Here is a 57,671-nt window from a genome sequence, read left to right on the forward strand (position 1 = left end):
GTCAGGAATGATTGACTGAATAAAACCAACTGTGCCGCCGTCACCCTTGCCCTCTGCTTGGGCAGCATACTCGGCACCAGCGCTCTTAGTGGCCTCGATATTAAGCCCATCACCAGGCTGAATGAAATTGCCAACCACAAGACCAATGGCGAGCGCGAAAGTAGACATAATGATGAAATAGATCAGTGCTAACCCACCGGCTTTACCTACCGAGGCGGCCGCGCGCACCGAACCAATACCTAGCACGATGGTGCAGAAAATCACAGGTCCAATCATCATTTTGATAAGACTGACAAACATTGTGCCAATTGGTTTGCAGGCTTTAGCTGCGTCGGGGGCGATAATGCCGAATAGGATACCGGCCACAACTGCAATAATCACACCAATATAAAGCCAATGGGTGCGATCTTTCTTTGCTTTGGGTTGCTGTGGCGCGGTGTTGGATACAGATGTTTCGTGCATGAAAACCACACTTCTTTGCAATAGGGATTACAAGTGAGAACTAATGTGTCACTACTAACATTAGTGCCAATTCCTTACTGAAAGAAATGGGTGTGAGAGTTGGTGGGTTTCCTTGATGTGATACATCAACTTTGAGTTCTCAGCAGGGGTCTGTCCGCTATACTGCCTTTTCTTCTGTTAGAGACTATTGACAAAGTAAACATCAATGTTAGGGTAGAGATGTAAAGGTTCCTCCTTGCCGATAAGAACCCTCGGGTTCTCCAGTAATGCTGGTAGGTGAGGAGGTCATTTTATCTATTCCAAAAGCGATTATCAACGTCCTTAAATAGATCGAAAGTATCCCATTCGGATGCACCTGAGTATAAATTATTCTTCATCTCATGGTCATTGCTTTCTAGTGAGCGAAAAAGAGCCCAAGAGTAATAATCAGCAATCTGACCATTTAGATCTTGCTTTACTGGGTGAAAGAGAATGCGTATCTCTTTTTGTAAGGGAGCTAATGCTATTTTAAGTTGCTTCTCTAAAGCCTTTTGCTTTTTGCCAGTAAGAACTGAATCAAAGATTAAAATTATTCGGTTGCATTTATCGGCTATAGCGTTATACACCCACTGTCCCATATTTTGTCCAAATAATTTGAGCAGTGTTACTTCCTCTTGTAAATCTGGTTGAGTGTATGCCTTATCAATCCAAATACTGTGTATGCGTATGTTATCGAGAGAAGAAATTACATCAGCAACTCGCCGACGCGTTCCTTTGCTATTTTCTGTTGCATGAAAATGAAGGTCTTTGCTGCCGCTAGCTAGAAGATCATATTTTAATTTTTGCATAGCAGCTGCTGATTTTTCTGGTGTGATTGTGCATACAGCGCTCAGAATGAAATGTTGTTTCCCTTTAGGGGTAAATTGCAAATCACCTGATTCATCCATGAAGACGAACATTGTATGTGCGTTAGTGGAGTGCGAAAACATGAAATTATATTCTAGGGCAAAAATAAGTATTCAATGTTTATTCTCCCAAGGCTTTATCCAGCGGACTTCGTCGCAAGGCTTTAGACTGGGAGTATGAGTATTACCATCAGTGCCAAAGAGTTATCTGAGCGCATACAATCAGGTAAAAAGCAGACGATTCTTGCCGCAATGTGGTACCGCAACGGGCGTGACGGCTATTCTCAATTCTGCTCGGATCATATTCCTACAGCGTTATTCTGTGACACAGCCGCCGCATTATCCGGCTTGCCTAGCTCCGAAAATGGGCGCAATCCACTCCCAAACCTCAACCTTCTCAACAAGTGGTTCTCAAAATGGGGCATTAGTGCTGATCGTGACATCGTTGTTTACGACGACCATCACGGACTTTTTGCAGCTAGAGCATGGTGGATATTCAAGTGGGTAGGGCTTTCTCGCGTATTCATTCTCGACGGTGGGCAAAAAGCCTGGGAAGCCCTCGGCGAAGAAACTCTGGGTGGCCCAGGTAACCTTCCTGGTTACCGCGAAGTGCTTGCCACAGGTGGGCACTTGCCAGTGGCAACAATTGAGGAAGTAAAAGCCCATACTGGTTTGCTTATCGACGCTCGCGAGCCCAATCGCTTTGCTGGGCGAAAAGAGTTTCTCGACCTCAAAGCAGGGCATATTCCAGGTGCTGTCAATATCTCCACGCGCAGTGTTCTCAACGCAGATGGCACATTTAAGAGTGCGGCGCAATTGCAGGAACTCTTTAGTCAAGCCGGGATCAACACTGCTGCCGACGTCGACAATGCCATAATCTACTCAGGTTCTGGAAACCACTCTGCGCAAGTCATTGCGGCAATGAATATCGCAGGCCTGGGTACCCCACGCCACTATATTGGTGGCTGGTCGCAGTGGAGCGCCGATCCGCGTAATCCAGTAGAAACCGGAGATTAGATTCTTCCAGCTAGGGGCGGCAAAATAACAATGTCGCGCTAGCGCGCTAGGGTATGACTATGCTTTTTCTTTTCGCAGCTTTATTCGCACTCCTTGGCGGGGCACTGCTCTACGCTGATTATGCGCGTAAAAATGCTCCTAGCGCTACGCCACAACCAGCCCAAAGCGAACCCCATTATGACTACATCGAAGGCGATGACCTCACCTTAGAACGAGCTCAGCCCGAGGAAACACCATCAGCTGCGGTAAAAGAGAAAGCAACCGCTGGAGGATTCCGCACAAAACTCCTTAGTACAGGGAAAAAAGAGCGCAAAACCTGGGCGCAGCATCATGGCTATGAGTTCACCAAACAAGATCCATTCCTGGAAGACGAATGGACGCGTGGTGCAGCTGCGTCGGGTGGCGTCATTCGAGATATTATCAGCACAAATATGGCTGACCACGAGTTCTACTTTGTGGATATAGCCGGGGTTTTAGTGATGGCAATGCGTCGAAGTGCTAGCTCAGAGGTAGTTATTTGTGCTCAAAAACCAGACATTGAGTTCCGAGATGCCTGTACTGACCTCACCCCACTAAGTGATGTTCACGGTTTTAGTTTTGCCAGCAGTAATCAAGGTGCCACAGAAAGAATGATGGATAGCAGAATCGTTCATGCCTGTCAGCATATGCCTGACGCAGTTCAGGCTCTATGGTGGGAAAATGATTGGGTTCTAGCTCAACTTGAGCGCACCGCTACCGCGCAAGACTGGGACGAAACCATCCCCCAACTACAACTGCTTGCCGACGCCGCCCTGGTACTACCAGCTAAAAGTGGTGCTTTCCCAGCCATTAACTTTGCTGAGCACACCCCAACGAGGCCTCTTCCTGCACCTCCGCTTAGTGCCGAGGGGGATGACTATACCGAAGAAGAGTTGCCAGAGTTATTACGCATTGTGGCGCAAGATGAACCAGTCACATTACCCAAACGCGCCAAGGCACAAAATCGAGGAGTCATGGAATTGCGCGAGGTGGGCGCTGATGAAGTACAAGCGATTGCGCATGGAAAAAACTCTCAGGATAGAGACACGCGTCAAGGCACTAAGATCTTAAGGAAACAAGTTGGAGACTCGCACATTTTCCATGACGCGAGCCCCGAAGAATAAAGAATATGGAGAACATAATGATTGACCAAGATAAAAAACAAGAGCTTGCCGCACTGGTAAAAGAACTAGCAGTGGTGCACGGAAAAGTCACCTTATCCTCCGGAAAAGAAGCAGATTATTATGTGGATTTACGCCGGGTGACCTTGCATCATCGTGCCTCTCGCCTTATTGGTGAGTTGTTGCGCCAACTATGCGCTGATTGGGATTTTGTTGCCGTCGGTGGGCTTACGCTTGGGGCAGATCCAGTAGCCACCGCGATCATGCACTCTCAAGGGCGCGATATCGACGCGTTCGTAGTGCGCAAAGAAGCAAAGAAACATGGTATGCAGCGCAGGATCGAAGGACCAGATGTGAGTGGGAAAAAAGTGCTGGTGGTAGAAGATACCACCACTACTGGCAATTCGCCGCTGACCGCAGTGGAGGCTTTGCGTGAAGCGGGAGCTCAGGTTGTTGGCGTGGCAACAGTGGTAGATCGTGCCACAGGGGCAGACGAGGTTATCGCTGCTCAAGGTCTGGAATACCGCTTTTTGTTGAGTCTTTCTGATCTAGGTTTGGCATAACACGATGAGCCAGGAGAAAGAATCGGATACCGCACCAGGACCGACTGAGTGGGGTCAAGGTCAGCATGGAGTTGCAGCGTGGGAAGTGCAATACCCAGGGCAGCCACTACCTACTGAAGAAAAATATGATCCTGAGCTATTGGCACAAGGCGATCGACGCAATGTGGTGGATCACTATCGCTATTGGCGCAGAGAGGCGATTATCAAAGACATAGATACGCGTCGCCATGCATTGCATATTGCCATTGAGAACTTTGAGAATGACGCCAATATAGGCACGGTGGTACGTACTGCCAATGCGTTCGCCGTAGACACTGTGCATATTGTGGGGCGGCGTCGATGGAATCGGCGTGGCGCTATGGTCACTGACCGGTACCAGAGGCTCCAGCATCACGAAGATACTCCCTCCGTTATCCACTGGGCGCATGAGCATGGGCTTTCTGTGGTTGCAATTGATAACACCCCTGGTAGTGTACCTATAGAGACGGCAACTCTACCTGAGCGTTGTTTGCTGCTCTTTGGACAAGAAGGGCCGGGAATTAGTGCCGCTGCACAAGAACACTCCATGCTCACTTGTTCTATTGCTCAGTTTGGTTCAACCAGATCAATCAATGCGGGTGTGGCCGCAGGAATAGCAATGCACACATGGATTCGGCAACACGCTGACTTGACTCAAGCATGGTAGGAGAGAGTGAGAAAGAGTGAAGGAAATTTGGGCGCATCGCGCTGACCTCGCAGAATCAGCTATCAATGAACGTCATGCGCGGCCGCTGTGGGGTATTCCGCACACTAACTTAGCAGTTGTCGCGTGGCCGTCCCATTTACGCGAAAAGCTCTTCTACCGCTGGCATTATTGGTGGCAAGCGCATTATCTTGACTGCCTCGTCGACGCAGCTACGCGACGTGGTACTCCTGTACGCAAAAAGCGCCTCCAAGAAACCATCAATGGTATTCGTTTGCGCCAATTCCGCTCCCTGACTGTCAATAGTTACTATGACGATAAAGCCTGGTTAGCCCTAGCGATTGACCGTGCACACAATGGCAGTGCGCCGAAGAAATACCAGCGCCAACTAGAGAGCAATATCATTGAGGGCAAAGATCCTGACGTCGGAGTAATGCCGTGGCGAGTCGGTGAAACATTCTACAATGTGCCCACCAATGGGCCTGTGGCAATTATGCTTGCTCGACGTGGAAAAATAACCCAAGCGCGGGAGCTGGTCGATTGGATCTTTGACAATCTCGTTGATGACAAAGGACTAATAATCGACGGCATGCGCATGAGTATGCACGGCCCAGAGTTAGCAAAACAAACGTACACCTACTGTCAAGGCGTTGTGATTGGTGCATGCTTGGAAATTGCTCTTGCTTTGCGTGAAGACGGTTATTACGAAGAAGCAGCCACCTACTTTGCCCATGTGCGATCTGTGATTGCCGCTGTGGCGAAAACAATGACATCACCCCAAGGAGTGCTCAATTCCGAAGCCGGGCACGGTGATGGCGGACTCTTTAAGGGAATTCTCGTACGCTACCTGGCAGACGCAGCTATCCGACTTCCACACGATCACGAAGTCAATCAACAAGCGAGAAAAACCGCCAGAAAGATAGTATTGGCCTCGGCAAAAAGCGTTTGGAGTCACCGAGTTGAAGTAGATGGATTACCTGTTTTTGCCGCTGACTGGACCGACGACGCCAGCCTGCCCCACAACTATGGAATCGGCGGCTCGGCACTCAGTGACCTAGTACGCGTAGTACGCATTGAAGGTCGCGATCTTTCGGTGCAGCTATCGGGTTGGATGCTCTTGGAGGCAGCCGCACGCCTCTACTGAAGAGTTTGGCATAATCGGGCATAATGGGAAGCAGTAGTTCAACATAACCCACTTGGAGGAAACTATGCCTATTGCTACCCCTGAGGTCTACAATGAGATGCTTGATCGCGCAAAAAACAGCGGTTTTGCATTCCCAGCGATTAACTGTACTTCATCTGAAACCATCAACGCTGCACTCAAAGGTTTTGCCGAAGCGGAGTCCGACGGTATCATACAGTTCTCCACCGGTGGTGCTGAGTTTGGTTCAGGCCTTGCAGTGAAAAACAAAGTACGCGGTGCACTTGCTCTGGCTGCTTTTGCGCACGAGGCAGCAAAAGCCTATGACATCAACGTCGCACTGCACACTGATCACTGTCAAAAAGAGGTGCTTGACGACTACGTTCGCCCACTCATTGCAGTGTCTCAAGAGCGCGTCGATCGTGGCGAGCTGCCATTATTCCAGTCACATATGTGGGATGGTTCCGCTATCCCTATCGACGAAAACCTCGTGATTGCCCAGGAGCTACTAGAGAAAGCCCGCAAAGCACACATCATCTTGGAGGTTGAGATCGGCGTCGTCGGTGGCGAGGAAGATGGCGTAGAAGCCAAGGCAGGGGCAAACCTTTACACTTCTACTGAAGACTTTGAGAAGACTATCGACGCAATCGGCACGGGGGAGAAGGGGCGCTATCTACTTGCAGCAACTTTCGGCAATGTGCACGGCGTTTACAAGCCAGGAAATGTGAAGTTGCGTCCAGAAGTGCTGCTAGAGGGGCAAAAAGTAGCGCGCCAGAAACTCGGATTGGACGAGAGTGCGCTACCATTCGACTTCGTATTCCACGGCGGTTCAGGCTCTGAAAAAGAAAAAATCGAGGAAGCATTGCGTTATGGCGTCATCAAGATGAATGTCGACACAGACACCCAATACGCATTTAGTCGCCCAATTGCTGCCCATATGTTCAGCAACTACGACGGCGTGCTCAAAGTAGATGGCGAAGTAGGCAACAAGAAAGTCTACGACCCACGTTCATACATGAAGAAAGCAGAACAAAGCATGTCCGAGCGTGTTATCGAAGCATGCCAAGACCTGCACAGCGTAGGAAAGAGCACCGCCAAGTAATGCGCAGTAAAGGACAGATATCTCGTACCTACTCGTATCTGCGGGGTTGGGACAAAACGCTCCAATCCCGAGTACGCAGGGTGCGTTACAATCTCGTCTCTATCCTGCAAAGCGCCCTGGCAGCTGGCATTGCCTTTTGGGTAGCCACTGACATCTTAGGGCACGCTCGACCTTTCTTTGCTCCCATGGCGGCAATTATTATCCTTGGGCTTAGCTCAGGTGCGCGCATTAAACGTGCAATTGAACTCAGCATTGGTTGCTCCATGGGAGTTGCTCTCGGTGATATCATCATCATGACGATCGGCACCGGACACTGGCAACTCGGACTTACTGTTTTTCTCGCCTTACTGGTAGCAAACTTCCTTTCTAATGCTCAGCTACTGATGAATCAGGTAGCCATCGGCACCATCCTGATCGCAACAATCATGCCCCCAGGCTCGGAGGATAGCGTCAATCGTGTCATCGATGCCCTTGTTGGATGTGGCGTAGGAATCGTCGTCATGGCACTCATACCCCATTCGCCTCTAGCAGGAGGGCGTCGTGAAGTAGCAAAAGTGCTACAGATTTCCTCCACAGTGCTTGCCGACGTTGCCCAAGGGCTAAAAACCAACGACGGTGACCTCATCGGCGAAGCCATCCGCCAAGTACGCGGCTCCCAAGGAAATATCAACGCCATGCTCGACGCCGCAAAATCAGGAGAAGAAGACACCAAAGTCTCCCCACTACTCTGGGCATCACGACGACGCGTAAAATCACTCATCCGAATCCTCGTGCCCGTAGACAACTCCATCAGAAACACCCGTGTACTCGCCAGACGCGCCCAGGTACTCGTCCAAGACGGCGACACCGTTACTGAAGAACAAATCGACATAATCGAAGAACTCTCCGAAATAGTAACCCGCCTCCACGACCTCTTCCTACGCCCAGGCGAAGTGCTCGAAGCTGTAGAAATCCCAGAACTCACCCGCAACCTCCGATATCTTGGCGCACGCTGTAGCCTCGACGTAGCAGCGCATAAAGTTCTCTCAGCACAAGTCATCCTCGCCCAATCACGCTCAATCATTGTAGACCTACTGCAAATATGCGGAATGTCCCGCGAATCAGCAGTAGCAGTATTATCACCTACCACCCAACAACCTGCCTACCCACCTGAACTCTGGCACAACTAAACTGTGGAAAACTCCAGCCGCGCATGGACTTATCCACAGACTCGCGAACATTCTCTTGAGTAGGTCACGCACCGCAGCTACTGTCATGCGCATGGAACTGTTCAATGTATTCGACGCACTCAATAGCAACGGCATTACTTTCGTGCGCCAAGCACATGAGCACTTTTCTAAAGCCCCAGAAATCATCAACCGCTGGAAAATGGACTCAAGAAAATTGCGTGCCATCGTACGGCTAGGTAGGCGGCTCTTCAAGCCCGCCAAAGACCTCCCTACTGAGGAGTTGGATTTTCTCAGGAAAGCAATAGATTCTGCCCAAGGGTTGAGCCTGGACGTACTACTGCTCATCGACAAGCACGTAGCAAAACTACAGGCTGACGTGGGCGTCGGTAAGCACGAATTGAGGCTGGAACTGACACAAGCGGCGCATAACATTGCGACATATAACGCAATCGACGCGCACTGTCGACACCGAGTTTCCACGCTTAATGCCCGCAGCATATATCGCCCTTGCAACAGTGTCCATATTTCGCAACCGGATGCCGACAACCAAATCCACATCATTGCGCGCGCAGATGCAGACCGAATCCGCCCATTTCTCGATCTCCTAGAACGCGAAACCGAACAAGCCTTTCGCGCCCAAGAAACACATACGCGCGCGCAAATACGAGGAGAAGTGTTTCTCAACCTCCTTACTCAAGGAAAAACAAATGGCGACAGTGCACTCCAACCACATATCGTCGTAACGCTCAACCAGATCGGATTAGACGGGCAACTTAACGACGGCACCTATGCAGTAACTGACGGAACCATACACCGCGCAGTGAACGAAACACTCGCCCCACACGGATTCATCAGCGTGCTCGACGACGAAAAACAACCACTATACATGGGGCGAATTATCCGCAGTGCCCACATCGACCAGCGATTAGCGCTCGCGGCACAACAAATACTTTGCGCAGGCCCTGGATGTCACCGCCAAGCGCGAATGCTGGAAGCACATCACATACACGAATGGCACAAAGGAGGAAACACAGACATCAACAACCTTGTGATGGTCTGCAGAGAACACCACAAACTTATCACTCAAGGGAGAGCTGAAATTTATTACAAACAAGGAAAGGCAATCTGGCGCGACAAAATTCGCAACATAGAATACACAAACGAACACCCGGTACTGCAATACAGCGGCAGTAACCTACTCAACACTACGGGCGAACAATCTGGGCATCACGAAGATGCCGATAAAACGTAACCCGATCCACCGGACGAGTCCGCGCAACGCCATCGATCGACACACGAATCGCCACGCCCCCTGCCTGGAGGGCGCGTCCGGTATGCACTGACTCCTCCTCTACTGAAGACTTTGGTAAAACACGACCCCATAATGAACGACGGGAAACGCTAGATGTGTTCATCACTCCAGCTATCAAACCTGGTGCATCGATCATGGGGACAAGTTTTGCGCCGAATTTGCCATACTGTGGAGTTCGTTTTCGTGCTTGATGATTAAGTAGCGTGGCGTCGTCGAGAATAATCTCTCCAGTAAACTCACGATTTTCCCACTGCTCAATGATTGCGTGGCCAGCTACTACATGGGCAGAGTCATCCCTGATAACTGGTACTGGTTTAATCTCTCCTGAGACTGCGAGGTTAAGTAACGACTCAAGAGAATCAACAGGCAGACCCCAGTTTTTTGCTGCAACAGACTTTTCAGTAGGGAGATATGCCACAGATGCCCACATAGTGTCTGAACGCATTAATCGAGTTAGTACTGTAGACAGTGAGGCATCCGTGCCAGAAACAATGATGCGTAACTCTTCAGTAGGGCACTGTGGTGCGCGTACAGGTGCACCCATGTGAGCAACATTTGGCTGCTGCATAATCTCTTCCAGTGTTGGGGTGGGATCAGTCGGTAGCATTTCTTTGCAGATAGCTTCGAGAAATTTGAGTTGTTTTTGAGTCGGAATCTGGGGTAACTCAAAGCTCTCAAACTCTTGAGTAGGGGCGGCGCCTTTCGGCGCCCCGCAGTGCAGTAGTACCAGGCGCATGGACTTTAGCTTAGTGCACTGTAGAATGATTAATCGTCTTTTAAGTTTGGATGGGATAGGACGTGTTTCGATGGCTGCAATTGTGATTGTTGGCGCGCAGTGGGGCGATGAAGGCAAGGGCAAGGCTACTGATATTTTGGGTGGGCTTGTGGATTATGTGGTCAAGCCGAATGGCGGTAATAATGCTGGTCATACTGTTGTGGTTGGTGGCGAGAAGTATGAGTTGAAGTTGTTGCCTGCGGGTGTGTTGTCGGAGAATGCGGTTCCGGTGTTGGGTAATGGTGTGGTAATCAATCTTGAGGCGTTGTTTGCTGAGATTGACGGTTTGCAGGCGAGGGGGGCGGATGCGTCGCGGTTGCGTATTTCGGCGAATGCGCATTTGGTCGCGCCGTATCATCAGGTTTTGGATCGGGTTCAGGAGCGTTTCTTGGGTAAGCGCGCAATTGGTACTACTGGTCGTGGCATTGGTCCGGCTTATGCGGATAAGGTGTCGCGTGTGGGGTTGCGGGTGCAGGATATTTTTGATGAGTCGATTTTGCGTCAGAAGATTTCTTCGGCTTTGGATGTGAAGAATCAGATTTTGGTGAAGATGTATAATCGTCAGGCGATTGATGTCGAAGAGACTGTGCAGTATTTTCTGTCTTATGCTGATCGTTTGCGCCCGATGGTGATTGATGCTGAGTATGTGCTCAATCGTGCTCTCGACGAGGGTAAGCACGTTCTCATGGAGGGTGGTCAGGCAACGATGCTTGATGTTGATCATGGCACGTATCCTTTTGTGACGAGTTCTAATCCCACTACTGGTGGTGCGTGTGTGGGTGCGGGTGTTGGTCCGACGCGTATTACGAGTTCTTTGGGGATCATCAAGGCTTATACCACTCGCGTTGGTGCTGGTCCGTTTCCTACGGAGCTTTTCGACAAGTGGGGTGAGTATTTGCAGACTACTGGTGGTGAGGTCGGTGTGAATACTGGGCGTAAGCGTCGTTGTGGCTGGTATGATTCTGTGATTGCTCGGTATGCTTCGCGAGTGAATGGGTTTACTGATTTGTTCCTCACGAAACTCGACGTACTCACTGGTATTGGGGAGATTCCAATTTGTGTTGCGTATGACGTCGACGGGCAGCGTTACGACGAGATGCCATTGACTCAATCCGAGTTCCATCACGCCACTCCTATTTTTGAGACTATGCCGGCGTGGGATGAGGACATTTCCGACTGTAAGGAATTTGCTGATTTGCCGGAGAAAGCGCAGCAGTATGTGCGTAGGCTTGAGGAGCTCTCCGGGTGTCGAATCTCTTACATTGGTGTTGGGCCTGGTCGCGATCAAACGATTGTTCTGAACGATATTCTTCAGTAATGTACTGTGGAGGATGATTATTCCCTACTGAAAGGTTTGTCATGAAGATTCGTCGTAAAGCATCGCTGCTATTAGCTTCAGCTGCGGTTTTTTCTCCAGTAGTAGCTAATGCTGCAGAAATCGCTCCGGGTGCGCCGATGCGTATTCGCCCAGTTATCGAAGAGGATTCTCCACTCAAGAATATGCCACCGCAGCTTTCCGCTGCCTCTTGCTCCCAGGGCGTGCCAGGTACTGTGACCATGCCTGATGGAACCAAGCGTGACGTGCTCATCACTGCAGGTCACTGTGTGTGGGGCGTTGATGGTGAGATGTCGAATGCAGCCTGAGGTTTATGTGCCAACTCATGAGGGCGATAAGCTCATCGGCACCCGCGAGCATGGCGCGCCAGTCCTGAACACTGACAATGAGAATGTAGAAGCCGTCCTCAACGGAGACGACTGGGGCACAATCGTGCTTATCGACGGAGTGAATGCCACTCGCATTGCTGACTCAAAGGATCAGTTCGGTAACTCTCAAGGGCAGCCAGTAGAGCTTACCAGTGTCCGTGATTATCCTGACCTCAAGCCAGGCGAAGTATCATTCGATGAATTTGGTAAGCCAATTTGTAAAGATGGACAAACCACTGGTCGTACTTGTGGCACTCAGGTTCTGCGCACCAGCAATGGACTGTGGTACTTGGGCGAGGTGCGCCCAGGTGACTCTGGTGGTGTGACTTTCGATCCAAACACAGGCGAAGCGCTTGGTGTTACATCCATGACAGTATTGGGACTCGTAGGTCGTTCCCAGCCAGCTGACGTGGCAATCGAAAAGGCTTATGGAATTCCAGATGGTCAGGTCAATGAGCGTTTCCAGCTCCCTAACTCTACTGAAGCGCACACACCAATGCGTAATTTCCAAGACGACACTGCTGCGGCTAACGAGTGGCTAATGAACAACGATCCACAGGTTAAGCAGCTTCAGGAGCAAATCTCCTCAGTTACTGAAGAGATTGAGAAGTTGATTCCACTCAACGCGCAAAACAGCATCGACGAAGTAACCAAGATTTTCGCTCAGTAGTTCTATGGAAAATTCTGTGGATGCAGCTGCAGCTCGCGTGCTGATCCTTGGCGTTGGTGAGTTCACTGGAGAGCTTACCAACGCCTTTAGCGCGCTAGGAGCGCATGTTCATGTGGAAGAAGACCCGCAAGATGTGCGAGCTCTTTGTGATGAATTCGATCCGGATTATATTCTGCCGCTGTCTGCTATTGCGGGGCTGGAGCAGTTGCAGGGTCTGGTTCCTTCAGTAGGGGCACTCGAGTTTTCTTTCAGTAGGGAGCAGATGCTGCGTTTGGCGCGCAAGAAGCTGGGGTTGCCGATCCCGATGTGCGAGGTTGCGTCGTCGTTCGCTGAGTTTGAGGTGGCGATTGGCCAGGTCGGCTACCCTTGTGTGGTTAAACCTTCGACGCACACCACTGGTCGTGGCTATGTGGTGGTGTCGAGTGAGTCTGAGGTGGCTGCGGCATGGCAGGGGCAGCGTGTTGTGGTGGAAAGTGTGTGTGGGCAGCAGGTTGTGCTTTTGGTAGCTCGGTCGATTGATCCTGCGACTGGAAAGTTAGCGACGTGGTTTTGCGAGCCAATTGGCGTGGAGGACACTCGGGCGTGGCAACCTATTGCCTTGTCTGCTCAGGCGCTGGAAAATGCGCGCTCGGTGGCTGCTCGGGTCAGTAATGCCTTGGGGGGTCGAGGTGTTATTGGTGTTGAGCTTTATGTTTCTGGCGACGATGTCTATTTCTCTGGTGCGGCTACCCAGCCTCATGATCGGGCAGTGGTGACGTTGGCGTCGCAACGCTTCAGTCAGTTTGAGTTGCATGCGCGCGCTATTTTGGGGTTGCCGTTGGACACCACGTTGATTTCTCCGGGTGCTAGTGTGAGTGTGGCGCGGCGTGGTCAGGTGAGTTATCACGCCGCGGTAGGTGCGCTGAGTGTGCCTGAGTCGGATATTCGCGTATTTCCTTCAGTAACTGTGGCGTTGTCTACTGCGGAAACCACAGCCCAGGCTAGTGCCCAGGCGCGGCTTAGTGCTCAGTCGCTTTAGCGTGGGTGAGCATTTCTTCCCACTCAACGATTTTCTTGCGTTCGCGTCCTTCGGCTTCGCCAAGGGCGCGTTCTGCTGCGTCGAGTTTGTACCAGCCGTCCCAGTTGGTGGTGGTGATGCCGCGTTCTTTGAGTAACTCAAGGATTGCGTTGTCGTCGCGGTGGTGTGCTGGGGTGAGGGTTCCGGTTGTCCAGTCGTTGAGGAGCATTTCTGTGGTTTCTTTGGCGTCGGATTTGGTGTTTCCGATTAGTCCTACTGGGCCGCGTTTGATCCAGCCGGTTGCGTAGAGTCCAGGGATGATGGCGCCGGTGTGGTCGAGGACGTGGCCGCCGTCGTTGGGGATGACGGCGCGTTGTTCGTCGAAGGGGATGTCGGTGATGGCGTCGGAGCGGTAGCCGACGGCACGGTAGACTGCTTGGACTTCCCAGTCGGTGTATTTTCCGGTGCCGCGTACGTTGCCGTCGCCGGTGAGTTCGGTGCGTTCGGTGCGGATGCCCACGACTTTGCCGTCGTCGCCAAGGATTTCTACTGGTGACTCAAAGAAGTGGATGTAGAGTTTGTGTGGTGCGCCTTTGGGTTCTCGGATTGCGTAGTTTTCGAGGGTTTGGCACACGAGGTCTTGGGATTTGGAGTCGCGGCGTGCTTGTTCGGAGGCGGCGTCGTAGTCGATGTCTTCTGGGTTGACTACGACTTCAATGGTGGGTGAGTGGTCGAGTTCTTTGAGTTCGAGTGGGGTGAATTTTGCTTGGGCTGGTCCGCGGCGCCCGAATACGTGTACTTCTGTGGCTTGGTTGGTTTTGAGTGTTTCGTACACGTTGTCGGGAATTTCGGTGACGTGGAGTTCTTCGCCGGTTTTGGCAAGGATACGGGCGACGTCGAGTCCAACATTTCCTACACCTACGACGGCAACTTGGCGCGCGGAGAGATCCCAGTCGCGGCTAAAGTCTGGGTTGCCGTCGTAGAAGCCGACGAATTCGCCGGCACCGTGGGAGCCTTGGAGGTCTTGGCCTGGGATGCCTAGGTCGCGGTCGCCGGTGGCGCCGGTGGAGAAGATGATGGCGTCGTAGTATTCTTTGAGCTCTTCGACGCTGATGTCTGTGCCGACATTCACATTGCCAATGAGGCGCAGTTGGGGTTTGTCGAGCACTGTGTGTAGGGATTTGACGATGCCTTTGATGCGGGGATGGTCTGGGGCTACGCCATAGCGGATCAGTCCGAATGGAGCTGGCATGCGCTCGAATAGGTCAATGCTGACGTCGACGTCGGATTTGATCAGTAGGTCGGAAGCGTAAATACCGGCAGGCCCTGCGCCGATGACGGCGACGCGCAATGGAGTAGTCATAGATAGTCGTCATTCCTTTGAGTAGGGAAAATTTTTTACTCATTTACTTTACGCGTTTTTGCCCATCTAGCAAAGGACTGCCTGCAGTACACTGGTAAGTGTATTTGCCCCTGAACCAGGAAGGAATCTGCTGGTGGCACACTCTGCATTGGTGAGCAGCATTGGTTGCAATTTCGATAGTTTTGATAGCGCGCATTTTGCGCAACAATTAGGATTGTCCATCCATGACCTAGGCGAGGTTTCCTCAGTAGCTGAGGCTTTGGCGGGTGCGCCGGAGTCGGGAGTCTTGTTCCTGGGCACGGGTAGCATTACTTTCGACGCACGTCTAGCCGCAGCATTGGGCGTGCCCATGTTTGTGCTCAGTGGCGCAGGTGTGCGTGAGGATCTTGTTCGCGAGGAGGTCGAGAAGATTGGGGCGTATCTAGCGGCATTTTTCACTGAGGAAACCGCAGGTAGTCAGACTCTGCCTACTCAAGAGTTTGAGCCAGTGATAAGCGCGGAGATTTTTGAGGCGTGGTTGTTGCGCCAAGCTAAAACTAAGCAGGCGCATATTGTGTTGCCTGAAGGTGACGATGATCGCATTTTAATTGCTGCTGACAAACTCTTGAGTAAGGGGATTTGCCAGCTGACTATTTTGGGCGTGCCAGAGCAGATACAGGCGCGCGCTGCGGAGTTGGAGTTGGATATTTCTGCGGCTGTACTCAAGGATCCGGCGACTGATCCACAGCGTGAGGAGTTTGCGCAGCAATTTGCGCAGTTGCGCAAGGCAAAGGGGGTGACTGTCGAGCAGGCTCGCGAAACGATGGCAGATATCTCCTACTATGCAACCATGATGGTGCACAATGGGCTTGCCGACGGCATGGTTTCTGGTGCAGCTCATACTACGGCGCACACCATTAAGCCTAGTTTTCAGATCATTAAGACTAAGCCTGAGGCGTCGGTGGTGTCGTCGATTTTCTTGATGGTTATGCAGGGCAAACTTTGGGCTTTTGGCGACTGTGCGGTTAACCCGAATCCGACACCGGAGCAATTGGCTGAGATGGCCGTCGTGTCGGCGCGGACAGCGGCACAGTTTGGGCTTGATCCTAAAGTTGCTATGTTGTCCTATTCCACGGGTACGTCTGGCAGTGGTCCGGATGTGGATCGGGTGGCGCAAGCGGTGGCTAGGGCACAGGAGCTTGATGGTTCGGTGGCGGTCGATGGTCCATTGCAGTTCGACGCTGCGGTGGTGGCGTCGGTGGCGCAAAAGAAGATGCCAAACTCTTCAGTAGCGGGGCAGGCGAATGTGTTTATTTTCCCGGACTTGGATGCGGGAAATATCACCTATAAGGCGGTGCAGCGTAGTGCTGGTGCTTTGGCTGTGGGGCCGATTTTGCAGGGGTTGAATAAGCCGGTTAATGATTTATCTCGTGGTGCTACTGTGGACGATATTGTCAATACTGTTGCTGTTACTGCTATTCAGGCTAAGGAACAAGCATAATGTCGTTGATTCTTGTGTTGAATTCGGGTTCCTCGTCGATTAAGTTTCAGCTTGTCGACCCTGATCAGGATGCCACAGCTGCCCCTTATGCGGTTGGTTTAGTCGAGCGCATTGGTGAGCAAGAGGGCAGGGTGAGCTTGAGTTTTGCTGGAAAAGACTATGAGAAGTGTGCGCCTATTGCCGATCATCGGGTGGGGTTGGATCTGGCATTTGGGCTTATGGATGAGCATGGTTGTGGTCTTGGCGAGGTAGAGCTCGAGGCAGTAGGGCATCGGGTGGTGCATGGCGGGCAAGTTTTTTCCCAGCCGGAAATCATCACGGATGAGATTGTTGAGTGGATTCGTGGTCTTATCCCATTGGCGCCCTTGCATAATCCTGCCAATATCTCAGGTATCGAGGTGGCTCGCGCACTTTTGCCGGATGTTCCTCATGTGGCGGTATTTGATACGGGATTCTTTTTTAACTTGCCACCGGCTGCGGCATTGTATGCCGTCGATAGTGAGGTGGCGGCGGAGCAAGGTATTCGCCGTTATGGATTCCACGGCACTAGTCATGAGTATGTGTCGCAGCAGGTTCCTGCTTTGTTGGGCAAGGATCCAGATCGGGTGAATCAGATTACCTTGCATTTGGGTAATGGTGCCTCAGCTGCAGCGATTCGGCATGGCAAACCAGTGGATACCTCAATGGGGATGACACCACTGGCAGGGTTGGCGATGGGTACTCGCTCTGGCGACATTGACCCTGGCATTATTTTCCACCTGTACCGCAACGGTATGAGCATTGATGACATCGACACCCTACTCAACAAACGCTCCGGGGTAAAAGGCATTGCGGGGGTTAATGATTTCCGTACCTTGCGCGCCATGATTGAGGAGGAAAATGGTGACGCTTGGCTTGCTTACAACATCTATATTCATCAGTTGCGTAGGTTTATTGGTTCTTATTTGGTGGCATTGGGGCGTATCGACGCCATCACATTCACCGCTGGTGTGGGTGAGAATGATAAGTTTGTGCGTGCCGACGCACTGGCTGACTTAGAAAACTTTGGTATTCAGCTCGACCCTGAGCGCAATGCAGCCAAGGCAAAAGGTCCTCGAGAGATTTCTACGGATAAATCTCAGATCAAAGTTTTTGTGGTTCCTACCAACGAAGAGCTTGCTATTGCCAGGTATGCGAAGAAACTGGCTAGAACCACGTCGTAGGGCGGACTTGGTTTGCCATATCGACGAGCTGATAACGGTGAAATGGGTGCGGGGTTGCCCGGGCGAGAGATCGCAAAGACTCATACAGTCCGGTGCGCAGCCCATCGCGAGTAAAAGCAAACCCAAATAACCCGCCTGAGGCAGCAGCGGCCGGCAATCCAGTCTCATGCAACCAGGTTAAACCGGCATTGAGCACGGCAATGCGAATTTGCTGGAACCTGGGCTCATTGGTGGGGATTTTCTCTAGTCGCCTCGCAGCTCGACGGATCCGCGACTCAGTAAGATCCTGAGACAGCAAATGCAAAATCGCTGTGAGCTGTGCCATGCGGTGATGTCGTGATGATTGGGGCACTTGGTCGAGTGCTTGTACCGCCAACTCCACCTGGTTTTCCGCCATGAGCATTCGCGCCAACCCGAACGCAGAGGACACTGTGGCGGGATTTGTCGCCCAGATGAGCGAGTAGAGATAGATTCCCTTATAGCGTAGGGTTTCTGGCTCAGTGGACAAATGATTCCACATACCACCCGGTGAATGGAAATCTAAACGCACCGCTGCAATAGCCGCATCTGGGGACAGTTGTGGTTTATCTGCCAAACCAAGCTGCTGCAAAATCAACTCAGATACCGCAGCACGCGCCAGTTTTGGTGCGGATTCCCCAGGCAGTACCGAGAATACCTGATTAAAGTTCGCTTGAGCACTCAGATAATCCTCAAGTAACAGTGCTGTAATGCCGGCATACCACTGGTAGCGCCAATCAGATCCCAATTGTGGTTCGAGAGTGTCCAACCAGGAGCGAGCTTCGTCGGTAAAGCCTAGGTCGATCAGGGAGCGTACTACACCAAGTGGGATTTCCTTTGAGTCACGGAACTTGTCTTGGGTCATTGCTTGGCGCATTGTCTCTAAGGCTTCTGAAGGCTCAGTGTAGGAGAATCCAGAGATGAGAACTGCGCCTGGGTCATCACGATCAAGTAGTGGCACAGGCAGTGCGGTGATAATCTCGGTGGGGGTCATTTTCACTGAGCGTTCAATGCCGTCGAGCAGCTGATCTGTGTGGAAAACTGCGTGCTTGGTGCCGTAGGTGGAACGCTGTGGGGAGAATAGTGAATACTGTGCTGGGAATTGTTTGCCATCGCGCACGGCAAGGAACTCACGCAGCACCCCGTAGAGCTGAGTCTCTAATTCCTTTATGCTACTGAAGCGTTTGTGCGGATCTTCTTCAGTGGCGCGGCGCAATAAGCGATGAAAAGACACATATTGGGCAAAGAGTGGTTCTTCATCGGGGGTGGGAAGTTTGGTGGAGTATGCGCCATTTTCGACGGGCAGGTGAATGGTGAGTGCAGCAAGGGTGCGCCCCACAGTGTAAATATCACTTGCCACCGACGGGCCATGCGTGGCTACTTCCGGTGCTTGGAATCCTTTTGTGCCGTAGATAAACCCATAAGCGCCAATACCAGATACCGCGCCCAGGTCGATGAGTTTGACTTGGTTTTCTGTGGCAATGATATTGTCTGGTTTGAGGTCGTTGTAGACCACACCACGGGAGTGTAAGTAGTCGAGGGCAGGCAGTACCTCTAGGATGTAGCCAATGGCACTGTCAATGGCAAAACGCCCGGTTTCCTGTTGTTTCTTGAGGGCGCGTAGTGAGGGGCCTGGTACGTATTCCATGACGATGAGTCCGCCAGGTATGCGAGGATCGTCGATAAAGTTGTAGCTTTTGACAATCCCGGGGTGGGTAATATCTGCCAGGAACTCCCGCTCTGCTTCGGCGGCACCATAGTCGTGGCTATTATTTTTGTCGATCATTCCTTTGAGTACGACCATGCGACCGGATACATTACGATCGGTGCCAAGGTAAATCCAGCCCATGCCGCCGTGGGCAATGACACCAACAATTTCATATTGCTCGGCAACAATATCGCCAGGGTGCAAAATAGGCGGTTCTACCTCAGAGTTGTCCGTGGGGTTTTTCAGCGCTAAGTCTTCGGGGATTAGTGGGATGAATGGCAGGCTGACCATGCCATTGGCAACAGGGCGGGCGCTTCGGCTGGTGCCGCGTCGTTGGCGGAAAGTAGAGAGGGCTTCCTCGCGGGCGCGATTTCCTATTTGTTGTGCATAGTCTTGGTCGTTTTCGTCTTCGTCGTCAGCAAAAGGATCAAAGGCAACGGCACCAGTTTCTTCAGTATAGGGCAGGTTATCGAGCCCTTTGATGAGTGCTGCGATGTCCGGGTCGGCATTTGAGTAGGTGCGATCAGTAGTGACCTGTTCATGGTCGTTGGCGAAAGGATCATAGAAGGCTGCTTGGGTGTGTTCATTGTCTGGGATAGGCATTAGTTACGCACCGTCCTTTCGCTGCGGTAGTTCAGTGCTGGTGGTTGTTGGGTGGGTAAGTATGCGCCAAGCCATTGGTCATAGAGCTCATACCAGGTTCCATCGGAGAAAATACGTTCTAGAGTGCTATTTACTTGCCGGATGAGCCCGTCGGTATTGTGGCGTACTCCTGGTTTGGCGAAGGCAATGCCATAGTGTTCCTCGCCAATTGTGCTGTTGGTGATTCGGGTAAAGGGGTCTTGGGCTGCGATTCCAGAAAGGGTGATGTCATCGGAGATCAGGGCGTCTGCTTGGGATTGTTGCAAGCTGACCAAGCAATCAGAGTCGGAGTTGGCGACTAGCAGATTGGTGTGTGGTGCGTATGCTTTAGCGCTTTGTAAAGAGGTGGATTTGTCGGTGACGCAGGCGGTTTTCCCTGCAAGGTCGTCGATTGTTTCTACCTCAGATCTGGCTGGCACTAGGAGTCGTGTTTGCGCAGTGAGATAGGCTGTGGAGAAAAACACCTGGTCTTGGCGTTGTCTGGTGATGGAGATATTGCGGATAATGCAATCGACTTGATTGCTTTCTAAGACTTCGACCCAAGAAGAACTGTCGACGAACCGGAACTCTACTTTGCTTGGATCACCAAAGATATCTCGCGCTATCTCCCGGGCAATATCTGCCTCAAAGCCCAAAATTTCTCCAGAGGCAGGATCACGGTATCCCAGCAAGTATTGGGACTGATCTACACCAACAATCAGTCTGCCTCGGCGCATAATCTCTGGGACACGTTCCTGCGGACGACGCTCATCCGGGGCAAGAGAGCCAAGAAGATTAGTGGTTTCATTAGGTTCGTGCGCGACCCCATCGGCTTTTTCTAAGGTAACGCCATCAGGCAAAGGCACATAAGCGCTTGGTGTTGTGTGTTCATCCTCAAACCGGAATTGATCTGCACTAGCGCAGCTAGTGAGTAGGAACACTAGTCCGATAGCACCGAGACACATTGTTTTTTTCATCATAAATACTCCAACAGTCGTGCTCGGATTCCTAACCATAGGGCTAGTACGGATAGTATCGACAGCACCAATACCACGATGCTGATAAAACTAGATGCACTTACCCCGCGGGCGATATGAGCGCGCATACTCTGGCGAGCGTCGTCGATGAGCACTTCTAATTCCGTATCAAGTTTCTTAAAACTCTCATTCCCTTCGGAGGTAGAGTCGCCCACAGCCAAAGGTAGCGCTGTGTCGTAGTCACCCACACTCAAAGCCTCGAGGAGACTGTCGTGGGCTTGTTGCCACTGCGCCAAGGTGTCTCTGGCAGTATCTGTGTGAGTGGAATCCTTTGCCACTTGGGAGGCGTCGAAAGTATCCAATGCTTTGGATACTGCATGATGTGCCGAGCTAAAAGTCACTGTGCTTGAGATTTGCGACTGCCGATGCACCAGGGCAATGGTTTCATTGGTGCGCGCTTGCTGGGCCATAACTCGCGCACTGACGAGCTGATTAAGCGGAACAGCTGCCTGTTCATAGGCTTGATTACCAGCTTGCCAGGTCAGGATATTAGCCGTAGACACCCACAGCGTAGCGCTGACCATTAAAATTGTGGCAAATAAAAAGCCGCGATTAAGCCGTCGATGTGTCGCTTTTGCTAACCACACTTGCACAGCAATCAAAATGAGCAAGGTAATGAACAAAACAGAAAGCGGCACCCACAATGGCACTGCTAAGTTCCGTTGCTGTTCGACGACCTGCCTAGAGGTTATCGCGTAGAGTTGGTCTGCCGTCGGGAGTATTTCTTTGCGCATAAGCGCATTGGCTTCCGACATATAAGCTGCGCCAACGGGGTTGCCCTGGCGATTATTTGCCCATGCTGTCTCGACCAAACCAGCATATGTGGGTAATAGCTCGTTGATCCGTACCACTTTATTCATTGTTTCGGGATCAGCTTCGGATAAGCCAGCAGCAGTGCGTATTGCCGCACGGGTGGCTTGTTGATATGCCGCGTAATACTGTTGGCGGTTTTGTTCACTATCTGCCCCAGAGCGCACGAAGCCAACTGTTGCTTGAGTATCGGCAAGGGAAAGCGCAGTGTAGAGGTCGTGGCTCATTGCAGAAACTGGCTCAGTGCTGCTGATCAGTACGCCGAGATCGGCTCGTCGTTGGGCAGAGGCTTGTGACATCAATAACCCGGCAATGAGCACCGCAATACTAGATACGACGACAAAACTTGTCATTTTACCTGGGGTTGTGCCCAGGAACCTGAAGAACTTTTTGATCCATCGCAGCGGAAAAGCAAGAGATTCTCGCCATATGTCCCGAGTGCTTTGGGCACGTTGCGTGCGATTATCGGCATGGTCAAGCCAAGAATCTTCAGGGGTATCTAGTGAGATCTCTGGCATAACTTTACAATAGTAGAAACAAGCCAATGACGTAAGGAAGCTGCAGCTGTGAAACAAGAAAACTCAAGTGCATCATGGGCAGCAGGGCCAAATAATACACGCTTATGGGGTAGTAGAGGAGCAGCAGGATTATTACTTGTAGCTCCCGACAGTAGCGGAAAATGGTCGGTGCTCATGCAACATCGCGCAGCATGGACTGCACAAGGAGACACGTGGGCATTGCCAGGCGGGGCGCGAGAACCGTACGAGAGTGTGATCGAAGCAGCATTGCGTGAAGCCCAAGAAGAAACAGGAATTACCCCAGAACAGGTGCACGTTATAGAGGCTCTTATCACCGCAGGGCCTTTTCCTGCCGATCCAGCGCGCCCAGAATTAGCTGGCGGGTGGACATATACCACTGTTATTGCTCGTGCCATGCACCAATTAACAGTGGTGCCCAATGCTGAGTCGGCGGAATTGCGTTGGGTGGATTGGGATGAAGTCACCGAGCTGAAACTGTTGCCGGCTTTTGCCCAGGCTTGGCCTGGGTTGAAAGAAAAACTTGGGCAATTATTATGTCAGGAATAGTGCAGCGGGGATGGCAAACCATACGAGAAACAGCACTAAGTTACTCAGGAAGAAATGCCGTTGCATAAGGTGAGCGCAGTAGTCGGCAAGCCTCATCAGACCAAAGCGTAGTTGTGGGATGAGCAGTACCAAAAACGCAATAACCACGTTGAATAGAACATGGACGAGGGCTACATGAAGGGCAGCGGGACTGGTATGGGATAAGCTAAAGCTGACAAAAATACCGCTGATAGTGGTACCCATATTGGCGCCAATAATGACTGCCAGACTAACGCGTTCACTAAGACAGCGACGCGACGCCATGGCTGTCACAGCAGTAACCGTAGTGGAGGAAGTGCCCACTAGAATTGTCACTAATGCTCCAGCAGCAAGGCCAATGCTGGTGCCTAAGTTGCCAGCCCTTTCCAAGATGCCAAACCCAGTACCAGCAACAATACGGGCGCTGAGTGTGGCAATGAGACGTATGCATAGCACTGCCAGGAATGAGCAGCCCATAATTATGGCGATAGATGCCATGATGGAGTGCTTGCCTACAGATAACCAAGGTGCTGCTGAGAAAGAATGAGTGGAAAAAGAACCAATAGCTGGACTTAATGCCTGAGCAAGTTGAGAAAACGGCTGAAAACTCAGCTCTAAGGGGATGGCAATGAGTAACCCGCAAGTGTTAAAGAGCACATGGAGCAAACTGGCTTTTTTTGCTGCGATATTGCCGGGGAATATGTTGGACAGCAATAGGGGAGACAGTGTTGTTCCTAGGTTGATGCCAAAAATGATAAACACTGCCACAGAGGTTTCTACGGTACCAGCGCTGACAAAATAGATAGTGGCAATAGAAATCGCAGTGGATGATTGCACCACTGCGGTAGCAAAAATTCCCAGCGCAAAGGCAGTAAGTAAATTGAGATTGTGCGGCAAATCGAAGTCCATGATAATGCCTAGGAGCGTGTCGATAAGCACGCTGAGGCTCATGCCCAAGGCAAAAATCAGACCAAAGATAAGCAGCCAATGCAACAGCTCACTAAGGCGCGTCCATGCTGTAGCATGGGCGTTGATTCTGGGGCTGTCATAGCGTTGGGGCACGGACATTAGGGTAGCAGGAAAATATCCACTTACTGCAAAGCAGAGGTCAGTCGCATGACATTATCAACATAGCGGCACGCTAAACTGCGTTTTTTCCATTCCGTTAGCGACAACTCTCGACACTGAGTGCGATATTCTTGCGACAGCGCATTAAGCTGGCTAATGATATTACCGCGCGTGCTCATCAGAGAAATCTCATAGTTCAGACCAAAGCTGCGCATATCCATATTAGAAGAAGAACCAATCACGCCAATCGCACCATCACCGGCATCTGGGTCGGCAAGTAAAAACTTAGAATGGAGCACGGCTGGTTTTCGATATAAAAAGATCCTCACACCTGCTTCTAATAGAGTCTGATAATAAGAGCACTGAGCATGGTGCACCATGAATTGATCGCCCTGCTCACTGACATAAAGTTCCACTTCAACACCACGATAGGCTGCCGACGTTACTGCTTCGGTCATAGATTCATCAGGGATAAAATAAGGCGAGCACATGATGAGCCGCTTTTTTGCATGGTGAATAATGGAATTAAACATCCGCAGGTTCGGCTCAGTATGGTATCCCGGTCCTGAAGGAATAAGCTGCACTACATTTGCCGAAGTATCGTGCTCTTGACGCGGAATTGCAGGGGCTGGCACATTATCGTCAATAACAAGCAACTCCTCTGATTCGGTGTACCAATCGATCGCAAAAATATAATTCATCGACGACACTACCGGCCCAGAAAGTTCCACCATCACATCGACCCAATGCCGCCCAATCCTGCGATTGCTGCGCATAAGATAGCTGGAGTCAATCATATTTTGTGAGCCCATAAAGCCGCGGATGCCGTCGATAATGAGCATCTTGCGGTGGTTACGCAGGTCTGGGCGGCGAAAACGCCACCGCCACGGTTGTAAAGGTAACATCAGGTGCCAACTCACGCCGATCGCATTAAGTTTGCGCCCCAATGTGCGATAACCAGGATATTTCCAACTACCCACATGGTCGAATAGCACGCGCACTTCTACTCCACGAGCTACAGCCCGCTCTAATGCCCGAAAGAACACATCTGTGGTGTGATCCCACGCAAAAATATAAATCTCTGCATGAACATATTTTTGTGCTTTATCCACTGCCGCAGCCATTGCCTCAATAGTGCGCTCATAATCACTATGGATACCATGATTGATACCACTGAGTGCTGGCAGGGAAGTCAAAGCGCGATTCATCCGAATAATGGAGAGCAGCTCAGGGTCAGTGATAGTGTCAGCGGGAAAATCAGGTTCTCGCTCATGCACCTGTGCCATCATGTCATTTGCTTCTTGCTGCACCCGGTGACGTCTGCGGTTGATATAAGGGCTGCCCATGAGCAAGAACAGTGGTAATCCCACATAGGGCAACACCAAAATTGCCAATAGCCATGCCGTAGAAGAACTTGGCCTGCGCCCTTCAGGCACAAAACCAATAGCGACCAACTTAATACTGTAATCAATTGCCAACCCAATGGTTTGCCAGGAAGAAAGGTCGATATTAAAGTGCATTTTTAGTCTAGAATCTCACTCATCTTTATAGTCCACAATCACTGGGGCATGGTCGGAAGCACCTTTTCCTTTGCGCTCGTCAACGTCGATAAATGCTTGAGTAGCGCTTACTCCACGAGCCAACTGAAAATCAATCAGCATTCCCTGATTACGCTGAAACCGTCCTGCTTGATAATCCCAATAACTAAACCCTTCAGTAGGGGAAGTAAGAGATAATCCAGCATCAATGAGATTATCAAATGCTTGACGCTCTGGTTCAGTAATATGCGTCTTGTCAATGAAAGCCTCAATATCCCACACGTGTTTATCCTCAGGCGCGATATTAAAATCACCACTGAGCACCAACTTGTGCTCCGCACTGTGCGTGACATAGTCGGCAAGGCTATAGAGCCACCTCAGCTTATAGTCATAATGTGGGTCGGCTATCTCTCGCCCATTAGGGACATATAAACTCCACACGCGCACTCCCTGACACAGTGCAGATAACGCACGTGCTTCTCTGGCTTGTCGTTGAGCCGGGTCTTTATTAAAACCAGGTTGATGTGGAAAATGCTCGCATACATCAGTCAAACCAACCCGAGAAATAAGCGCTACTCCATTCCACTGATTATGACCCAGGTGAGCAACCTGATAACCACATTCCTCGAATGCCTGATAAGGGAACTGCTCATCTTTGCACTTTGTTTCTTGAACCGTCAATACATCAACATCATGGCGAGCAAGAAAAGCCACCATGCGATCAACTCTGGTACGCGCAGAGTTTACATTCCAGTTCGCAATACGCATACCACAAGACTACATAGTTTTAGTGGGCATTATGAGCGATAGTGGCGTATCGATGACGATGATGTTCCACAAACCCTAACTTCTGGTACAAACCAATACCAGCATGATTCGACTCAAGCACGTGCAAATAGGCATAGTCAGCACCGAGTGCCTGCCCCCACCCGAGCATATGAATCCCCAGATCAGTACCCAAGCCACGACGTCGCCAAGCGGGAGCAACTTCTACTGCAGAATATCCTAAATACTGCTTGCCCCCAGCCTCAGTGATCGTGCCACGGGTAATGGCAACAATCTGCCCAGCGTCATCGCACAAAGCCCCAAAGCCCATCTGACCATCAATTTCGGCGCACAGCAATTCGAGGGCACGCGCAGGTAATGCCTGACCACGAAAATGATACAGGTCAAGCCAATGCTTGCTTGGAGTAGCGTCAAGCTGGAACCGTAACGTGGTCTTTGGGGCAGGAATATCGGCAAGATCCCTGGTCATCACAATGATTTCCGGACCTAGCTCCCAGTCTTGGCTCTGTGCCAGTTTTTGCGCCGGACGCGCAATACGCTCTGGGATAAGAAGTTGCGGCACCAGATTATGCTCACGATAAAATTGCGTGATCTCCTCCAACGGCACCGGGCTAAATAATGCTGCACTGCCCAGGGGAGCTGCCGAGTTAGAACGCTCAGTAATACCATCCCCAGCGCGTAATAACCATTGCCCACACCACGTGTGCTCAAGACCTGGAAAAGCCTTTGCATAAGCACGTTCAATATCACGAATCTGCGAATTACGCACAGTGCGTGGACTCAGTTTCCGCACAACCGCAATATCATCGCGCGCAATGACAATTTCAGACGCACTAGATGGAAAACCACCTACTTTTTGTGGTCGAAGCACCACGTGATCCTCAGATACCGAGACAACATGACCAATGACATCAGTGTGATGATTTCCCGCTTTCCGACGCACCACCACACGTTGCCCAGCTGCCAGATTCCAATCCGGTGATACAGAACGAAACATACTAATCGTCGAGATCGTCGTGCCCAAAAGGATCAGGATCCACCCCAGGCAACCAGGTAGCACCAGGGGTTGTCCAACCATTACGTTTAATTATTTTCTTTGCAGCACGCTTCCACCTGCCAATGAGAGTATCCGTGTACACATAACCATCAAGATGCCCAACTTCATGCTGCAAACATCGAGCAAAAAATCCATAGCCCTCCACGCTTACTTCATCACCATGCTCATCAAGACCTGTCACACGTGCCCAGTGCGCGCGCCCAGTAGGAAAGCCCTCACCTGGTAGCGATAAGCAGCCCTCATCATCGCTGCCGTCGTCGGCAGGCATAGTAACCGGCAGCTCAGAAGTCTCCAAAACTGGATTGATAACGCACCCGCGTCGAATGTGTATCTCACCAGATTCATCCTCATCAGGACAGTTGTAAACAAATAAACGCTTTGCGACGCCAATCTGGTTTGCCGCCAACCCAACACCGTGGGCTGCATCCATTGTTTCGTACATATCAGCAATGAGTTCTTGCAACTGACTGAGTGGCTCAGTGACTGGGGCAGTGGGATTGTGGAGCACGGGATCACCGTGGATAACAATGGGACGAACAGACATGATTTACAGTGTAAAGCATGAATAGCCCGCGTGGAGAACAGTTAAGCAGCCTAGAACTAATTGAGTATGAGAACACGGCACCTCGTACTATAACTAAAAAAGAAGAATCCATTAGACAAGAATTGGGAATAAGCCCGGTGCGCTATTATCAGTTGCTCAACCGCGCACTTGAACAACCAGAGGTAATGGAACACTATCCGGTATTAGCCTCACGATTAAGACGCAAACGAGATAGACGCGCGCAGCGAAGATCTCAAGCTAGACACAGAGATGGGTAAGATAATGAGCGTGAATGAACGGCAAGAAAACACTCAAGGTGCCCCGCTAAGAGCGATGGCAATGATTCTTATTACAGTCGCTATTGTTTTGGCAGCATGGGGAGTCTATTCCCTTGTCAACAAAAAGTCAGACGATAGTGCCGGTGACGTAAATGCACAAGAACAATTAGCCTCTTATGCAGCGCAACAATCCCAAGCAGCAATAGCACGCGCCCAGCAACAAGCACAACAACAAGCAGCTGGCGCTGCTGCGCAAACCCCAGAACCGGCACCAGTGCCAGAAACACAGGAGCCTACACCGCCACTAGCTGCCAGTGCTGTGGAAAGTACACCTGAGCAGACTCCAAAGAAAGAAAAAATAGATCGCACAAAAGACGCGAAAGATATGCGTCTCTACATCTACAACAACTCCACAGAAAGCGGTTTAGCTGCGCGAACCAAAGATAAACTCAGCGCGGAAGGCTGGACAGTTGGAGCCTCCGGTAACTACCAAGAACCAATCCACGCACAAACAACGGTATATTTCACTCCGGGCAATGAAGCAGAAGAAACCGCTGCTAGGGAACTAGCAACTCGTCTCGGCGGCATTGCAGCACCACGCAATGACACATTGCCAGCAGAAAGCAACCAGAACAATTCCGTTGTAATCGTGCTGACCCAAAACACCACTCTCTAACTTAAGGCAGTACGCGTATGAGCCAGGTCTTTCACCCATCGCCACACCCTACCTTGGGTGTTGAATGGGAAATTGCTCTCATCGACCCCGCCACCTGTGATCTTGTGCCCAGGGCTGGTGAGGTCATTGATCTCGTCGTAAAGCACAACCCAGATATACACCTGGAACGTGAATTTCTTGCCAACACCATCGAGATCGTGACCCCAGTGTGTCACACTGTGCCAGAAGCCATAAAGTATATCGACCGGGCTACCACTGCATTAACCCACGCCGCCACCCAGCTTGACCTGCGCCTCTGGTCATCGGGTTCCCACCCCTTTAGTGATTTCCGCTCCCAACCAGTAAGCGACAAAGGCAGCTACGCCGAAATCATCGAGCGCACTCAATACTGGGGAAACCAAATGCTCATCTGGGGCATTCACGTACACGTGGGTATCTCTGAACGCGAACGAGTCTGGCCAATCATCAACGCCATGCTCACCATGTATCCACACATATTGGCATTGGGGGCATCCTCACCAGGATGGGATGGCATTGATACCGGCTATGCCTCCAACCGCACCATGCTGTATCAACAATTACCCACAGCAGGACTTCCTTATCAATTTGCCAACTGGCAGCAGTGGGAATCCTATATGAAAGACCAGGATAAATCCGGGGTCATTAACCACACCGGCAGTATGCACTTTGATATCCGCCCAGCTGGAAAATGGGGCACAATTGAAGTCCGCATAAGCGACGCCACAAGCAACATTCGTGAACTTTCCGCCATCGTTGCGCTTACCCATTGCCTCATTGTGTATTTCGACCGCATGATTGACCGTGGCGAAGAACTCCCTACGCTGCAAGATTGGCATATCGCAGAAAATAAATGGCGCGCTGCCCGCTATGGGCTAGACGCACTCATCATTACCTCACGCGACACAGACGAATGTCCGGTCACGCAAGACCTTGCACATTGGATAACCCGCCTCGACGATATCGCCCAAGAACTTGATTGCGCACCAGAACTAGCCCTCATCCATGAAATTATTGCCCGAGGAGCCGGCTACCAACGCCAGCGCACGCTCTTTGAGCGCACCCAGTCCTGGGCAGATGTTGTGGCAGCCACAAGTGCAGAGCTAGACACCTTGCGCCCAATACGCTAAGTGCGTCGAATAGCACGCTCAGCTGGAGCCTCATTGCGAGCCATAGTTTCCGGTTGCCCATAGAGCGCTTCACGACGCACCAGCCGTCCCACACGCTGCCCAGTAATAGGGCTAGTGATCAAGGTGAAAAACACCAATAACACTAAGACACCCATATCGCTGCGGTGCACCTCAGGCACACTGAGCAAGCGCAACAATGCGCCGATAACGGTAAGAACCAACCCCAATGTTTGTGGTTTGGTAATAGCATGAACACGCGAGAGACTATCCTTAAAGCGGACTAAACCGACAGCCGCTGACAGGACAAAAATTGCGCCGAGGAAAATGAAAGCCAAGGATAAAATATCGAGAATCAAGTTTGTGTCGGCGGTATTCATGAGCGTGCCTCGTCTCTTTTACGGAACCTAGTAATAGATACTGTGGAAATAAACCCGACTAGAGCAATGACAATCATGGCATTGGAGATGGTACTGTCGAGCGAAAAACAAATATAGGTGGCAAAAGCGCATTGGAGCATAGCTGCTAACCCGTCCATGCCCAATAGTCGATCAATGGAGTTTGGTCCTGCAAGAATGCGATAACTGGTCAGGATAAAAGAAACAGCAAAAATAACCGCAATCGCAAATAAGAAGTGATTATACAGCTCAGGATCCATGATTACTCCTCTCAAAAGCGCGAATGAATTGTCGCTCTAGTCTGGCAATATCAGCACGCTGTTGCATAATTTTTTCTGGCGAATGTGCATCTAGGAGATGGACAGTCCATACTCTATTACCTACGTCGATATCGGTCACCGAACCACCAGGCTGCAAGTTATACAAGCTCGTGGCGAGGGCAAAAATCAATTCACTTTCCACGCGCATAGGCACTTGCACAATAGCCGTTTTCGGTGGTGCTTGTGGGCGCAGCGCGAGCCAACTTACGCTACAGGCTCCACGAACCAGTCCGATGAGCCAGATCAATGCCAAGCGGAGAAGTTCGCGATAATTGATGTGGATATTGCCACGAGGAATTGCTGGTAACGGCAGTGCAAACATGACTAAACACCCCAGCACGGCTCCCGCTAAAACATGAGCGACGGTGAGTGCGCCTTGAAGCAGTACCCACATAATGATTGCCCACAATAAAAACCACGGGCGAATTCTTCGTCGGAGTTTATGTATCATGCTCCCTCCCCAGATTCACGGCGATCCCTGCCATCATCGAGACGCTTTTGTTCCAGAGTACGCGTTGGTGCTTTGTGCGTATCTCCCAAAACTGCCTGCTGATAAATGCTGGTATTTTGTGCAGACTCGGCAGCACGCGTAGTCACTGCTAACACTGGACCTGCCACAAAGGTTAAGCCCAAAGAAGTAGCCACCAAGGCGATTGTCGCTGCAATCATACCAGTGGGTGCTCGCCCGACATCATCGCGTTCCGTGAGGGCAATTTCATCGCGGAGGTCGCGTAACACCGCAGGGTGTGCCATAGCTGTGCTGCCCTCTGGGGCGTCGGCACGGTCGCGCCAAAATGCCTTTGCCCATACCACGACCATTGTGTAGAGGGTCAATAAGCTGGTGATAACTGCACCAATAATCAGCACCCAATTGAGGACACCACCTTGGTTGGCCGCTGCTTGTAGCAGCACAATTTTGCCCAAAAATCCAGAAAATGGCGGAATACCACCGAGGTTGAGCGCTGGAATTAAATACAGAGCGCCAAGGATAGGGAAAGAACGTGCAAGAGAGCCTAGTCGACGCAGTGAAGATGAGCCAGCTTGTCGTTCAATTAAGCCGACGACGAGGAATAATGTGGTTTGCACCAAGATATGATGCACGGCATAGAAAATAGCGCCAGATAAGCCTTGAGCAGTACCTAACGCAACGCCCAGAATCATATAACCGATATGGCTGACCAGGGTAAAACTCATGAGACGCTTAATGTCGGATTGTGCCATTGCACCTAAAATACCTACCAGCATGGTGGCGAGGGCAACCCAGAGCAGTACAGTATCCAAGCTGCCGTCGATGAACACTGTGGAACGCATCCGAATAATCGAATACACGCCTACTTTGGTGAGAAGCCCAGCAAAGACTGCTGTCACTAGGGAAGGGGCAGTGGGATAAGAATCAGGCAGCCAGTTCTCCAATGGGAACACTGCTGCTTTAATGCCGAAAGCGACCAAGAGTACCGAAAAGATCATGGCGGTGGTTCCAGAGGGAACAGAATCCATGCGCTGGGAGATTTGCGCCATATTGAGCGTGCCTACTGCGGCATATACTAAGGCCAACCCGAGGAGGAAGATGAAAGAGGAAGCCATGGATACCATCACGTAGCTCACCCCAGCGCGTACCCTGGCAGCAGAAGCCGATAAGGTAAGCAACACGTAGGAAGCGACCAGAAAAATCTCAAAGCCCACGTAGAGATTGAACAAATCACCAGCCAAGAAGGATAAATTGATGCCCATTGTGAGCAAAAGATATGTGGGGAGGAATACCGCTACTGGATCTTCTTCACCACCATCGCGGATACCTTGGGCAATGGCATACCACATTACGCAAAAGAGGACGAGGGAGGAAACGCTGAGCATGAGCGTCGATAAGCGATCGGCTACTAGGGTAATACCTATCGGAGCATCCCAACCACCGATTTGTACTGTTTGGATACCTTCTTGGTCGACGACAAAAAGCATACTCACATTGAGCGCAATCAATAAAAACAGCAACACAATGGTCACCGTGCGCTGAGTCCGCGGAAAAGGACTCAAGAGCAATACCAAAGCCGCGCCAATGGCAGGTAAGAGGACCGGCAGCGGAATCATAAGGGGCAGCCAGGCTAGTAAGAAGGAGTAAAGATCACTCATCAGTATCTCCTTTCACCGGTGCCTCAAAGGATTTGGGGCCAAAGTTATCGCCGCTAGCACCCAGGCGTCCCGTACTGGGATCGGCAGACGCATCATGATCGGGAGCTGCCGCGGCAATGGCTGGTCGTGCTGCAATAGCGGTATCTTCAGCATCATCATCAATCAAATCTTGGGTGCGATAACGATATTGACGATAAGCAAGTGCCAGGATAAAAGCAGTCATTGCCATAGAGATCACAATGGCAGTCAAAATCATGCCTTGGGCAAGTGGGTCAGCTACAGTGTCGCCAAACAGTAGCGACTGACGTCCTTTAATAGGCGCAGAACCAGGGTTACCACCTGCCATGAGCAGCAAGAGGTTGATTCCATTGCCCACTAATAGCAGCCCAAGCATCATTTTGGTCATGGCGCGGTCGAGGAGTAGATACACCCCAGCTGAGATGAGTGCCGCGGCTGCTAGGAGTAGAGAAAAATTAGCGACCACTGGGTACCTCCATCTCTTTTTGTTCATGCAGTTTTTTGCGCAAATGGCGTGCTCGGTCGCGTGCTCGTTGTTTACGCATATGCTCGTCTTCATCTAGTTGCACACCGAGGGAACCGAGGATGGCGACGACCAAACCAATAACAATGAGATACACACCAGCGTCAAAAACAAGTACAGAAGATAGTGAAGCAGTGCCAATATGCGGTATATGTACTGGATAATAGAGCGAGGTGAGCAGCGGATACCCAAAGAATAAGGGGGCAATAGCACTGATGGCACTCAACAATAAGCCAACACCAAGAACGCGTGCTGCATCAATGGGGAATGTTTCTTCTAGTTCTGCTTTGCCACCTGCCAAGTAGCGCAGCACAATACCTAAGCTAGCCACAAGACCGCCGGCAAAACCACCGCCGGGGGCATTGTGACCAGCAAAGAAGAAATACAGACTCAATATCATGATGGTGGGGAAGAGCAGCCGTGTGGTCACATTGACCAGTAAGGAACGATTACGTGCGGTATCGGATTTTGCTGAAGCAAGCCACCGACGCCCTGTAGTGCTTAGGGTGGGTCGTCGAGATTCTCGTCGGAAAGTTCGGGTGCGGTACACCAGTGAGGCAACACCAATGGCAGCAATAACTAAAACGCTGATTTCGCCGAATGTATCCCAGGCGCGTATATCAACCAAGAGAACATTGACGGCATTTGCGCCATGACCGATCTCATAAGCAAGGTCAGGGATAGTGGTGGCAATGGAATCGAGAGTGCGGGCATTGATAGCGTAGGTGCTAAAAATGGTGACGGCAATGCCCACGGCAATAGAAAGCCATGCTCGGAATCGAATCGTTTTGGGGTGGGAGCGCCATTGTGTTTCTGCGGGGAATCGACGCAATACCAGCATGAATACTACGACGGTAATGGTTTCGACAAGCAACTGGGTAAGGGCTAAATCAGGTGCACCATAGGTGGCAAAGATGAAAGCTACCCCATAGCCCGTAGCGCCAACGAATAATAATCCTGATAACCGGTTATGCACGGTAGCTGCAGCAATAGCCATGATGACCATAATTCCTGCCGCTACTGCTTGCAGTGGCGTGGTCCACGCATCCATGCGGATGATAGTGCGCTCACCTATGAGTAGCGCAGCCATAGGCATTATGCACAGCACCACAAAGATAATGCCGAGGTTAAAAACCAAAGAACCACGCTGTGTTGAGGCAGTAAGACGCAGTGATATTGTGCGTAAAAATGCCAGGATTGTGTCATAGGCTGCGTTGGCGTCGCCAAGCGCTGGCTCAGAAAAATAGAGCTTTGCGACGGTCTTACGCTGCCAAAAGATAGCACAACCAGCAGTGATAATGCCGATGCTTATGAATAGAGCCACAGTCCACCCATGCCAGAGCGCTAAGTGCGGCATATGGGTGTTCTCTGGGAAAAGGGCGGAGATATGTACGCGGATTAGCGAACCGATGAGATCTGGGGCAACCCCAAAGACAAGGCACAGTGCACTCAATAGTGCAGGTGGTAGCCATAGTCGTGTGTGTAGCGTGTGCATCTGGGCAACTTTTGGTGCAATGCCGCCACCGCTGGAATGGGTAGTGTCTTTTGTGGCAAAAGCGCCGTGTAGGAAGTGTAAAGAATAAGCGACCGTCATGATTGAGCCAATAATTATGCCGGCTAGTACCATTTTTGCTGGCATACCGTGTAGTAATTGTTCATGCATGATGGTGCTGAGTACAGTTTCTTTTGCCACAAAACCATAGGTGGGGATAATACCTGCCATCGACGCTGTGGCAATGAGGGCGATTCCTGCCAATAGTGGTTGTTTTTTGCCTAGTCCAGATAGCTCTCGACAATCACGCGTGCCAGTGGTGTGGTCGATAGCTCCCACAACCATGAATAGGGTTGCCTTGAATAGACTATGGGCGAATGTGAGGGCAAGACCAGCGAATAAGGTTTCTTGGGAACCAATGCCGATGATTGTGGTGATGAAACCAAGTTGGCTGAGGGTGCCGTAGGCGAGGACTAATTTTAGGTCTTTTTGTCGCAAAGACATCCAGCCTGCCATGACCATGCTAAGAATTCCCAGCGGCATGATGACCACGTGCCATGCGCTTGAAAAATGTACTTCTGGGGCAAAGCGGGCAATGAGATAGATGCCTGCTTTGACCATTGCTGCTGAATGTAGATATGCAGAAACTGGGGTGGGGGCTGCCATTGCGCCTGGGAGCCAAAAGTGTGCCGGCGCAATGGCAGATTTGCTCAATGCGCCAATGAGAATGAAAACCAGGGCATAGGAAATGTGGTGTGTCCCTTCCAGTTCGGCTCCTGTCAAGGCACTGAGTGTCCACACATTAGTTTGTCTGCCCAACACAATGATGCCTACGAGCATCGCTAAGCCCCCAAGAGTGGTAATCATGAGTGCTTGGGTAGCTGCTCGACGAGATGAGGCGCGTTCGCCATAATAGCCTACGAGCAGGAAGGATAGTACAGAAGTTATTTCCCAAAAAACATAGAGGAGGAGCAAATTATCCGAGATAACGAGTCCGTACATTGCTAACGTAAACGCGCTCATATTTCCAGCGAACGCACGTAGCCTTACGGGGGCGGAATCAAAATAACCCCAGCAGTAAAATAGCACTAATGCGCCGATGCCAAGAATGATCAGGCTAAAAAATCCAGAAAGAGCATCGAGGCGGAAGCTGAGGTCAAGATGAGCGTTGCTCATCCAGTTATAGTGTGCGCCCAGGCTGCCGCCTGCGTCGAAAGTGCCTGAGGTAAAGAGGGTAAGTACCCAGATAAAACCACAGGCGGGCACGAGGGCGAGCAAGCCAAATGCTTTTTGCCCCAGCCGTGCGATGAGGAATGGGGCAAGAATAGAAGCGCCGGCGAGTGCAAAAAATAGGAAAAGCACTGGTCGGTGGATCCTTTACAGTGTAGTTTGAGTACGGACTGTGCGAGTTAACTCGTAAAAAGACACTCACGTACCTTTTTATTTTAGCTTAAAAACTGTTTTGGCTTGATAACGCTTACCGTGATGCTGTTATTCTCTGGGTTTTCTTCGGTGAGCGCGGGTGCTTGGTTTTGTGATGGGTTTCCTCGGGGTGCTCGGTTGGCACGAAGTCCACGTTTTTCACCCCACGCCACCAGAGCTTCAATGGGGCCGCGTCGGAAGAATAGACGCCAGAGGGTTGCGAAAATGAGCACGATGGTAATGGTGATAAAGAATCCAGACCATGAGTCTAGGTCGGCGACATCTGGCATGGAATCGCTGCTTTCAGAGAATTTCTGTGCATAATAGGCATTTTGCTTTTCGGTGAATTCTTCCCAATTACCGGCAGCAGCAACTTTCTCCTGATAGCGTGACCACGACAGTGAGTCAGATTGCGGATCTGAATAGGCACTGCTAGAGCTATCGATCCATCTATTGTGATAAGCCTGAACCATATCTATGTTTCCGGAAAGGAAAATGCCAGCACTGAGTACATGGATGACATAAGAAGTCAGCGCCATTGATCCCAGAGCACGCAATGGATAACAGAGGGCAGCTCCCATGCGCGGGGTGCATACCAACAGACACAGTGAAATAACAGCAAGGGCGACGCACAAAGAGAAAAGAATATCGACGATTCCACCAGTATGCGGTTCCTTGCTTACCCACGAGCTAAGAAATGCTTGGTGGAAACTCATTGAAGAATCTGGCATGGTAGACCAGCTACTACTTCCTTCGGACCATTTTCCACCGCTGTTTTGTGAACTAAGAGAATCGCTTATGGAACGAGAGAGATACCAGTAGAGGACTGCGCTGAGCATACCAGTAAGAAGAAAAGTAATGATCTGTGTTTTTCGGGAAAAGACCAGGAATCGATGGATAAGAATACCCGCTGTGCCATAACATAGCCAAGCATTGAGCGGATAAGGAGTACCCACCAGCATCATAACGGAACCTAATTGAGTAAGCAGCGATGTTAACGCGGAACCTATGACAAGCAAGATGAAGAATAATATCCACACATTGCGAGTACGCATATGCGTTACTGGTGGTAAGAAGAATAAGATCGCGGCAATAGACAACAGCACTACAGCAATGCTGATTTGTACTGAGGACAGGAATAACCCAATGGCAAAAATAATAACGCCACGGATCAATAATCTGTGGTGAGCTCGTGTTGCGGCTATGCCACCTGCGGCATTACCTGAACTGGCCATAATCGACATGGAAACCCCTGCTAAAACCGCAAAAAGTGCCGAGGGGAAACCATGAATCAGTGGATTGTTTTGCGCTGAACTTGGTGCTAAATGGCTCGCAACCATACCAATGATTGCCAGGGCGCGAGCAAGGTCTAGACCATGAATGCGACCGCCCGAGGTAGCGGGCGGATATACTACAGACCAGGCTCGTTGTATGCGCGAAGATATATTCATACAGTGAGTGTAGCGCAGCCTTATCAGGATAGATAGAGGCAGAAATTATTTTTTATAGCTCGCCAAGAACGCCGCCTCTGCAGTAGCAATATCAATGATTTCTTGTGGATCTACCGACTCATCAGGTGAGTGGATAACACTGCGAGGTTCTTCGACACCAAAGAGAGCAAGTTCAGCATGGGGCATAGCGTCGATAAGCTCAGAGCACAGTGGAATAGAACCACCAGAACCTAGGTGTGTGACTTCTTTGCCATCATAAGCCGCGCTGAGACACTGAGCGAGATGTGACAGCGCCTGGCCACGGGTATCAGTAGCGAACGGCGAATTGACATCGTCAATATCAACCTGAACACGAGCGCCCCAAGGAGTGTGAGCATGAATATGCGTTGCTACTGCCTGTGCTACCTCATGACTGTCATAGTTGATGGGGACGCGTAGGTTCAGGCAGGCGCTGGCAGTGGCTGGAACGGCATTAACTGCCTTGGCGACCTCGGTGGAGCTAAAACCAGTAATAGATATAGCAGGACGAGCCCATACCATATCGGCAGGGTCATCATCTGGGGTACCCATGATGGCAACTCCATCTAAAATGCCTGCGTCAGTGCGGAAATCTTGCCTATCATAGGAAGTTCCTTGCCAGGTTGTGCTGGTATCAACGCCATCAATGACTGTGCGACCATGCTCATCGCGCAAGGAGTCAAGAATACGTACCAGTGCAGCGACAGCATCGGGTGCAGCCCCACCAAAACTACCTGAATGAACAGGGGCGGCGAGAGTATCTACCCGTACTGTAATTTGTGCACCACCGCGTAGTGAGGTGGTCAACGTAGGTACTCCTACTGCTGCATTGCCAGAGTCGGCGATAAAGATGATGTCACTGCGGAACAACTCAGGGCGTGTTTCGATCAGGTGAGAAAGTTCCGCACCACCTTGTTCTTCGGAGCCTTCTACGAGGAAAATGATTCCTAGGTCACTGCCACCAGCTGCTGCTAAAGCGCGTAGTGCGGCAAGGTGCATCACCAAGTTACCTTTGCAATCTGCTGCGCCTCGCGCATACCAACGTCCATCACGTTCGGTAAGCTCGAAGGGATTGTTCGTCCATGCCTCTGGATCTCCCGCTGGGACGACGTCATAGTGTGCGTAGAGCAAGATGGTGGGTGCATCTGCTTGTGCTGCTTTACGACCAATGAGCGTGGTGGCACCGCCTTCGACGGGATATGTTTCTACGGTGAGTCCCACTTTTTCCAGAGCCTGTGCTACCCACTGCGCAGCTGCTGCGTGATCCTGGGCGCATTCAGGACGGGAATGGACGGAGTTAAAGGCAGTAAGTTCACGAAGATCTTGCCAAATAGTATCGCGCTGGGCGCTGATATGTTTCTTCAGTGAGGTTACTAATTCTGGGGATAATGTAGTGCTCATAAAAACAGTATAGGAGTGCTATGCGTATTGGTGCATTATGCGATGCATTGTACGCTACGTGGTGCGCTACGTTGTGTGCGTGGAATGGGGTTAGAGCTTGATGTTCTCTCAAGGCGTACAGTGTTATCTTGCACTGTTTGGGTGAGACTGCTAAAAAAGGGACTTAGCACTTGAAATATGAGAGTGCTAAAAAATAAAAGAAAATAAACCACAAGTTCATGGTCTAGGTGAGGAAATGCCACTCACATTTCCATGCCGTCGCGGGCACTTGGGCTAAGCAACTTATCATGACGCTTGAGTGTCGTCGTGCTATTGAGTTTTAAGGAGCGCAATTCGCATGGCAAAAATTATTGCCTTTGATGAAGAAGCACGTCGTGGCCTAGAAAAAGGTCTTAATACTTTGGCAGATGCCGTTAAAGTTACCTTAGGTCCAAAGGGACGCAATGTTGTGTTAGAAAAGAGTTGGGGTGCCCCAACTATCACTAACGACGGTGTCTCTATCGCTCGCGAGATCGAACTCGAAGACCCATATGAGAAGATCGGTGCAGAGCTCGTTAAAGAGGTTGCTAAGAAAACTGACGACGTAGCAGGTGACGGTACTACTACCGCTACTGTTTTGGCTCAGGCTTTGGTTCGTGAAGGACTACGCAATGTAGCAGCTGGCTCAAACCCAATGGGCATTAAGCGCGGTATTGAAAAAGCCGTGGCAAAGGTTACAGAAAACCTCCTTGCTGGTGCAAAAGAAGTAGAAACCGAGGAGCAGATCGCTGCAACCGCTGGTATTTCTGCTGCTGACCCAGCTATTGGTGCTCAGATCGCTAAAGCTATGTATGCTGTGGGCGGTGGAAAGCTCAACAAAGAATCTGTTATTACCGTAGAAGAATCAAACACTTTCGGTGTTGATCTCGAGGTTACTGAGGGTATGCGCTTTGACAAGGGCTACATCTCTGGTTACTTCGCTACCGACATGGAACGCCAAGAAGCGGTACTAGAAGATCCATATGTCTTGCTTGTTTCTGGCAAGATCTCAAACATTAAAGATCTCCTCCCATTGCTTGAGAAGGTCATGCAGTCCGGTAAGCCATTGCTTATCATTGCTGAAGATGTTGAGGGCGAGGCTTTGTCTACCCTGGTAGTCAACAAGATTCGCGGTACTTTCAAGTCTGTTGCAGTGAAGGCACCAGGCTTTGGTGATCGTCGTAAAGCTCAACTACAAGATATCGCTATCTTGACTGGTGGTCAGGTTATTTCTGAGGAAGTTGGTCTTTCACTAGAGACTGCTGACCTGCCACTTTTGGGTCGTGCTCGCAAGGTTGTGGTCACTAAAGACGACACCACTATCGTCGAGGGCTCAGGAGACGCAGAGCAAATCCAAGGTCGCGTAAAGCAAATCCGCGCTGAGATCGAGAACTCTGATTCCGAATATGACCGTGAGAAACTCCAAGAGCGTCTTGCGAAACTCGCTGGTGGCGTTGCTGTGATTAAGGTTGGTGCAGCAACTGAGGTTGAGCTTAAAGAACGCAAGCACCGCATCGAAGATGCTGTTCGCAACGCAAAGGCAGCGGTTGAAGAAGGTATCGTTGCTGGTGGTGGTGTTGCACTGCTCCAGGCAGCTCACGTGCTCGACAATGATCTTGAGCTTTCTGGCGATGAGGCAACTGGTGTGAAAATTGTTCGTGAAGCACTATCTGCTCCACTAAAGCAAATCGCCTATAACGCTGGTCTTGAGCCAGGTGTTGTTGCTGATAAAGTTTCTTCACTTCCAGCAGGTGAAGGCTTGAATGCGGCAACTGGTGAATACGTTGACCTCATGGCAGCAGGCATCAACGACCCAGTAAAGGTTACTCGTTCTGCACTGCAAAACGCTGCATCCATTGCAGCACTCTTCCTTACCACCGAGGCTGTAGTAGCAGATAAACCAGAACCAGCTGCACCAGCTATGCCAGGTGCTGATGAGATGGGTGGCATGGGCTTCTAAGCTGAGCGCATTCATCGATTAAGTAGATAACATCTAGCAGAGCTAGATGCGTGCAATCCCACGTTCATTTCACTAAAACAGGACGTGGGATTGCTTTTTCATATGTGCTCCGTATGTGTTCTATATGCCGTAGGTGGTGAGTGGGGGAGAAAACTTTTAGCTCACCGCACCTTCATGGCTGCTAGGGGCTACAATTAAAACTATGGCTGACACGGATAATGATCTCCCAGTAATTGACCTAGCTGCTACCGAGGGCTATCTCGTTGATGATACCGATGAAGACGATCCAGTTCTTCTGGCTCCTGACGGTACCCCTATTGATACATGGAAAGAAAATTACCCATACTCAGAGCGCATGACTCGAGAAGAATATGAGCACACAAAACGTGCACTCCAAATCGAGTTGCTCAAATGGCAAAACTGGACTAAAGATACCGGTCAGCGCCATATCATTCTCTTTGAGGGGCGTGATGCTGCAGGTAAAGGTGGCACGATTAAGCGCTTTAATGAGCACCTCAATCCTCGTGGTGCACGCACCGTGGCATTAGAAAAACCATCATTGCGTGAATCTACTTCGTGGTATTTCCAGCGCTATATTCAACATTTCCCTGCCGCTGGAGAAATCGTGTTCTTTGACCGCTCTTGGTACAACCGCTCTGGCGTCGAACGCGTTATGGGCTTTTGCACAGAATCACAGCACGCGGAGTTTTTGCGCGAAGTACCCATGCTCGAAAATATGATTCTTGGCTCAGGTATTTCGCTCACTAAGTTCTGGTTCTCCGTATCACAAAAAGAACAGCGTACTCGCTTTGCTATTCGCCAAGTTGATCCAGTACGCCAGTGGAAACTCTCTCCAATGGATCTTGCTTCTCTTGATCGTTGGGATGATTACACTCGTGCTAAAGAAGAACAGTTCCGCTACACCGACACCGATGAATCCCCGTGGATTACCATTCGCTCAAATGACAAAAAGCGTGCTCGTCTTAATGCAATGCGCTATATTCTGAGCAAGTTTGACTACACCAATAAAGATTATGAACTCGTTGGTGAACCCGATCCGAAAATTGTGATGCGTGGTCGCGACCAAATAGGTGATTAATAAGGCGATTAACAAACCGCACACTTAGCATACTTACCCGTGGCTGATGTTGAAGTGCCACGGGTATCTTTTTTAGAATTATGACTACAGTTGCGCTCTGCTTAAGCCAGTAGTTATGAGACAAAACAGAGCGCAAAAATTTTTCCTAGAAAGTTTCATTGTGACTCAAGCAGCTACAGATACCCGACCACGTACCACACAAGGTGGAATCCGGGTCAGAGTACAAAAATTTGGCACCTTCTTATCCTCAATGATTATGCCCAATATCGGCGCATTCATCGCCTGGGGAATTATCACAGCACTATTTATTCCAGATGGATATTTCCCCAATGAGAAAATCGCCACGCTCGTTAGCGCAATGGTGTTCTATCTTTTACCAATTCTCATTGCATACTCTGGTGGACGGCTCATTTACGACGTTCGTGGCGGCGTCGTCGGTGCTATTGCCACAATGGGTGTCATCATGGGAACAAGCAGCGAAGTATTCCTTGACAAAGGCGAAAGCGGCTCGCCAATGTTCTTGGGTGCAATGATCTGTGGTCCGCTTTTCGCCTGGTTAATGAAGAAACTTGATGCCCTATGGGACGGAAAAATCAAACCAGGCTTTGAGATGCTGGTATCAAATTTCTCCGCAGGTATTTTTGCTGCTCTTGGAGCGATTGCCTCCATGTTCTTACTCACCCCAGTGATGAATGTGGTGATGGCTGCCGCAGCCCGCGCAGTGGAGTTTCTCATCAGCAATAATCTCCTGTTCCTCACCTCGATTCTCATCGAGCCAGCCAAGGTTCTATTCCTCAACAATGCGATCAACCACGGTATTCTTACACCACTAGGCACCGAGCAGGCGGTGGATCAAGGATATTCGCTTCTGTTCTTACTGGAAGCAAATCCCGGACCCGGGTTGGGTATTCTGCTTGCCTATACCTTCTTTGGTCGTGGCTCTGCTAAAGCAACAGCCCCCGGTGCTGCGATTATTCATTTCTTCGGTGGTATTCACGAGATTTATTTCCCGTATGTTCTCATGAAACCAGTCCTCATTGTGGCAGCAATAGCAGGTGGTATGGCTGGTATCTTCACAGAGACACTCTTAGGTGCCGGTCTTGGTTCCACGGCAGCCCCAGGTTCCATCATCGCCATTTTGGGAGTCACCGCGCCAGGCAAACATATTGCAGTTATTGCAGGTGTGCTCATGGCAGCAGTGGTATCCGGTGTTATTGCTTCGCTTATTCTCAAGTTCTCCAAAACTGCTACTGAGGACTTGCATGAGGCAACGCAGAAGATGCAGCAGATGAAAGGAAAGAAGTCTGCTGTGGCGTCGAGTGCGCTGGGGGATAAAGATGCGCAGACTCCTCTGATTTCTCGCATTGTGTTTGCGTGTGATGCAGGTATGGGTTCTTCTGCAATGGGTGCTTCGGTTTTGCGCAATAAAATTAATGACGCTGGGTTTGGCAAACAAGTCAGTGTGGTCAATTGCGCAATCAATAACCTTACCGACTCTTATGACCTGCTTATCTGCCATGAAGATCTCGTAGATCGAGCACAGGCGAAAACCCCTTCCGCTATGCATATTACGGTGGATAATTTCATGGCATCACCGCGCTATGACGAGATTGTTGCGCTCATTAGTAGCCAGCGCCAACCGCAGTCTGGCGACGCCACTCCAGTAGAATCACCAGCAGAACCTGAAGAGAAAAGCGAATTGTTGCGCCCAGAAAACATCATTCTCAGTGGTAGTGCCGGCAGTAGAGATGAGGCTATTGAAGAAGCTGGTGCACTATTAGTGCGTGCTGGTGCTGTGGATGCAAGCTATGTTGCAGCAATGCATGAACGCGAAGCATCAGTATCAACATTTATGGGCAATGGTCTAGCAATTCCGCATGGCACTAATGAGACAAAACAATATATCAAACATTCTGCCTTGGCATTTGTGCGTTATGAGCAGCCGGTGGACTGGGGCGGAAAAGAAGCACACTTCGTTATTGCTATTGCGGGTGCGGATGGTTCGCACCTGAAGATCCTATCGAAGATCGCAAAGTTATTCGCGAAGAAAGATAGCGTACAACAATTACATGATGCAGCTACGCAAGAAGACATACTCGATATTTTTGGAAAGGTAACCGCATGAAAGCCTTACATTTTGGAGCAGGCAATATCGGTCGAGGCTTTGTTGGTGTCATTCTCCACAATGCCGGCTATGAGCTCGTATTTGCAGATGTTTCTGCTGAGCTTATCGACGCACTCAATACCCAAGAGTCCTACACAGTTCATGAAGTAGGAGAGCAACCACGCGATATTGAGGTCACGAATTTCTCAGGTGTTAATTCTGCACAAGATCTTGAGCAGTTGTATGAGCATATTGCCAGTGCTGATCTGATCACTACGGCAGTCGGCCCTCGGGTCCTGGAGATTATTGCGCCGACGATTGCCGAGGGATTGCGTCGAAAGCAAGGGGATAAGGTAGCGATTTTGGCGTGTGAGAATGCCATCAATGCCACTGAAGGGCTCGCCCGTGCTATTCGAGAGCATTATCCCCAAGCAGACGACGTCGCTCTCTTCGCCAACACTGCTGTCGATCGTATTGTGCCCAATCAAAAACCAGGGCAAGGGTTGGATGTTACGGTAGAAAATTATTTTGAGTGGGTGGTGGAACAGACACCTTTCGGGGAAAACATACCAGAAATACCTGGAGTGACCTGGGTAGCTGATCTGGAACCCTATATCACTCGCAAACTTTTTACCGTCAATACCGGACACGCGGCGACTGCATACTTTGGTAATGATGCCGGGATAACAAAAATTTCCGACGCGCTTGCCGACCCCAAGGTACATCAGAAAGTGGCGGCGGTTCTAGCGGAAACCAAACAACTTTTGGTAGAAAAATACGAGTTTAGTGAGCAACAACAGCAAGAATATGTGGATAAAATTCTTGTGCGCTTTGCCAACCCACAACTCCCAGACACCACTGATCGAGTAGGACGCGCACCTCTGCGCAAAATATCCGAGCACGAGCGCTTTATTGGACCTGCAGCACAATTAGCACAGCGCGGGCATCGACCAGCAGCATTGCTCGACGCAGTGGGAGCTGCCTTGAACTTTGATGTGGAATCAGATAGCGAATCTCAGGAGCTCCAGCGTCGGTTGAGCTTGACAGAGGGCAAAGAGGAAGCAGTGGCGGAACTGGTTACTGACCTATGTGGTATCCCCAGTTCACACCCACTATTTGCGGATTTATTAGCTGTTTTCCTTAAGAAAGCGGCTCAGTAGGCTCAATAGGATTACCCTGCCATAGGGTATGCGGTGGTATCTGGTCACCTCGCATGACGAGGGAACCAGGTGCCACCGTGGTATTTTCACCAATGTGGCTGCCTGGTAACGCCACAGAATGTGCCCCAAGGGTAGCACCAGCGTCGATAGTAACTGTGCCCAAACTCATCACACGATCTTGGAATAAGTGAGTTTGCACCACGGTACCTGGGCCAATACTTGCCCCAGCGCCGACATGACACAAATCAGTCTCCGGGAACCAATAGGATTCTACCCACGCACCCTTGCCAATTTTTGCGCCCAATAACCGCAACCCAACATTGAGTGACCCTGTACCCAAATTCGGGCCCAAAAACCATGGTGCAGCCACGACTTCCACCAAAGTATCTTGCAGCTCATTAAGCCACACGAACCAACTCCACAGGGGATGATCCCCCGCTTTGTGCTGCCCAACGCATAGCCACTTCACCACGACCGTTATCAGTAGTGCGACCACACCAGCAGCCATCAACACTAGCCCACTGAGTAGCCACATTAGTGCTAAACCATGATGAGTATAGAGCCACTGCAAAACTACCATAACGCTTGTAGCTAACACGGCTGAAACCATAACCGCACTCAGGCGCAGCGTTTCGACGAACCCGCGCATGATTTTCACCGTTAGCCCAGGATTATAGGTGCGCATTTCGCCTTCTTCTGCTTGCACCTGCACTCGACGCATACGCTCTGGTGGCGAACCCCACCAGTTAGAACCAGCCTTTGCTTTATTCGGAGTAGAAGAAAGCACAGCGACCAAAGACTTTTTCGCCAAGCGTCTACCTGGACCTGCAATACCAGAGTTGCCCACAAAGGAACGCTTACCAATGCGAGTGTGATCGGCAAAGAGCCAACCACCACCTAGTTCATAACCACCGATGAGAGTGTCGTCGGCAAGAAAAGCACCATCACGTACCTCTACCAACTGCGGCACCATCACTGAGGTAGAGATTTCGACATTCTTACCGATTTTTGCGCCCAAACTACGTAACCACAAGGGGGTCAATTGGGACGCATAAAGGATAAAGAGATGGGTGCGGGCATCATCCATGAGCCGCTCAATGAACCAAATGCGCCAACCTAAGAAAGAGCGCACCGGAGTAATTTTAGGACTTAGGTTAAGCCCCAACAGGCGCACCAAAAGCCAAATCATGAGCATATAAGTAGCAAAAGCAACCAGCGCTCCCACCGGCGCGGTGGCAATAAGCCCCACTGGGGTATCTGACAGTGCAAACATAGCAGCCCCGCCCACTGCCAACGCAAACAGCGGCAATAGTGCCAGCACAATAGAGGACAAACCATAAATAGGCACCCACCAGGAACGTCGCGGTGGACGAGTATCCGGAAAATGCTGCTTAGACTTACCCACCTTATGCGCTGGAGAACCAGCCCACCTAGCCCTATCCTTTACAACAGCATTACTCATCAAGGTAGAACCAGGCTCTACATGAGCCTCAGCACCAACACGAGTATGCGGCATCAAAGTAGAGCGAGTACCAATACGTGCGCCAGCACCAATGTCAATAGTGCCGACGTGGATGCGATCGCCATCCACCCAATAGCCACTGAGATCTACTTCAGGCTCTACTGAACAATTTTTTCCTAAGCTAAGCAGACCAGTAACCGGCGGCAAAGAATGCAGATTAACACCCTTGCCCATTTTTACCCCCAGAGTGCGCGCATAGTAATTGACCCACGTCGCACCAGCAATAGAACGTGAACCTGAGGCATCAGCAAGACGCTCAGCAGCCCAAATGCGCAGGTGCACTGCACCACCGCGCGCATATGTGCCAGGGGCAATGCCATGCGTAATAAGTCGTGCGCCCAAGCCACCAATGGGTAAACGCCCCAAAGGGGTTGCAAAAATAAGAAAGAGCAGTAACACCCAGAACCAATTGAGTGGGTGCGCCCACGGCACCCCACATAGTGCAGCCACATTATTGAGCAGCAGTAAACAAACCACCCATGTTGTTGCCTGCAACGTCATAATGGGAACCTGAATCAACCCTTGAGTAAGGCGAGTGCCCATGCCTACAGGTTTTACTATGCGAGTAGGTTGCGTGGCTGCGGCAGGAGAATCAGGTGGGGTAATGCTATCGATTTTCTCGGCCAACGCACCAAGACGCGGGTGATCATAAAGATCACGCACAGAGAGGGTAGGTACCCGAGAACGAATCCGCCCCACCAGAGTGGCTGCCGCCAGTGACGTACCACCGAGCGCAAAGAAATCCGCATCTGTATCAGAAATGGATACGCCAAGTACCTCCACCCATAGCGTTGCCAACCACTGCTCAGTATGACTAAGTCCAGAGGCTTCTACCGTAGTTCCTGGTAGTGGCCACGGAAGGGCTTTTTTATCCACTTTGCCAGAAGTAGTGACCGGCAGGTCGTCGAGCACGTGCAAACGTGGAACTAATGCAGCAGGCATGATCTCACTCAGACGCTGCCTCGCGCGCTCATGATCAAAACCCTGTTCTGGGTCATTGAGACTAAGATAACCGACCAATACTTTTTCGCCAGCAGCGGTATTTTGGACAACTACCGTGGAAGAACGCACATTCTCAAGTGCAGCCAAGTGAGCATCAACTTCACCAAGTTCAATACGCCGACCACCAATTTTGACCTGGTCGTCGATACGCCCAATGAAATAAAGCCCATCAGCCTCAAGACGCACATGATCCCCAGAGCGATATGCCCGCTCCCAACCAACCTGCGGCAAAGGCGCATATTTCTCTTTGTCTTTCTCCGGGTCGAGATAGCGCGCCAAGCCCACACCACCAATGACCAACTCACCGACTTCACCCGGAGCAACCGGATTGCCCTGCTCGTCGACGACCACCAAATCCCAACCAGCCAACGGCAACCCAATAGACACTGCCTTGCCAGGGTAGAGCTGCGTAGCACAAGCAACCACAGTTGCTTCAGTAGGGCCATAGGTATTCCACACCTCGCGCTCAGGGGTAGAAAGGCGTTCGACCAGTTCTGCTGAACAGGCTTCACCACCGACAATGAGCAAACGGATATTATCCAATGCTTCACTAGGCCACATACCAGCAAGGGTAGGAACAGTGCTTACGGCAGTGATATCGCGCCTAATAAGCCAAGGACCAAGGTCAAGGCCAGAGCGCACCAAGGAACGTGGGGCAGGGACTAAGCAGGCACCGTGCGCCCAGGCCAACCACATTTCTTCGCAGGAGGCGTCGAAAGCCACGGACAGTCCCGCCAATACTCGGTCATCAGTGTTGAGCGGGCCACCAGGGGAATTCACCAAGAAAAGCTGGGATTCTGCGTCCACAAAGGCAGCAGCACTGCGATGACTTACTGCCACACCTTTAGGTTTTCCAGTGGAACCTGAGGTGAAAATGATCCATGCGTCATCGTCGGGGGTGGGGCGGTTGGTATCACCTGTGGAACGAGGGGCAAGCATATGGAACCCCTGGGCGTCGAATAGCCCGTTGATAGCTGCTTCGCCAAAAACCATCTCTGCACGTTCATCAGGGTCGTCAGCATCCACAGGTACATAAGCGGCACCGGCTGCCAAAGTGGCAAGAATACTGATGTAAAGGTCACGATGTCCAGAAGGCATCCGAATACCAATGCGATCGCCGCGCCGCACTCCCTGTGAATGCATAAAATCGGCGAGTTGATGCACTTCATCAAGCAACTCGCCGTAGGTAAGAATATCGCCATCGTCAATGGCAGCTGCGTCTGGCACATCATGCGCAGTAGCGCAGAATATCTCGTATAGTGTGCGGGGTGCAGGGGCGTGGGCACTGCGTAAAAATTGGGCTGGATAGCTAGAAATACTCATTGTCACCAGGTGTTTTATTCTTCTTCGGCTGCAATAATGGACTTGGCTAATTTGCGTAAATGTTTCAGCTGCTTAGACGTAGACTCATCCAAGGCACGATCCTCAGCCTGTGTTACCAATTCACTGAGATCTTTCTGTTTATTCCGTCCCTTTTTCGTGGACATAACGATTTGCCTACGACGATCCTTCGGATCTCGTTCCCGCTTAACCCAATTATTCTTCTCTAAGGAATCAATAAGGCGCACCATGTCTGACGCATCAATGGCAAGAATCTCACACAATGATGCTTGACTGGCAGCATGGTGCCCAGATAAGCAGGTCAAAACCCAATAACCGCGAAGAGTAATTTTATGCTCCGCAAGTGAAGCCTCTACCTCGTCACGGGTGCGGCGTCGCAAACGCTCCAATTGAAAAGAAGGCGATGCTAAGAGCGCAGCAGGCAGCTCAGAATTAGTCATATAGCTTATGTTAAGCCAAATCGTGGGTGTTTTCCATTAATTAAATAGAGGCAAGCTCACCTGGTGGTTTACTCAGTAGGTAACTGGGCGGCAAGCCAAGCCATCATTCCGCCGTCCACATTAATCGCTGACACACCCTGCTCAGCCAGATAGGAAACCACCTGTGCGCTGCGCACACCAGCCTTGCAAATGACATAGATATCTTTGCTGCTATCAAGCTCGTGCAGGTGCTCAGGGAACACCGACATAGGTATATTAACCGAGCCGCTGGCGTGTACCTGAGCAAACTCATCTACTTCACGCACATCAATAAGCTGAGCATCGCGAGGGACATCATGCACACTAACTATTCTCATGACCCCATAGTCTAGCCAGTAGCACACAGTTTGGTTAGTGCCGAATCTTTTCCCAGGCAGCAAGCAATCGTTGTGTCTCCTGCGCATCGGTAATAGTAATGCGCACTCCCTCAGGAAAAGAACGCACCAAAATATCATGCTCAGCAAAGGCTGCTGCAAGCTCCTGAGACTCCTGCGCCGACTCGGTAGGCAACCAAATGAAATTACTCTCAGAAGGCGCAGCACCCAATGCCAATGCTGCACGCTCCCGCTGCTCGACGACTACCTCAGTGCGAGTCAGCAATTCTTGAGCAGCCGCCAAACTTGCCACGGCTCCCGCCTGCGCCACCGCATTGACACCGAAAGGAAGGGCAACCTTGTTCAGGGCGTCGATAAGCTGGGGATTGCCAAAGGCATACCCCACGCGTAGCCCAGCCAACCCATAAGCCTTAGAGAAAGTTCGCACCCCAATGACATTGGGATAATCGCGAACATAATCCAGGGATTGCGGGCTATCTGGATCACGCATGAACTCGATATAGGCTTCGTCGAGAGCAATGATGATATGCGGGGGAACAGCAGCGAGAAAACGCTCGAAATCCTGCCGAGAAATGGTAGTGCCAGTGGGATTATTTGGATTACAGACAAAAATCAACTTTGTGCGCTGCGTGATAGCAGCAGCCATTGCTTCAAGATCATTGCGTAACTGGCTGGTCAGCGCAATAGGAACAGATGTAGCACCAGTAACCGTAGTGAAAATAGGGTACGCCTCAAAACTACGCCAAGGGAAAATGACCTCATCACCAGGACCAGCACAAATCTGCACTAGCCCCTGACACAGTGCCGAAGAACCACAACCAACAGCAACCTCTGCCACAGTTAACCCCAAATGCTGCGCAAGTGCCTCACGCAATTCCACACTCGCCATATCTGGATAACGGTTCACCGTGCCAACAGCCTCAGTCATGGCGACAACTGCTTGCTCAAGAGGTGGAAAACTCGGCTCATTAGAGGACAATTTCAGCTTTCCGACGCTACGTGCGCCAGGGGAGTAGGTGGGAATACTATCTAAATGAGCCAAAGGGCGTGGTGTGGTTTGTTGTGCAGGGTTGGCTTGGTGCATAGGGTTGGCGGTGTGCTCACGAGGCGATTGTTGTGCAGACATTTTTCCAGCATAGCTTGTTTGAGCAGTAATAGTAGCACAAGGGGGTATGGAGTAGCTGGGTGCTGCCATCGAATGCTGTGGCAGGTAGCGGCAGGTAGTGGTAGTGCAATAATGCGGACTGTAATGCGAGTTTGTTTCATAACATATGTGCTTGTACTATTGTTAAGGATTCCTTGAGGATCACACGGAGACGTGCCAGAGCGGCCGAATGGGGCTCACTGCTAATGAGTTGTCTACTTAACGGTGGACCGGAGGTTCAAATCCTCTCGTCTCCGCAAATCTCCCCCTAGTTCTTGCAGCTAGGGGGAGATTTTTTGTGTTTTAGGGTTAAGTTGGGGTTAAGGGGCAAAAAGTGTTTTTGGTTGGTGTGCCGCGATGTGAGTGCTTTGTCTGTATGGTGTCGGGATAATAAGCGTGCGTATGTGAGGTTTTGTACCATCATCAGGTTTTTCTGCTGCGGTGGCGGCGTTTTTTCTTCATTGACCCTGTGCATACTGGGCATCGTGGTCTGCTTGTTTTTACTGTGTTGAGTTAACCATCACCGCAGCACATAAGGGGGGTGTTTATGGTGCTGTGTTCTACCAAAATTGACATAGACTAACAATAAACCCCCTCACCTGCACGAACAGTGATTGAATGAGAAAAATTACCGCAACTGCCCAAGAGTTGCCGAAACCTAATAATATGATTGGTGCTAAAAGGAGGGCATTAAACCCCAACGGTGGGTTGGCGCAGGCACTGTATTGATACTCAATGCTTTAGGCATTCCCTTTTTTCGCATACCTATGATTGCTTCTATAACGTTGTGTAGTTACCACGTATCACAACCATTTATCCCAGCAAGGATTCCTGCACATTAACCAGCTTTGTTTATGGCGTTTTACGTGCTACATCATGCCTGTAATGGTTCGTCGTGTTAGATCATCCATTGGTGGGATATGCTCACTATTCATAGAGCAACGATGAACTGTGTATGTGGATTGGCGTAGAATATCCAGCGTTTCACGTTCTGTGTTGTTGTCGATCCATTCCATCCATGATAGATAGCGGTGTAGGTTCTTGGAGGCGACACTGCTAAAACGCCTCATAAACCGTTTGGTTTTAGAGTGCAGTGCGTTGATTGGCGCAAGTTTGCCGCGGTCATCTTTAGAATGATAAGCCCTGTGGTAGCACCAAGTTTCTTCAGCGCTGAAACATAGCCTGAACCTTTGTCCGTGATAACAGTGCAACCAGACGTAACAATGTCACCAAGGGCTAGGCGGGCGGTATTTTTAGAAATACTACTGTATCCAGCAATTTGATGGAAAATACTTCCCGTAGATGTCACGCCCATAACCACACAAACCAACAACCTTGACTGACTTTTCCCCTTCCTTAACCCGCCGCGCTTTTTAGCTTTAACACCATCAGGCACAGCTGCCCCCTTATAGTTAATAGGGAAAAACGTTTCATCGATATAAGCTAAGTTTCCCCTGTTCACCGTAACTTTTTTAGCATTTTTCTCAACCAGCTCAAGAACACGGTGCCGCATAAAGAAAGCAGTGGCAACAGCAACCCCGCAGCGTTCGGCACTACGACGAACACTTACACCGTCGATAAAACATTCAGCGAACTTCCTCCATGTCTCTAAAGACAGTTTGGAGGTTTTGAGAACTTTGTTTGTGGAGTGTCCAAAGGTGCGCTGGCACCCTTTACACAAATAGCGTTGCCCGCCCTTTGATGTGCCTTTGCGCACAACGGAATCACACTCGCAGCGTGGACATTGTGACAGAATCTCACCATACTCTGGCTCGTGAAACAACTGCTCCAGCTGTTCAATCAAGTGTTGTCGTTCTTCTGGTGTGACTGTGGAAATTATCTCTTTGACTTGGTTAATGATGTCTGTGGTTGTCATGTCTTAAATTGTAAAAACCTCCCCCGACATGAAGAACGGGGTGTTCGTTGTTATGTTCGATGTCAATTTTGGTAGAACACAGCATGTTTATGGTGGGGTTATTCGATAGCTTATTTGACGCTATTAACCAGGGGTGATGATGGTGTTATGGGCATATTTTCCTCTTAACTCACCGAAAATACGACTACCTTATAGCTTCATTATCGAAGCTATTGAAGAAACTAGTGGGATTCAGAGCTTTTGGAGTCTGGTTTCTAGATGAGAACAAGCTTGTCAACTACATTTCGTATGATTTCCACGGCTTCAGTGTGACTGATTGATGGGAATTGGGAATTTAAATCTATAGAAAGTCCGTTAACTAAAGCACAAAGAAGGCCAACTGTGGGGGTGGTTGGCTGGTCTGGGGCCAGCGCTGCTTCTTTTTTTAAGATACTAAGCCAATGGGCAATACGTCTATGCGTGTGATCCGTGGCCATTCCTAAAATTTGGTTGGTTAATTCTGGATCGGCATCCGGTGCCGTTGTCCCGTCTGTTCTGGGCCAGGGGAGGGAGGAAGACTCTTTCATTGAAGAAGTAGGGAGAAATTGCTGCAAGCACTCAACTAGCCGATCGCTGGCACTTCGTGACGAGTCAAGAATATGGATATCCGATAGGTTTTTTTCGAGATATCTATCCACCACTGCAACACGCAAATCATCTTGTGAGGGAAAGTAATAACGAAGTGTACTTGCCCCGATGGATGCCTCCTTGGCTGCCTTGCGAACACTAAGGGCGCTAATGCCTTCCCTTAAAGCAAGGGTATATGCGGAATCTATGATTCGTTCGCGTTGCTTTTTGACTGTGTCCTCCATGTTTACGAGTTTACGATACTACTCAAATGGTACAGTGTACTATATGGCAAAAGGTGTGACTCTGGCTTGTGAATCGGTCTCCTATCGGGTGGGGGAACGTACTTTATTTCAGGAACTGTCAATGACTCTTGGCTGGGGAACAAAACTTGGCGTGATTGGGGAAAATGGTGCAGGTAAGTCAACTTTGTTATCGCTACTTGCTGGGGAAATATCCCCCACGTCTGGGTTGGTTGATTCCTCGTCTAAACCAGCGTTTGTGCCTCAGGAAAAAGATTTACTCAGAGGGGACTCCCTGGTCTCTGATGAGATTGCAGCGTGTCTTGCACCTTTGTATGAAATCGAAGAGGAGCTCAATCAAGCATCGCGTGAGCTGGTCGCAGGGGATTCGGGTTCTCTTGAGAAGTATAGTAATGCCTTACAAAGGGCAGAGGTTCAAGATGTTTGGTCTGCTCCGCAACGAATTGAACGATATTTATATGGATTGGGTTTAGAGTCGCTATCGCGTCGGCAGCGTGTCGATGAGCTTTCCGCGGGAGAGCGTCGCAGACTTGCTATGGCACTTACTATGGTTTCTCGGCCGGAGATTCTTCTTCTCGATGAACCGTCTAATTATCTCGATGAACAATCACGGATCTTCTTGCAAGATGAAATTAAAAATTGGGAGGGTATAGTCATTTTCGTTTCTCATGATCGGGAATTCTTGGAGAAGGTGCCAACTGGAATATGTGATCTTGATAAGAGCTTTTCCTCTCAGTATCTCTATAGGGGAGCGTACCGCGATTATTTGAAGCAGAAAGACGATGAGATTAATCGATGGAAAGAACGCTACGCTAATGAGCAAGAAGAAATTCGCAGACTTAAGCACACTGTCGCAGTGAAGGCGCATCAGATAAACCATCATCGCGCAATGAGTGACAACAACAAAAAAGCGTACGGTGCACGAGGAGATCGTGTGCAATCACAAATATCACGCCGAGTACGCGCTGCTCGGGAGCGTCTTAACCAGATTAATCGATCGTCTATTCCTGAGCCTCCACAATCTCTAGTGATGTCTATTGCTCCAACTAAAACCCCAGTGCCGTCCTCCGCGCTATTGGCTCAATTGCGATCAGTAAAAGTGAATAAACGATCGAAAAGGGCTATCACACTTGACATTGCTTCGGATGACAAAATAATAGTTACAGGTCCGAACGGCAGTGGAAAAACTACTCTGTTGGAAATCATATCTGGGAAATTAAAGCCCACTCAGGGTTCTATCCTTAAAGGTAACGAAGTTAGCATTGGCTATCTGGGACATGAAGACCTATATTGCCAGGATAAAAGGACTGCCCGTGAGATATACGACTCCTCCACCCCTGATGCGGCACCGAGGCTTACTTCTTTGGGGCTTCTAGAAAACGTAGATATGGCTGCTTGTGAACTTAGTGTGGGCCAGAGGAAGCGGCTAGAATTGGGGATTCTTTTACAAGGAGACCACGATATCCTCTTGCTCGATGAGCCTACCAACCACCTTTCATTGAGATTGTGCGAAGAACTGATTGAGCTGCTCAGTACTTGGCCCGCTTCAGTAATAATTGCGTCGCATGACCCATGGGTGAGGTCACAGCACGGATGGCGGATATTCTCCGTCGTCGAATCCGCCTTTTAGGCTTTTATATTGCCCGGGCAACGAAACGATAGTAGTTTAATGGGGCTATGGTACTGGTAGTGGTCTCACGGGAAAACGTGAATAAGTATCACCAATGAATTGACTGCCTTTGGGTAAGGGTTAAGTTGCAAAAAGTGTTTCTACGTGGGGATGTGAGGGCTAAATAGGGAAAATTGGGAATAAAAGTTGGAAATTAGGAAAGCAAATATAAGAATAGGTATATGGCTATATGGCTTGGACAGTGGAGCTCATGATGCCGCTTATGCGTAGCGCGATAGTGCTAGCGGCGAGAATAATTCCTGATGCTGCACAGCCAACGATCGTGTCAGCAATGATTTTGCCTATAAGAAGATCCTGTGGGCGGATAGTTGCCAAGATGATTTCTACGACATGAGATGCTTTTTCTTCTGTTACGCGTCCGCCGATATTACCAGCGAAGAGGAAGATGAGATAACACATAACTCCTGTGGCAATGAGTACGGTGGTAATAGATTGGATTTCTGACTCTGATTGCTCTTCATCTTGTCCGAAAGTGTGTATATTCACCTGTGATCGCGTCAGCGATTGCTCAAAGTTTTGTGGTGAGATACCGAGGCTGGTGAGTGTATTGTCGCGGTCTATTTTCTCTACGCTCTGGTTGGCAAAGTTAATGGTGAGTGTGCCAGGATGATTGCGTGCAATCAAATCGTAGCCGCGTTCTATTTTGACCACAGCTGCGTCGATAGTTCCATTGAGTACTTGCTCTGTGGCACTATCCACAGAATCAAGAGTGCTGATTTTTATGCCTGGGTTCTGACCATCTGCTACGCTTGTCTGCTCAAAAGCTGCACTATCCGTGCCAACGACGGCAATCTTCTCAGCTGCTGCATCAGCTACGGTTATGTGAAAATAGGTGCGCATGCTGACTAATGCTAAGCACGGGGTGCTTATTAGATTCCTGAAAGATAATGAAAAGATTGATGAAGTATATGTCCTATTAAATCGCTAATAATCCAGCGATGAGGTATTAAAACTGTCCTTATTGGGTGACAGGAAACGTCTTATTAGGAACGCTGAGCTGCGGAAACCTGGCGTCGTCCAGCAAAAAATGGATAAAAGGCGTACAAATGGAAGAATGACTGCAACCGATAAAAACGCCGAAAACATTGAAAACGCCGGAAACGCTAGCTCCGCTGGCAACGCTACTATCGCTCTGCTGGACGGCACCACAATCCCGCAACTCGGCTTCGGAACCTGGCAACTCCCAGGTGAGGTCGCCTATGAAGCCACACTCGCCGCCATCAAAACCGGTTATCGGCACATAGACACCGCCGCTATCTACGGCAATGAACAAGAGGTTGGCCAGGCCATTGCGCAGGCAATCGCTGAGGGAATCGTCGCGCGTGAGGATCTCTTTGTGACCACGAAACTCTGGAACTCAGACCAGGCAAAAGCTCAGGAAGCAATGGAATTATCCCTGGAGAAACTAGGCTTGGAGCGTGTTGACCTGTACCTCCTGCACTGGCCATGTCCCGGATACGGCAAGTACGTGCAGGCGTGGGAATCCATGATCCAGCTGCGCGAAGCCGGCAAAACCACTTCCATCGGCGTGTGCAACTTCTACCCAGAGGCACTCGACGAACTCATCGCCGTGGGGGAAACGCCCGTGGTGAACCAGATTGAGGTGCACCCCGGTTTTGCTCAGGATACGCTGCGTGCGGAGAATCAGGCGCGCGGGATTCACACCCAGGCATGGTCACCGCTGGGCCAGGGTAAGGTGCTGGACAATGCGGACATCGCAAGTATCGCTGAGGCGCACGGCAAAACCGCAGCTCAGGTGATAATCCGCTGGCATATTCAACGTGGCGACATCGTCCTGCCGCGCTCCTCCAACGCAGGGCGCATAGCGGAAAACTTCGCCGTCACAGACTT

Annotated in this window: 53 protein-coding genes and 1 tRNA gene (2 of these 54 only partly in view); 25 read left to right on the forward strand and 29 right to left on the reverse strand. The window is 50.4% G+C overall.

Annotated features, from left to right (window positions below; translation table 11 throughout):
• Both FQV43_RS00770 and FQV43_RS00775 read right to left on the reverse strand, forming a co-directional pair.
• Positions 1 to 462: the beginning of a cation:dicarboxylate symporter family transporter gene (locus FQV43_RS00770; protein ID WP_146338167.1), read on the reverse strand. Its footprint begins 873 nt before the window's first position; the window shows 462 of its 1,335 coding nt (coding positions 1-462); it begins with the start codon at positions 460 to 462; the stop codon falls past the left edge of the window.
• 290 nt (positions 463 to 752) lie between these two features.
• Complete coding sequence (locus FQV43_RS00775) at positions 753 to 1,388, reverse strand: DUF3800 domain-containing protein (protein WP_246846931.1); 636 nt, start codon at positions 1,386 to 1,388, stop codon at positions 753 to 755.
• 135 nt (positions 1,389 to 1,523) lie between these two features.
• On the opposite strand from FQV43_RS00775, the gene FQV43_RS00780 reads away from it, so the two are divergent.
• The 8 genes from FQV43_RS00780 to FQV43_RS00815 all read left to right on the forward strand — a co-directional run bounded on the left by FQV43_RS00780 (position 1,524) and on the right by FQV43_RS00815 (position 9,411).
• Positions 1,524 to 2,363, forward strand: coding sequence for a sulfurtransferase (locus FQV43_RS00780; RefSeq protein WP_146338172.1), 840 nt, complete (start codon positions 1,524 to 1,526; stop codon positions 2,361 to 2,363).
• 59 nt (positions 2,364 to 2,422) lie between these two features.
• On the forward strand, positions 2,423 to 3,505 hold the full coding sequence (locus FQV43_RS00785; RefSeq protein WP_168195006.1) for a hypothetical protein: 1,083 nt from the start codon (positions 2,423 to 2,425) through the stop codon (positions 3,503 to 3,505).
• A 17-nt stretch (positions 3,506 to 3,522) separates the two neighbouring features.
• Positions 3,523 to 4,065: an orotate phosphoribosyltransferase gene (gene pyrE / locus FQV43_RS00790; protein ID WP_185967197.1), complete on the forward strand. Its 543-nt coding sequence runs from the start codon at positions 3,523 to 3,525 to the stop codon at positions 4,063 to 4,065.
• A 4-nt stretch (positions 4,066 to 4,069) separates the two neighbouring features.
• Entirely contained in the window at positions 4,070 to 4,750 is a 681-nt protein-coding gene (locus FQV43_RS00795; RefSeq protein ID WP_146338176.1) for an RNA methyltransferase, read from the forward strand.
• Between the two features lie 16 nt (positions 4,751 to 4,766).
• Positions 4,767 to 5,891: a glycoside hydrolase family 76 protein gene (locus FQV43_RS00800; protein ID WP_144273692.1), complete on the forward strand. Its 1,125-nt coding sequence runs from the start codon at positions 4,767 to 4,769 to the stop codon at positions 5,889 to 5,891.
• A gap of 64 nt (positions 5,892 to 5,955) precedes the next feature.
• Positions 5,956 to 6,990 carry a class II fructose-bisphosphate aldolase gene (gene fbaA / locus FQV43_RS00805; protein WP_144273693.1) on the forward strand — a complete coding sequence of 345 codons (1,035 nt, stop codon included), beginning with the start codon at positions 5,956 to 5,958 and terminating at the stop codon, positions 6,988 to 6,990.
• Complete coding sequence (locus FQV43_RS00810) at positions 6,990 to 8,159, forward strand: aromatic acid exporter family protein (RefSeq protein ID WP_144274128.1); 1,170 nt, start codon at positions 6,990 to 6,992, stop codon at positions 8,157 to 8,159. Before fbaA ends, FQV43_RS00810 begins: the two co-directional genes overlap by 1 nt.
• A gap of 91 nt (positions 8,160 to 8,250) precedes the next feature.
• Positions 8,251 to 9,411 carry an HNH endonuclease signature motif containing protein gene (locus tag FQV43_RS00815; protein ID WP_168195007.1) on the forward strand — a complete coding sequence of 387 codons (1,161 nt, stop codon included), beginning with the start codon at positions 8,251 to 8,253 and terminating at the stop codon, positions 9,409 to 9,411.
• Here the strand turns inward: FQV43_RS00815 and FQV43_RS00820 are convergent.
• Complete coding sequence (locus FQV43_RS00820) at positions 9,365 to 10,207, reverse strand: hypothetical protein (protein WP_146338180.1); 843 nt, start codon at positions 10,205 to 10,207, stop codon at positions 9,365 to 9,367. The genes FQV43_RS00815 and FQV43_RS00820 overlap by 47 nt on opposite strands.
• A 70-nt stretch (positions 10,208 to 10,277) precedes the next feature.
• Here FQV43_RS00820 and FQV43_RS00825 point away from each other — a divergent pair, with 70 nt between their 5' ends.
• From FQV43_RS00825 to FQV43_RS00840, 4 genes are read left to right on the forward strand one after another with little or no spacing between them, the layout of a single operon-like run.
• Positions 10,278 to 11,564: an adenylosuccinate synthase gene (locus tag FQV43_RS00825; protein ID WP_144274130.1), complete on the forward strand. Its 1,287-nt coding sequence runs from the start codon at positions 10,278 to 10,280 to the stop codon at positions 11,562 to 11,564.
• A gap of 41 nt (positions 11,565 to 11,605) precedes the next feature.
• Positions 11,606 to 11,890: a hypothetical protein gene (locus FQV43_RS00830; RefSeq protein WP_146338183.1), complete on the forward strand. Its 285-nt coding sequence runs from the start codon at positions 11,606 to 11,608 to the stop codon at positions 11,888 to 11,890.
• Positions 11,880 to 12,620, forward strand: coding sequence for a hypothetical protein (locus FQV43_RS00835; RefSeq protein ID WP_146338185.1), 741 nt, complete (start codon positions 11,880 to 11,882; stop codon positions 12,618 to 12,620). The genes FQV43_RS00830 and FQV43_RS00835 overlap by 11 nt, the downstream gene beginning before the upstream one ends.
• Positions 12,621 to 12,624: 4 nt before the next feature.
• Entirely contained in the window at positions 12,625 to 13,638 is a 1,014-nt protein-coding gene (locus FQV43_RS00840; protein ID WP_146338187.1) for an ATP-grasp domain-containing protein, read from the forward strand.
• Here FQV43_RS00840 and FQV43_RS00845 read toward each other — a convergent pair.
• Complete coding sequence (locus FQV43_RS00845) at positions 13,619 to 14,932, reverse strand: FAD-dependent oxidoreductase (RefSeq protein WP_246847022.1); 1,314 nt, start codon at positions 14,930 to 14,932, stop codon at positions 13,619 to 13,621. The two genes, FQV43_RS00840 and FQV43_RS00845, sit on opposite strands and share 20 nt — an antisense overlap.
• The gene (locus tag FQV43_RS10170; protein ID WP_246847025.1) at positions 14,883 to 15,023 is read right to left on the reverse strand and encodes a hypothetical protein; all 141 of its coding nucleotides are present in this window, start codon (positions 15,021 to 15,023) and stop codon (positions 14,883 to 14,885) included. Before FQV43_RS10170 ends, FQV43_RS00845 begins: the two co-directional genes overlap by 50 nt.
• A gap of 84 nt (positions 15,024 to 15,107) precedes the next feature.
• Between FQV43_RS10170 and pta the strand changes: the two genes are divergently transcribed.
• The gene (pta, locus tag FQV43_RS00850) at positions 15,108 to 16,460 is read left to right on the forward strand and encodes a phosphate acetyltransferase (protein WP_371710947.1); all 1,353 of its coding nucleotides are present in this window, start codon (positions 15,108 to 15,110) and stop codon (positions 16,458 to 16,460) included.
• Positions 16,460 to 17,662: an acetate kinase gene (locus FQV43_RS00855; protein ID WP_144273700.1), complete on the forward strand. Its 1,203-nt coding sequence runs from the start codon at positions 16,460 to 16,462 to the stop codon at positions 17,660 to 17,662. Before pta ends, FQV43_RS00855 begins: the two co-directional genes overlap by 1 nt.
• On the opposite strand, the gene FQV43_RS00860 is transcribed toward FQV43_RS00855, so the two are convergent.
• From FQV43_RS00860 to FQV43_RS00870, 3 genes are read right to left on the reverse strand one after another with little or no spacing between them, the layout of a single operon-like run.
• The gene (locus tag FQV43_RS00860) at positions 17,646 to 19,991 is read right to left on the reverse strand and encodes a serine/threonine protein kinase (protein WP_146338193.1); all 2,346 of its coding nucleotides are present in this window, start codon (positions 19,989 to 19,991) and stop codon (positions 17,646 to 17,648) included. The two genes, FQV43_RS00855 and FQV43_RS00860, sit on opposite strands and share 17 nt — an antisense overlap.
• Positions 19,991 to 20,989: a glutamate ABC transporter substrate-binding protein gene (locus FQV43_RS00865; RefSeq protein WP_168195008.1), complete on the reverse strand. Its 999-nt coding sequence runs from the start codon at positions 20,987 to 20,989 to the stop codon at positions 19,991 to 19,993. Before FQV43_RS00865 ends, FQV43_RS00860 begins: the two co-directional genes overlap by 1 nt.
• The gene (locus FQV43_RS00870) at positions 20,986 to 22,374 is read right to left on the reverse strand and encodes a phenol hydroxylase (RefSeq protein ID WP_146338195.1); all 1,389 of its coding nucleotides are present in this window, start codon (positions 22,372 to 22,374) and stop codon (positions 20,986 to 20,988) included. The genes FQV43_RS00865 and FQV43_RS00870 overlap by 4 nt, the downstream gene beginning before the upstream one ends.
• A gap of 48 nt (positions 22,375 to 22,422) precedes the next feature.
• Between FQV43_RS00870 and FQV43_RS00875 the strand changes: the two genes are divergently transcribed.
• The gene (locus FQV43_RS00875) at positions 22,423 to 22,941 is read left to right on the forward strand and encodes an NUDIX domain-containing protein (protein WP_144273704.1); all 519 of its coding nucleotides are present in this window, start codon (positions 22,423 to 22,425) and stop codon (positions 22,939 to 22,941) included.
• Here the strand turns inward: FQV43_RS00875 and FQV43_RS00880 are convergent.
• Genes FQV43_RS00880 through FQV43_RS00900 form a run of 5 tightly spaced genes read right to left on the reverse strand, consistent with a single transcriptional unit; the run spans position 22,927 to position 27,952 of the window.
• Positions 22,927 to 24,027 (reverse strand): hypothetical protein, encoded by a 1,101-nt coding sequence (locus FQV43_RS00880; RefSeq protein ID WP_144273705.1) that lies wholly within the window; start codon positions 24,025 to 24,027, stop codon positions 22,927 to 22,929. The two genes, FQV43_RS00875 and FQV43_RS00880, sit on opposite strands and share 15 nt — an antisense overlap.
• A 23-nt stretch (positions 24,028 to 24,050) precedes the next feature.
• Complete coding sequence (gene cls, locus FQV43_RS00885) at positions 24,051 to 25,547, reverse strand: cardiolipin synthase (protein WP_146338197.1); 1,497 nt, start codon at positions 25,545 to 25,547, stop codon at positions 24,051 to 24,053.
• 15 nt (positions 25,548 to 25,562) lie between these two features.
• A complete protein-coding gene (locus tag FQV43_RS00890; protein ID WP_144273707.1) occupies positions 25,563 to 26,333 on the reverse strand; it encodes an exodeoxyribonuclease III in 771 nt (256 codons plus the stop codon).
• Positions 26,334 to 26,352: 19 nt separating this feature from the next.
• A complete protein-coding gene (locus tag FQV43_RS00895) occupies positions 26,353 to 27,348 on the reverse strand; it encodes a GNAT family N-acetyltransferase (protein ID WP_146338199.1) in 996 nt (331 codons plus the stop codon).
• 1 nt (position 27,349) lies between these two features.
• Positions 27,350 to 27,952: a peptide deformylase gene (locus FQV43_RS00900; RefSeq protein WP_146338202.1), complete on the reverse strand. Its 603-nt coding sequence runs from the start codon at positions 27,950 to 27,952 to the stop codon at positions 27,350 to 27,352.
• 17 nt (positions 27,953 to 27,969) lie between these two features.
• Here FQV43_RS00900 and FQV43_RS00905 point away from each other — a divergent pair, with 17 nt between their 5' ends.
• Genes FQV43_RS00905 through FQV43_RS00915 form a run of 3 tightly spaced genes read left to right on the forward strand, consistent with a single transcriptional unit; the run spans position 27,970 to position 30,054 of the window.
• Complete coding sequence (locus FQV43_RS00905) at positions 27,970 to 28,230, forward strand: DUF3263 domain-containing protein (RefSeq protein ID WP_146338203.1); 261 nt, start codon at positions 27,970 to 27,972, stop codon at positions 28,228 to 28,230.
• 4 nt (positions 28,231 to 28,234) lie between these two features.
• Positions 28,235 to 28,906 carry a LytR C-terminal domain-containing protein gene (locus FQV43_RS00910; protein ID WP_146338205.1) on the forward strand — a complete coding sequence of 224 codons (672 nt, stop codon included), beginning with the start codon at positions 28,235 to 28,237 and terminating at the stop codon, positions 28,904 to 28,906.
• Between the two features lie 17 nt (positions 28,907 to 28,923).
• Positions 28,924 to 30,054: a glutamate--cysteine ligase gene (locus tag FQV43_RS00915; RefSeq protein ID WP_144273712.1), complete on the forward strand. Its 1,131-nt coding sequence runs from the start codon at positions 28,924 to 28,926 to the stop codon at positions 30,052 to 30,054.
• Here the strand turns inward: FQV43_RS00915 and FQV43_RS00920 are convergent.
• The 8 genes from FQV43_RS00920 to FQV43_RS00955 all read right to left on the reverse strand — a co-directional run bounded on the left by FQV43_RS00920 (position 30,051) and on the right by FQV43_RS00955 (position 39,221).
• On the reverse strand, positions 30,051 to 30,431 hold the full coding sequence (locus FQV43_RS00920; RefSeq protein ID WP_144273713.1) for a monovalent cation/H(+) antiporter subunit G: 381 nt from the start codon (positions 30,429 to 30,431) through the stop codon (positions 30,051 to 30,053). The two genes, FQV43_RS00915 and FQV43_RS00920, sit on opposite strands and share 4 nt — an antisense overlap.
• A complete protein-coding gene (locus tag FQV43_RS00925) occupies positions 30,428 to 30,709 on the reverse strand; it encodes a monovalent cation/H+ antiporter complex subunit F (RefSeq protein WP_144273714.1) in 282 nt (93 codons plus the stop codon). Before FQV43_RS00925 ends, FQV43_RS00920 begins: the two co-directional genes overlap by 4 nt.
• Complete coding sequence (locus FQV43_RS00930) at positions 30,699 to 31,220, reverse strand: Na+/H+ antiporter subunit E (RefSeq protein ID WP_146338207.1); 522 nt, start codon at positions 31,218 to 31,220, stop codon at positions 30,699 to 30,701. Before FQV43_RS00930 ends, FQV43_RS00925 begins: the two co-directional genes overlap by 11 nt.
• On the reverse strand, positions 31,217 to 32,896 hold the full coding sequence (locus tag FQV43_RS00935; RefSeq protein ID WP_146338209.1) for a Na+/H+ antiporter subunit D: 1,680 nt from the start codon (positions 32,894 to 32,896) through the stop codon (positions 31,217 to 31,219). Before FQV43_RS00935 ends, FQV43_RS00930 begins: the two co-directional genes overlap by 4 nt.
• Positions 32,889 to 33,380, reverse strand: coding sequence for a Na(+)/H(+) antiporter subunit C (locus FQV43_RS00940; RefSeq protein WP_144273717.1), 492 nt, complete (start codon positions 33,378 to 33,380; stop codon positions 32,889 to 32,891). Before FQV43_RS00940 ends, FQV43_RS00935 begins: the two co-directional genes overlap by 8 nt.
• Positions 33,370 to 36,291, reverse strand: a complete 2,922-nt coding sequence (locus FQV43_RS00945) for a Na+/H+ antiporter subunit A (RefSeq protein ID WP_146338210.1) — start codon at positions 36,289 to 36,291, stop codon at positions 33,370 to 33,372. Before FQV43_RS00945 ends, FQV43_RS00940 begins: the two co-directional genes overlap by 11 nt.
• Before the next feature lie 83 nt (positions 36,292 to 36,374).
• Positions 36,375 to 37,802, reverse strand: coding sequence for a DUF418 domain-containing protein (locus FQV43_RS00950; protein ID WP_146338212.1), 1,428 nt, complete (start codon positions 37,800 to 37,802; stop codon positions 36,375 to 36,377).
• 45 nt (positions 37,803 to 37,847) lie between these two features.
• The gene (locus FQV43_RS00955; RefSeq protein ID WP_146338214.1) at positions 37,848 to 39,221 is read right to left on the reverse strand and encodes a dipeptidase; all 1,374 of its coding nucleotides are present in this window, start codon (positions 39,219 to 39,221) and stop codon (positions 37,848 to 37,850) included.
• 337 nt (positions 39,222 to 39,558) lie between these two features.
• Here FQV43_RS00955 and groL point away from each other — a divergent pair, with 337 nt between their 5' ends.
• The 4 genes from groL (at position 39,559) to FQV43_RS00975 (ending at position 45,562) form a co-directional block, all read left to right on the forward strand.
• On the forward strand, positions 39,559 to 41,199 hold the full coding sequence (gene groL, locus FQV43_RS00960) for a chaperonin GroEL (RefSeq protein ID WP_144273721.1): 1,641 nt from the start codon (positions 39,559 to 39,561) through the stop codon (positions 41,197 to 41,199).
• A 202-nt stretch (positions 41,200 to 41,401) separates the two neighbouring features.
• Positions 41,402 to 42,298, forward strand: a complete 897-nt coding sequence (gene ppk2, locus FQV43_RS00965; protein ID WP_144273722.1) for a polyphosphate kinase 2 — start codon at positions 41,402 to 41,404, stop codon at positions 42,296 to 42,298.
• 115 nt (positions 42,299 to 42,413) lie between these two features.
• Entirely contained in the window at positions 42,414 to 44,423 is a 2,010-nt protein-coding gene (locus tag FQV43_RS00970) for a PTS mannitol transporter subunit IICBA (RefSeq protein ID WP_146338216.1), read from the forward strand.
• Positions 44,420 to 45,562, forward strand: coding sequence for a mannitol-1-phosphate 5-dehydrogenase (locus FQV43_RS00975; protein ID WP_146338218.1), 1,143 nt, complete (start codon positions 44,420 to 44,422; stop codon positions 45,560 to 45,562). The genes FQV43_RS00970 and FQV43_RS00975 overlap by 4 nt, the downstream gene beginning before the upstream one ends.
• On the opposite strand, the gene FQV43_RS00980 is transcribed toward FQV43_RS00975, so the two are convergent.
• The 4 genes from FQV43_RS00980 to hisC all read right to left on the reverse strand — a co-directional run bounded on the left by FQV43_RS00980 (position 45,543) and on the right by hisC (position 51,325).
• Positions 45,543 to 49,409 carry a Pls/PosA family non-ribosomal peptide synthetase gene (locus FQV43_RS00980; RefSeq protein WP_146338220.1) on the reverse strand — a complete coding sequence of 1,289 codons (3,867 nt, stop codon included), beginning with the start codon at positions 49,407 to 49,409 and terminating at the stop codon, positions 45,543 to 45,545. The genes FQV43_RS00975 and FQV43_RS00980 overlap by 20 nt on opposite strands.
• A 14-nt stretch (positions 49,410 to 49,423) precedes the next feature.
• Complete coding sequence (locus FQV43_RS00985; protein WP_144273726.1) at positions 49,424 to 49,867, reverse strand: MarR family winged helix-turn-helix transcriptional regulator; 444 nt, start codon at positions 49,865 to 49,867, stop codon at positions 49,424 to 49,426.
• A gap of 68 nt (positions 49,868 to 49,935) precedes the next feature.
• On the reverse strand, positions 49,936 to 50,223 hold the full coding sequence (locus FQV43_RS00990; protein WP_146338222.1) for a rhodanese-like domain-containing protein: 288 nt from the start codon (positions 50,221 to 50,223) through the stop codon (positions 49,936 to 49,938).
• A 34-nt stretch (positions 50,224 to 50,257) separates the two neighbouring features.
• Entirely contained in the window at positions 50,258 to 51,325 is a 1,068-nt protein-coding gene (gene hisC, locus FQV43_RS00995) for a histidinol-phosphate transaminase (RefSeq protein WP_146340320.1), read from the reverse strand.
• A gap of 228 nt (positions 51,326 to 51,553) precedes the next feature.
• Between hisC and FQV43_RS01000 the strand changes: the two genes are divergently transcribed.
• Positions 51,554 to 51,642, forward strand: a tRNA-Ser gene (locus FQV43_RS01000).
• 612 nt (positions 51,643 to 52,254) lie between these two features.
• On the opposite strand, the gene FQV43_RS01005 is transcribed toward FQV43_RS01000, so the two are convergent.
• The 3 genes from FQV43_RS01005 to FQV43_RS01015 all read right to left on the reverse strand — a co-directional run bounded on the left by FQV43_RS01005 (position 52,255) and on the right by FQV43_RS01015 (position 54,112).
• The gene (locus tag FQV43_RS01005; RefSeq protein WP_146338224.1) at positions 52,255 to 52,455 is read right to left on the reverse strand and encodes a hypothetical protein; all 201 of its coding nucleotides are present in this window, start codon (positions 52,453 to 52,455) and stop codon (positions 52,255 to 52,257) included.
• Positions 52,452 to 53,261: an IS1595 family transposase gene (locus FQV43_RS01010; protein WP_146338226.1), complete on the reverse strand. Its 810-nt coding sequence runs from the start codon at positions 53,259 to 53,261 to the stop codon at positions 52,452 to 52,454. The genes FQV43_RS01005 and FQV43_RS01010 overlap by 4 nt, the downstream gene beginning before the upstream one ends.
• Positions 53,262 to 53,515: 254 nt before the next feature.
• The gene (locus FQV43_RS01015) at positions 53,516 to 54,112 is read right to left on the reverse strand and encodes a TetR/AcrR family transcriptional regulator (protein ID WP_146338228.1); all 597 of its coding nucleotides are present in this window, start codon (positions 54,110 to 54,112) and stop codon (positions 53,516 to 53,518) included.
• A 121-nt stretch (positions 54,113 to 54,233) separates the two neighbouring features.
• Between FQV43_RS01015 and FQV43_RS01020 the strand changes: the two genes are divergently transcribed.
• Entirely contained in the window at positions 54,234 to 55,760 is a 1,527-nt protein-coding gene (locus FQV43_RS01020; RefSeq protein ID WP_168195009.1) for an ABC-F family ATP-binding cassette domain-containing protein, read from the forward strand.
• A gap of 225 nt (positions 55,761 to 55,985) precedes the next feature.
• Here FQV43_RS01020 and FQV43_RS01025 read toward each other — a convergent pair whose 3' ends face one another.
• A complete protein-coding gene (locus FQV43_RS01025) occupies positions 55,986 to 56,717 on the reverse strand; it encodes an ABC transporter permease (protein WP_371710948.1) in 732 nt (243 codons plus the stop codon).
• 157 nt (positions 56,718 to 56,874) lie between these two features.
• Here FQV43_RS01025 and FQV43_RS01030 point away from each other — a divergent pair, with 157 nt between their 5' ends.
• Positions 56,875 to 57,671 carry the 5' portion of an aldo/keto reductase gene (locus tag FQV43_RS01030; RefSeq protein ID WP_146338234.1) on the forward strand. Its footprint extends 157 nt past the window's final position, so only the first 797 of its 954 coding nucleotides appear in the window; the start codon lies at positions 56,875 to 56,877; the stop codon falls past the right edge of the window.

This window comes from Corynebacterium sp. sy039 (assembly GCF_007904105.1).
GTDB lineage: Bacteria > Actinomycetota > Actinomycetes > Mycobacteriales > Mycobacteriaceae > Corynebacterium.

Coding starts and splice junctions, on each gene's coding strand:
- FQV43_RS00775 (WP_246846931.1), bottom strand. CDS start 1,388: ATGGATGAATCAGGTGATTTGCAATTTACCCCTAAAGGGAAACAACAT.
- FQV43_RS00780 (WP_146338172.1), top strand. CDS start 1,524: ATGAGTATTACCATCAGTGCCAAAGAGTTATCTGAGCGCATACAATCA.
- FQV43_RS00785 (WP_168195006.1), top strand. CDS start 2,423: ATGCTTTTTCTTTTCGCAGCTTTATTCGCACTCCTTGGCGGGGCACTG.
- pyrE (WP_185967197.1), top strand. CDS start 3,523: ATGATTGACCAAGATAAAAAACAAGAGCTTGCCGCACTGGTAAAAGAA.
- FQV43_RS00795 (WP_146338176.1), top strand. CDS start 4,070: ATGAGCCAGGAGAAAGAATCGGATACCGCACCAGGACCGACTGAGTGG.
- fbaA (WP_144273693.1), top strand. CDS start 5,956: ATGCCTATTGCTACCCCTGAGGTCTACAATGAGATGCTTGATCGCGCA.
- FQV43_RS00810 (WP_144274128.1), top strand. CDS start 6,990: ATGCGCAGTAAAGGACAGATATCTCGTACCTACTCGTATCTGCGGGGT.
- FQV43_RS00815 (WP_168195007.1), top strand. CDS start 8,251: ATGGAACTGTTCAATGTATTCGACGCACTCAATAGCAACGGCATTACT.
- FQV43_RS00820 (WP_146338180.1), bottom strand. CDS start 10,207: ATGCGCCTGGTACTACTGCACTGCGGGGCGCCGAAAGGCGCCGCCCCT.
- FQV43_RS00825 (WP_144274130.1), top strand. CDS start 10,278: ATGGCTGCAATTGTGATTGTTGGCGCGCAGTGGGGCGATGAAGGCAAG.
- FQV43_RS00830 (WP_146338183.1), top strand. CDS start 11,606: ATGAAGATTCGTCGTAAAGCATCGCTGCTATTAGCTTCAGCTGCGGTT.
- FQV43_RS00835 (WP_146338185.1), top strand. CDS start 11,880: ATGCAGCCTGAGGTTTATGTGCCAACTCATGAGGGCGATAAGCTCATC.
- FQV43_RS00840 (WP_146338187.1), top strand. CDS start 12,625: ATGGAAAATTCTGTGGATGCAGCTGCAGCTCGCGTGCTGATCCTTGGC.
- FQV43_RS10170 (WP_246847025.1), bottom strand. CDS start 15,023: ATGAGTAAAAAATTTTCCCTACTCAAAGGAATGACGACTATCTATGAC.
- FQV43_RS00855 (WP_144273700.1), top strand. CDS start 16,460: ATGTCGTTGATTCTTGTGTTGAATTCGGGTTCCTCGTCGATTAAGTTT.
- FQV43_RS00860 (WP_146338193.1), bottom strand. CDS start 19,991: ATGCCTATCCCAGACAATGAACACACCCAAGCAGCCTTCTATGATCCT.
- FQV43_RS00865 (WP_168195008.1), bottom strand. CDS start 20,989: ATGATGAAAAAAACAATGTGTCTCGGTGCTATCGGACTAGTGTTCCTA.
- FQV43_RS00870 (WP_146338195.1), bottom strand. CDS start 22,374: ATGCCAGAGATCTCACTAGATACCCCTGAAGATTCTTGGCTTGACCAT.
- FQV43_RS00880 (WP_144273705.1), bottom strand. CDS start 24,027: ATGTCCGTGCCCCAACGCTATGACAGCCCCAGAATCAACGCCCATGCT.
- cls (WP_146338197.1), bottom strand. CDS start 25,547: ATGCACTTTAATATCGACCTTTCTTCCTGGCAAACCATTGGGTTGGCA.
- FQV43_RS00890 (WP_144273707.1), bottom strand. CDS start 26,333: ATGCGTATTGCGAACTGGAATGTAAACTCTGCGCGTACCAGAGTTGAT.
- FQV43_RS00895 (WP_146338199.1), bottom strand. CDS start 27,348: ATGTTTCGTTCTGTATCACCGGATTGGAATCTGGCAGCTGGGCAACGT.
- FQV43_RS00900 (WP_146338202.1), bottom strand. CDS start 27,952: ATGTCTGTTCGTCCCATTGTTATCCACGGTGATCCCGTGCTCCACAAT.
- FQV43_RS00905 (WP_146338203.1), top strand. CDS start 27,970: ATGAATAGCCCGCGTGGAGAACAGTTAAGCAGCCTAGAACTAATTGAG.
- FQV43_RS00910 (WP_146338205.1), top strand. CDS start 28,235: ATGAGCGTGAATGAACGGCAAGAAAACACTCAAGGTGCCCCGCTAAGA.
- FQV43_RS00915 (WP_144273712.1), top strand. CDS start 28,924: ATGAGCCAGGTCTTTCACCCATCGCCACACCCTACCTTGGGTGTTGAA.
- FQV43_RS00920 (WP_144273713.1), bottom strand. CDS start 30,431: ATGAATACCGCCGACACAAACTTGATTCTCGATATTTTATCCTTGGCT.
- FQV43_RS00925 (WP_144273714.1), bottom strand. CDS start 30,709: ATGGATCCTGAGCTGTATAATCACTTCTTATTTGCGATTGCGGTTATT.
- FQV43_RS00930 (WP_146338207.1), bottom strand. CDS start 31,220: ATGATACATAAACTCCGACGAAGAATTCGCCCGTGGTTTTTATTGTGG.
- FQV43_RS00935 (WP_146338209.1), bottom strand. CDS start 32,896: ATGAGTGATCTTTACTCCTTCTTACTAGCCTGGCTGCCCCTTATGATT.
- FQV43_RS00950 (WP_146338212.1), bottom strand. CDS start 37,802: ATGAATATATCTTCGCGCATACAACGAGCCTGGTCTGTAGTATATCCG.
- FQV43_RS00955 (WP_146338214.1), bottom strand. CDS start 39,221: ATGAGCACTACATTATCCCCAGAATTAGTAACCTCACTGAAGAAACAT.
- groL (WP_144273721.1), top strand. CDS start 39,559: ATGGCAAAAATTATTGCCTTTGATGAAGAAGCACGTCGTGGCCTAGAA.
- ppk2 (WP_144273722.1), top strand. CDS start 41,402: ATGGCTGACACGGATAATGATCTCCCAGTAATTGACCTAGCTGCTACC.
- FQV43_RS00970 (WP_146338216.1), top strand. CDS start 42,414: ATGAGACAAAACAGAGCGCAAAAATTTTTCCTAGAAAGTTTCATTGTG.
- FQV43_RS00975 (WP_146338218.1), top strand. CDS start 44,420: ATGAAAGCCTTACATTTTGGAGCAGGCAATATCGGTCGAGGCTTTGTT.
- FQV43_RS00980 (WP_146338220.1), bottom strand. CDS start 49,409: ATGAGTATTTCTAGCTATCCAGCCCAATTTTTACGCAGTGCCCACGCC.
- FQV43_RS00985 (WP_144273726.1), bottom strand. CDS start 49,867: ATGACTAATTCTGAGCTGCCTGCTGCGCTCTTAGCATCGCCTTCTTTT.
- FQV43_RS00990 (WP_146338222.1), bottom strand. CDS start 50,223: ATGAGAATAGTTAGTGTGCATGATGTCCCTCGCGATGCTCAGCTTATT.
- hisC (WP_146340320.1), bottom strand. CDS start 51,325: ATGCACCAAGCCAACCCTGCACAACAAACCACACCACGCCCTTTGGCT.
- FQV43_RS01005 (WP_146338224.1), bottom strand. CDS start 52,455: ATGAGGCGTTTTAGCAGTGTCGCCTCCAAGAACCTACACCGCTATCTA.
- FQV43_RS01010 (WP_146338226.1), bottom strand. CDS start 53,261: ATGACAACCACAGACATCATTAACCAAGTCAAAGAGATAATTTCCACA.
- FQV43_RS01015 (WP_146338228.1), bottom strand. CDS start 54,112: ATGGAGGACACAGTCAAAAAGCAACGCGAACGAATCATAGATTCCGCA.
- FQV43_RS01020 (WP_168195009.1), top strand. CDS start 54,234: ATGACTCTTGGCTGGGGAACAAAACTTGGCGTGATTGGGGAAAATGGT.